The 57113-nt window shown below is 51.9% G+C and carries 56 protein-coding genes; 30 read left to right on the forward strand and 26 right to left on the reverse strand.

Annotation, left to right across the window (positions count from 1 at the left end; translation table 11 throughout):
- Window positions 1–167: 167 nt before the first annotated feature.
- The 5 genes from P2G88_RS17715 to P2G88_RS17735 all read right to left on the reverse strand — a co-directional run bounded on the left by P2G88_RS17715 (window position 168) and on the right by P2G88_RS17735 (window position 4897).
- Complete coding sequence (locus P2G88_RS17715; RefSeq protein WP_275798450.1) at window positions 168–1313, reverse strand: hypothetical protein; 1146 nt, start codon at window positions 1311–1313, stop codon at window positions 168–170.
- Window positions 1314–1323: 10 nt separating this feature from the next.
- On the reverse strand, window positions 1324–1764 hold the full coding sequence (locus tag P2G88_RS17720) for a phosphate ABC transporter substrate-binding protein (protein ID WP_275798452.1): 441 nt from the start codon (window positions 1762–1764) through the stop codon (window positions 1324–1326).
- A gap of 306 nt (window positions 1765–2070) precedes the next feature.
- Window positions 2071–3522, reverse strand: a complete 1452-nt coding sequence (locus P2G88_RS17725) for an NAD-dependent succinate-semialdehyde dehydrogenase (RefSeq protein ID WP_275798454.1) — start codon at window positions 3520–3522, stop codon at window positions 2071–2073.
- 116 nt (window positions 3523–3638) lie between these two features.
- Window positions 3639–4280, reverse strand: a complete 642-nt coding sequence (locus P2G88_RS17730; RefSeq protein ID WP_275798457.1) for a hypothetical protein — start codon at window positions 4278–4280, stop codon at window positions 3639–3641.
- Window positions 4281–4312: 32 nt separating this feature from the next.
- On the reverse strand, window positions 4313–4897 hold the full coding sequence (locus P2G88_RS17735) for a YiiX/YebB-like N1pC/P60 family cysteine hydrolase (protein ID WP_275798459.1): 585 nt from the start codon (window positions 4895–4897) through the stop codon (window positions 4313–4315).
- A 204-nt stretch (window positions 4898–5101) separates the two neighbouring features.
- Here P2G88_RS17735 and P2G88_RS17740 point away from each other — a divergent pair, with 204 nt between their 5' ends.
- Entirely contained in the window at window positions 5102–6004 is a 903-nt protein-coding gene (locus P2G88_RS17740; RefSeq protein WP_275798461.1) for a ribokinase, read from the forward strand.
- A complete protein-coding gene (locus P2G88_RS17745; protein ID WP_275798464.1) occupies window positions 6001–6954 on the forward strand; it encodes a nucleoside hydrolase in 954 nt (317 codons plus the stop codon). The genes P2G88_RS17740 and P2G88_RS17745 overlap by 4 nt, the downstream gene beginning before the upstream one ends.
- 26 nt (window positions 6955–6980) lie before the next feature.
- On the opposite strand, the gene P2G88_RS17750 is transcribed toward P2G88_RS17745, so the two are convergent.
- Window positions 6981–7868, reverse strand: coding sequence for a patatin family protein (locus P2G88_RS17750; protein ID WP_275798467.1), 888 nt, complete (start codon window positions 7866–7868; stop codon window positions 6981–6983).
- 173 nt (window positions 7869–8041) lie between these two features.
- Between P2G88_RS17750 and P2G88_RS17755 the strand changes: the two genes are divergently transcribed.
- On the forward strand, window positions 8042–9334 hold the full coding sequence (locus P2G88_RS17755) for an amidohydrolase (RefSeq protein ID WP_275798470.1): 1293 nt from the start codon (window positions 8042–8044) through the stop codon (window positions 9332–9334).
- A gap of 37 nt (window positions 9335–9371) precedes the next feature.
- Here the strand turns inward: P2G88_RS17755 and P2G88_RS19460 are convergent, their stop codons facing one another.
- The 3 genes from P2G88_RS19460 to P2G88_RS17765 all read right to left on the reverse strand — a co-directional run bounded on the left by P2G88_RS19460 (window position 9372) and on the right by P2G88_RS17765 (window position 11735).
- A complete protein-coding gene (locus P2G88_RS19460; protein ID WP_345798887.1) occupies window positions 9372–9728 on the reverse strand; it encodes a phosphoribosyltransferase family protein in 357 nt (118 codons plus the stop codon).
- A 3-nt stretch (window positions 9729–9731) separates the two neighbouring features.
- Window positions 9732–10013: a phosphoribosyltransferase family protein gene (locus tag P2G88_RS19465; protein WP_345798886.1), complete on the reverse strand. Its 282-nt coding sequence runs from the start codon at window positions 10011–10013 to the stop codon at window positions 9732–9734.
- A gap of 102 nt (window positions 10014–10115) precedes the next feature.
- Window positions 10116–11735 carry a cytochrome c peroxidase gene (locus tag P2G88_RS17765; RefSeq protein WP_275798473.1) on the reverse strand — a complete coding sequence of 540 codons (1620 nt, stop codon included), beginning with the start codon at window positions 11733–11735 and terminating at the stop codon, window positions 10116–10118.
- Between the two features lie 148 nt (window positions 11736–11883).
- Between P2G88_RS17765 and P2G88_RS17770 the strand changes: the two genes are divergently transcribed.
- Window positions 11884–13302: an ATP-binding protein gene (locus P2G88_RS17770; RefSeq protein ID WP_275798476.1), complete on the forward strand. Its 1419-nt coding sequence runs from the start codon at window positions 11884–11886 to the stop codon at window positions 13300–13302.
- An 11-nt stretch (window positions 13303–13313) separates the two neighbouring features.
- Complete coding sequence (locus P2G88_RS17775) at window positions 13314–13976, forward strand: response regulator (protein WP_275798478.1); 663 nt, start codon at window positions 13314–13316, stop codon at window positions 13974–13976.
- A 46-nt stretch (window positions 13977–14022) separates the two neighbouring features.
- On the opposite strand, the gene P2G88_RS17780 is transcribed toward P2G88_RS17775, so the two are convergent.
- The gene (locus P2G88_RS17780) at window positions 14023–15270 is read right to left on the reverse strand and encodes a malic enzyme-like NAD(P)-binding protein (RefSeq protein WP_275798481.1); all 1248 of its coding nucleotides are present in this window, start codon (window positions 15268–15270) and stop codon (window positions 14023–14025) included.
- Between the two features lie 618 nt (window positions 15271–15888).
- Between P2G88_RS17780 and P2G88_RS17785 the strand changes: the two genes are divergently transcribed.
- Complete coding sequence (locus P2G88_RS17785) at window positions 15889–16203, forward strand: DUF3718 domain-containing protein (protein WP_275798484.1); 315 nt, start codon at window positions 15889–15891, stop codon at window positions 16201–16203.
- 116 nt (window positions 16204–16319) lie between these two features.
- Here the strand turns inward: P2G88_RS17785 and rpmE are convergent, their stop codons facing one another.
- The gene (rpmE, locus tag P2G88_RS17790; RefSeq protein ID WP_275798486.1) at window positions 16320–16532 is read right to left on the reverse strand and encodes a 50S ribosomal protein L31; all 213 of its coding nucleotides are present in this window, start codon (window positions 16530–16532) and stop codon (window positions 16320–16322) included.
- Window positions 16533–16723: 191 nt separating this feature from the next.
- On the opposite strand from rpmE, the gene priA reads away from it, so the two are divergent.
- From priA to P2G88_RS17805, 3 genes are all read left to right on the forward strand, one after another.
- On the forward strand, window positions 16724–18913 hold the full coding sequence (gene priA, locus P2G88_RS17795) for a primosomal protein N' (RefSeq protein WP_275798489.1): 2190 nt from the start codon (window positions 16724–16726) through the stop codon (window positions 18911–18913).
- A gap of 167 nt (window positions 18914–19080) precedes the next feature.
- Complete coding sequence (locus P2G88_RS17800) at window positions 19081–19617, forward strand: SPOR domain-containing protein (protein ID WP_275798490.1); 537 nt, start codon at window positions 19081–19083, stop codon at window positions 19615–19617.
- Between the two features lie 63 nt (window positions 19618–19680).
- The gene (locus tag P2G88_RS17805; protein ID WP_275798492.1) at window positions 19681–21315 is read left to right on the forward strand and encodes an acyl-CoA dehydrogenase family protein; all 1635 of its coding nucleotides are present in this window, start codon (window positions 19681–19683) and stop codon (window positions 21313–21315) included.
- A 9-nt stretch (window positions 21316–21324) separates the two neighbouring features.
- On the opposite strand, the gene P2G88_RS17810 is transcribed toward P2G88_RS17805, so the two are convergent.
- From P2G88_RS17810 to P2G88_RS17820, 3 genes are all read right to left on the reverse strand, one after another.
- Window positions 21325–22053, reverse strand: a complete 729-nt coding sequence (locus P2G88_RS17810) for a sulfite exporter TauE/SafE family protein (RefSeq protein ID WP_275798494.1) — start codon at window positions 22051–22053, stop codon at window positions 21325–21327.
- 44 nt (window positions 22054–22097) lie between these two features.
- Window positions 22098–22796 carry a pirin family protein gene (locus P2G88_RS17815; RefSeq protein WP_275798496.1) on the reverse strand — a complete coding sequence of 233 codons (699 nt, stop codon included), beginning with the start codon at window positions 22794–22796 and terminating at the stop codon, window positions 22098–22100.
- A 145-nt stretch (window positions 22797–22941) separates the two neighbouring features.
- Entirely contained in the window at window positions 22942–23820 is an 879-nt protein-coding gene (locus P2G88_RS17820) for a hypothetical protein (RefSeq protein ID WP_275798499.1), read from the reverse strand.
- A 91-nt stretch (window positions 23821–23911) separates the two neighbouring features.
- On the opposite strand from P2G88_RS17820, the gene P2G88_RS17825 reads away from it, so the two are divergent.
- Window positions 23912–24487, forward strand: a complete 576-nt coding sequence (locus tag P2G88_RS17825; RefSeq protein WP_275798501.1) for a cytochrome b — start codon at window positions 23912–23914, stop codon at window positions 24485–24487.
- A gap of 35 nt (window positions 24488–24522) precedes the next feature.
- Here the strand turns inward: P2G88_RS17825 and P2G88_RS17830 are convergent, their stop codons facing one another.
- Window positions 24523–25257, reverse strand: coding sequence for a glycoside hydrolase family protein (locus P2G88_RS17830; RefSeq protein WP_275798504.1), 735 nt, complete (start codon window positions 25255–25257; stop codon window positions 24523–24525).
- A 223-nt stretch (window positions 25258–25480) separates the two neighbouring features.
- Between P2G88_RS17830 and P2G88_RS17835 the strand changes: the two genes are divergently transcribed.
- On the forward strand, window positions 25481–27592 hold the full coding sequence (locus P2G88_RS17835; protein ID WP_275798506.1) for a hypothetical protein: 2112 nt from the start codon (window positions 25481–25483) through the stop codon (window positions 27590–27592).
- An 80-nt stretch (window positions 27593–27672) separates the two neighbouring features.
- On the forward strand, window positions 27673–29901 hold the full coding sequence (locus P2G88_RS17840; protein WP_275798508.1) for a toll/interleukin-1 receptor domain-containing protein: 2229 nt from the start codon (window positions 27673–27675) through the stop codon (window positions 29899–29901).
- Here the strand turns inward: P2G88_RS17840 and P2G88_RS17845 are convergent.
- The gene (locus tag P2G88_RS17845; RefSeq protein ID WP_275798510.1) at window positions 29898–30824 is read right to left on the reverse strand and encodes an ion transporter; all 927 of its coding nucleotides are present in this window, start codon (window positions 30822–30824) and stop codon (window positions 29898–29900) included. The genes P2G88_RS17840 and P2G88_RS17845 overlap by 4 nt on opposite strands.
- 133 nt (window positions 30825–30957) lie before the next feature.
- On the opposite strand from P2G88_RS17845, the gene P2G88_RS17850 reads away from it, so the two are divergent.
- Entirely contained in the window at window positions 30958–32730 is a 1773-nt protein-coding gene (locus P2G88_RS17850) for a hypothetical protein (RefSeq protein ID WP_275798512.1), read from the forward strand.
- On the opposite strand, the gene P2G88_RS17855 is transcribed toward P2G88_RS17850, so the two are convergent.
- Window positions 32717–32971 (reverse strand): Rho-binding antiterminator, encoded by a 255-nt coding sequence (locus P2G88_RS17855; RefSeq protein WP_275798514.1) that lies wholly within the window; start codon window positions 32969–32971, stop codon window positions 32717–32719. The genes P2G88_RS17850 and P2G88_RS17855 overlap by 14 nt on opposite strands.
- Window positions 32972–33034: 63 nt before the next feature.
- Between P2G88_RS17855 and P2G88_RS17860 the strand changes: the two genes are divergently transcribed.
- Window positions 33035–34129 (forward strand): alkane 1-monooxygenase, encoded by a 1095-nt coding sequence (locus P2G88_RS17860; RefSeq protein WP_275798516.1) that lies wholly within the window; start codon window positions 33035–33037, stop codon window positions 34127–34129.
- A gap of 2 nt (window positions 34130–34131) precedes the next feature.
- On the opposite strand, the gene P2G88_RS17865 is transcribed toward P2G88_RS17860, so the two are convergent.
- Window positions 34132–34911 carry a LytTR family DNA-binding domain-containing protein gene (locus P2G88_RS17865; RefSeq protein WP_275798518.1) on the reverse strand — a complete coding sequence of 260 codons (780 nt, stop codon included), beginning with the start codon at window positions 34909–34911 and terminating at the stop codon, window positions 34132–34134.
- Window positions 34912–35016: 105 nt separating this feature from the next.
- On the opposite strand from P2G88_RS17865, the gene P2G88_RS17870 reads away from it, so the two are divergent.
- Both P2G88_RS17870 and P2G88_RS17875 read left to right on the forward strand, forming a co-directional pair.
- On the forward strand, window positions 35017–35658 hold the full coding sequence (locus P2G88_RS17870; protein ID WP_275798520.1) for an OmpW family outer membrane protein: 642 nt from the start codon (window positions 35017–35019) through the stop codon (window positions 35656–35658).
- Window positions 35659–35756: 98 nt separating this feature from the next.
- Window positions 35757–36533, forward strand: a complete 777-nt coding sequence (locus P2G88_RS17875; RefSeq protein ID WP_275798522.1) for a transporter substrate-binding domain-containing protein — start codon at window positions 35757–35759, stop codon at window positions 36531–36533.
- A gap of 26 nt (window positions 36534–36559) precedes the next feature.
- On the opposite strand, the gene P2G88_RS17880 is transcribed toward P2G88_RS17875, so the two are convergent.
- Window positions 36560–36988, reverse strand: a complete 429-nt coding sequence (locus P2G88_RS17880; protein ID WP_275798523.1) for a DUF3429 domain-containing protein — start codon at window positions 36986–36988, stop codon at window positions 36560–36562.
- Window positions 36989–37144: 156 nt separating this feature from the next.
- Here P2G88_RS17880 and P2G88_RS17885 point away from each other — a divergent pair, with 156 nt between their 5' ends.
- Window positions 37145–37903 (forward strand): HNH endonuclease family protein, encoded by a 759-nt coding sequence (locus P2G88_RS17885; protein ID WP_275798525.1) that lies wholly within the window; start codon window positions 37145–37147, stop codon window positions 37901–37903.
- A 3-nt stretch (window positions 37904–37906) separates the two neighbouring features.
- Here P2G88_RS17885 and P2G88_RS17890 read toward each other — a convergent pair whose 3' ends face one another.
- A complete protein-coding gene (locus P2G88_RS17890) occupies window positions 37907–38536 on the reverse strand; it encodes a glutathione S-transferase family protein (protein WP_275798527.1) in 630 nt (209 codons plus the stop codon).
- Window positions 38537–38693: 157 nt separating this feature from the next.
- Here P2G88_RS17890 and P2G88_RS17895 point away from each other — a divergent pair, with 157 nt between their 5' ends.
- Together P2G88_RS17895 and P2G88_RS17900 are read left to right on the forward strand one after the other, a co-directional pair.
- The gene (locus tag P2G88_RS17895) at window positions 38694–39644 is read left to right on the forward strand and encodes a YafY family protein (protein ID WP_275798529.1); all 951 of its coding nucleotides are present in this window, start codon (window positions 38694–38696) and stop codon (window positions 39642–39644) included.
- 259 nt (window positions 39645–39903) lie between these two features.
- Window positions 39904–41805 (forward strand): family 16 glycosylhydrolase, encoded by a 1902-nt coding sequence (locus P2G88_RS17900; RefSeq protein WP_275798531.1) that lies wholly within the window; start codon window positions 39904–39906, stop codon window positions 41803–41805.
- 217 nt (window positions 41806–42022) lie between these two features.
- Here P2G88_RS17900 and P2G88_RS17905 read toward each other — a convergent pair whose 3' ends face one another.
- Window positions 42023–42334: a hypothetical protein gene (locus tag P2G88_RS17905; RefSeq protein ID WP_275798533.1), complete on the reverse strand. Its 312-nt coding sequence runs from the start codon at window positions 42332–42334 to the stop codon at window positions 42023–42025.
- Window positions 42335–42433: 99 nt separating this feature from the next.
- Between P2G88_RS17905 and P2G88_RS17910 the strand changes: the two genes are divergently transcribed.
- The 3 genes from P2G88_RS17910 (at window position 42434) to P2G88_RS17920 (ending at window position 43755) form a co-directional block, all read left to right on the forward strand.
- Window positions 42434–42667 carry a type II toxin-antitoxin system ParD family antitoxin gene (locus P2G88_RS17910; RefSeq protein WP_275798535.1) on the forward strand — a complete coding sequence of 78 codons (234 nt, stop codon included), beginning with the start codon at window positions 42434–42436 and terminating at the stop codon, window positions 42665–42667.
- 131 nt (window positions 42668–42798) lie between these two features.
- Window positions 42799–43179, forward strand: coding sequence for a VOC family protein (locus P2G88_RS17915; protein WP_275798537.1), 381 nt, complete (start codon window positions 42799–42801; stop codon window positions 43177–43179).
- A 99-nt stretch (window positions 43180–43278) separates the two neighbouring features.
- A complete protein-coding gene (locus tag P2G88_RS17920) occupies window positions 43279–43755 on the forward strand; it encodes a DUF1456 family protein (RefSeq protein WP_275798539.1) in 477 nt (158 codons plus the stop codon).
- A 2-nt stretch (window positions 43756–43757) separates the two neighbouring features.
- On the opposite strand, the gene P2G88_RS17925 is transcribed toward P2G88_RS17920, so the two are convergent.
- Genes P2G88_RS17925 through P2G88_RS17935 form a run of 3 tightly spaced genes read right to left on the reverse strand, consistent with a single transcriptional unit; the run spans window position 43758 to window position 46255 of the window.
- Complete coding sequence (locus P2G88_RS17925; protein WP_275798541.1) at window positions 43758–44777, reverse strand: HNH endonuclease; 1020 nt, start codon at window positions 44775–44777, stop codon at window positions 43758–43760.
- 13 nt (window positions 44778–44790) lie between these two features.
- On the reverse strand, window positions 44791–45372 hold the full coding sequence (locus P2G88_RS17930) for a class I SAM-dependent methyltransferase (protein ID WP_275798544.1): 582 nt from the start codon (window positions 45370–45372) through the stop codon (window positions 44791–44793).
- A 25-nt stretch (window positions 45373–45397) separates the two neighbouring features.
- Entirely contained in the window at window positions 45398–46255 is an 858-nt protein-coding gene (locus tag P2G88_RS17935; protein WP_275798546.1) for a DUF3883 domain-containing protein, read from the reverse strand.
- A gap of 191 nt (window positions 46256–46446) precedes the next feature.
- Between P2G88_RS17935 and P2G88_RS17940 the strand changes: the two genes are divergently transcribed.
- Entirely contained in the window at window positions 46447–47349 is a 903-nt protein-coding gene (locus tag P2G88_RS17940; RefSeq protein ID WP_275798549.1) for a nuclease-related domain-containing protein, read from the forward strand.
- A 191-nt stretch (window positions 47350–47540) separates the two neighbouring features.
- Entirely contained in the window at window positions 47541–47930 is a 390-nt protein-coding gene (locus tag P2G88_RS17945) for a DUF393 domain-containing protein (RefSeq protein WP_275798551.1), read from the forward strand.
- A 48-nt stretch (window positions 47931–47978) separates the two neighbouring features.
- On the opposite strand, the gene P2G88_RS17950 is transcribed toward P2G88_RS17945, so the two are convergent.
- Window positions 47979–49046, reverse strand: a complete 1068-nt coding sequence (locus P2G88_RS17950; protein WP_275798553.1) for a putative zinc-binding peptidase — start codon at window positions 49044–49046, stop codon at window positions 47979–47981.
- 271 nt (window positions 49047–49317) lie between these two features.
- On the opposite strand from P2G88_RS17950, the gene P2G88_RS17955 reads away from it, so the two are divergent.
- Entirely contained in the window at window positions 49318–50055 is a 738-nt protein-coding gene (locus P2G88_RS17955; RefSeq protein WP_275798555.1) for a tellurite resistance TerB family protein, read from the forward strand.
- An 86-nt stretch (window positions 50056–50141) separates the two neighbouring features.
- On the opposite strand, the gene P2G88_RS17960 is transcribed toward P2G88_RS17955, so the two are convergent.
- The gene (locus P2G88_RS17960) at window positions 50142–52244 is read right to left on the reverse strand and encodes a TonB-dependent receptor (protein ID WP_275798557.1); all 2103 of its coding nucleotides are present in this window, start codon (window positions 52242–52244) and stop codon (window positions 50142–50144) included.
- 114 nt (window positions 52245–52358) lie between these two features.
- Between P2G88_RS17960 and P2G88_RS17965 the strand changes: the two genes are divergently transcribed.
- The 5 genes from P2G88_RS17965 (at window position 52359) to P2G88_RS17985 (ending at window position 57112) form a co-directional block, all read left to right on the forward strand.
- Window positions 52359–53264, forward strand: a complete 906-nt coding sequence (locus tag P2G88_RS17965; RefSeq protein WP_275798559.1) for an ABC transporter substrate-binding protein — start codon at window positions 52359–52361, stop codon at window positions 53262–53264.
- Window positions 53248–54279: an iron ABC transporter permease gene (locus P2G88_RS17970; protein WP_275798561.1), complete on the forward strand. Its 1032-nt coding sequence runs from the start codon at window positions 53248–53250 to the stop codon at window positions 54277–54279. Before P2G88_RS17965 ends, P2G88_RS17970 begins: the two co-directional genes overlap by 17 nt.
- Window positions 54272–55045, forward strand: coding sequence for a heme ABC transporter ATP-binding protein (locus tag P2G88_RS17975; protein ID WP_275798563.1), 774 nt, complete (start codon window positions 54272–54274; stop codon window positions 55043–55045). The genes P2G88_RS17970 and P2G88_RS17975 overlap by 8 nt, the downstream gene beginning before the upstream one ends.
- Before the next feature lie 36 nt (window positions 55046–55081).
- Entirely contained in the window at window positions 55082–55804 is a 723-nt protein-coding gene (locus P2G88_RS17980) for a DUF2470 domain-containing protein (RefSeq protein ID WP_275798566.1), read from the forward strand.
- An 84-nt stretch (window positions 55805–55888) separates the two neighbouring features.
- Window positions 55889–57112 carry a TIGR03862 family flavoprotein gene (locus tag P2G88_RS17985; RefSeq protein ID WP_275798568.1) on the forward strand — a complete coding sequence of 408 codons (1224 nt, stop codon included), beginning with the start codon at window positions 55889–55891 and terminating at the stop codon, window positions 57110–57112.
- Window position 57113: the final 1 nt, after the last annotated feature.

The raw sequence follows: 57113 nt of genomic DNA on the forward strand, positions 1-57113 counted from the left end.
AAGATAGCAATATCACGCATGGTGTTGATTTCTAGTTGGTTTTTGGCGAAATGAATTAGATCATTTAGCACCATGCGTGTCTATCTTATTGAATCTGCTTTGTTTTATGAGGGGATTCGCTAGATCTGGGCGTCCCTGCCCAACTAATCTTAAGTTGACGACTACCACTAGAAGATAAAGTCGACGCCAAATGTTAACGCCGTAGAGTCCCCGTGGTAATTCCATCCGGTAGGTGCATGACCTTGGTCGACAAATTTGTCTAACTGGATTTTAAAGGCCGCAGTTGGAATAAAGTCATATCTTAAACCTACGCTTAGCAAATAGTGCTCTTCTAGATCCTCGGTAGGTGGTGTTGCTTTAGTGCGCTCATGATCGGCCTTTGAGTAGCTTATATAAGGTTGGAATTCGTCAATGCTGTACGCCAAGGATATCAGATAAGTCGGGAATTCAGTTCCTCTGACATCGTCATAATCCACAAAATTATAGTCAAACAGAATGGTTAACGGATATAGGTTGATTGTCCCGCCAAATCCGATAAATGACTGTGAAAAATGTCGATTACTTGTCATCGAACCATCGGGAAAGAATATGTCTCTGTCCCTATCGTTGACAAAGTAAACAAATCGAACATCAAAATATTCGCCGGAGACGTTCCAGTTAAAGCCGGTAATGTCTGTCCAGAATTCATCTACGGATGAAGCTCCGGTTCCATATAGTCTCTCATAAAACAACATTTCCTTGTTGTCTTTGGAGTACTCATTGCCATAGAAGAAATTAACCGTGTGGTTGTACTCGCCCCACACAAAGGTATACAGGGCCTGCACTGCATTAAATTGGGTGACTTGCCACCAGTAAAGGTTTGCAGGTGGTCTGATCCAAGGATAAGCATAACCAACCTCAGAAAACTCCGAGAAGTAGTACATTGGAATATTCCGACGGCCAGCCATAAATGTCCAATCTTCATTGAGCTTATAGGTTAAGTAGAACCAGTCTAAATCCGGACTGAATTCGTCTACTGCCTTAGAAACGAGCTGTGCGGTAATAGATACATTATCTGAAAGCTTTGTTTTGGCCTGCAAGGCAAAAACGGTTTCAGGTTTAAAAGAAAAATCATTATTGTACTGACCAACGTCATAGAAGTCGGCAGTAAAAATTTCGTCTCTTCTTTCTCCAATATTTATTGGGTCATCAACGGTTCCAAAAGTCTTACCGGCAACAATTGAACCATAACCGCTAAATTCAACGTTTACACTGAAGACTTGTGTTGAAAACAGAGAGATAGCCAGGGCAATCAAGTAGATATGTTTTTTCATAGTCTTTTCCTCAATAAGTTGCCACAACTTTCACGGTTGAATTTACCGAAGAAGCATCGACATAACTTATTGCTCCTTCATTTTGTGCGACCGTAGAAATGATTTCTGCATCGTTAGCAAGCTCTTGAGGCATGGTTCCCTTACCCGTAAAAACCAGCTTTGCCCAATAGGCATTTACCTGGCTGCTATTGCGACCGATAACTTTTTCGTTAAAGCTGTCCCTGGTAGGGGACTCCTTTAATCCATTAATCGGAATGGCAACTTTTCCGTCGTCATATTTATTGCGTTTTCCCATAAAGATCCCTTCTATGGCTGCCTTGTCGATAGCATTTGCATTGGATGGATGGACAATAACCGCAATTTCCGCACTTGCCATAAAGGACACGAAAGCGGTTACTCCGATTAGAGCTTTTATTACAGGGCTTTTAAAGCCAAGGGGTACTTTCTTCATCTTGGACTCCTAGTTTCATATGTAAGTGTGCTCGTTCATTACTGCAAACTAAGAATAAGCAAAAAGTTCTTTTCGGGAATTATCACTACTACCGTATAGCTCTCCTCTTGGGGTTGGGTGGATGGTAAGTAACAACAAACATTTCAATTAAGGTAGTTGACGGTCGTCATCTACTCCTGACCGAAATATAGACACACATTATGAGAAATGTAGGAGAGAAAATTTGCTTTGTGAAAATATTGTCAAAAAATAAACAGGGCCCAGCAGGGTAGGCCAAAGCCCTGGTTTCAAGCGAAGGGACTTAAGTTAGATCCCCCCCATACACAAATACTTAATTTCCATATAATCATCCAGACCGTATTTGGAGCCTTCGCGGCCAAAGCCGGATTGTTTCATACCGCCAAAGGGCGCGGCCGGGTTGGAGATGGCGCCTTCGTTAATGCCCACCATGCCGTAGTCCAGGCCTTCGGCAACCCTCCATACCCGGCCGATATCACGTGCATAGAAATAGGCGGCCAGGCCAAATTCAGTGTCATTGGCAAGCTGGATGGCTTCTTTCTCGGTAACAAAAGGGATCATGGGCACCACAGGGCCAAAGATCTCTTCCTGGGCGATGGGCATATGGTTGCTGACCAATCCCAGAAGAGTTGGCTCGAAAAACAGTTTGCCCATATCTGTGGACTTGCCGCCAATTAATATTCTGGCTCCCTGGCTGACCGATTCATTGATCAGTTCCTGTACCTTATCCACTGCCGATTCGGAAATCAGCGGGCCAATGGTGACACCTTCATCCAGGCCATTACCTACTTTAAGTTCTTTAATGGCTGATGTGAGTTTTTCACTGAATTCGGGATACACCCCTTGCTGCACAAAAATACGGTTGGCACAGACGCAGGTTTGCCCGGCGTTACGGAATTTACTGGCAATCAGGCCTTTTACGGCCGCATCCAGGTCGGCATCGTCAAACACAATAAAGGGCGCATTACCGCCAAGCTCCATACTGACCTTCTTCACACCGCCGGCGCATTGGGCAATCAGTGCTTTGCCCACGCCGGTAGAGCCGGTGAAGGTAAATTTGCGCACCAAGGGATGCTCGGTCAGCACCTTGCCTATGGCTTTGGCATCTTTGCCGGTAACCACGTTAAACACCCCGGGTGGAATACCTGCTCGACGGGCCAGCTCAGCCATGGCCAGCGCCGAAAGTGGGGTCTCGGAAGCGGGTTTAACCACGAAAGTGCAGCCCGCGGCCAGAGCGGCTGCCGCTTTACGGGCAATCATGGCATTGGGAAAATTCCAGGGCGTAATGGCGGTGACTACGCCGACTGGCTGTTTGATCACTACCAAACGTTTGTCGTTACTTGGGCCTGGGATGGTATCCCCGTATATGCGCTTGGCTTCTTCGGCAAACCATTGCACAAAGCCTGCTCCATAGGCCACTTCGCCTTTAGCTTCGGCCAATGGCTTGCCCTGCTCCTGAGTGAGGATGAGCCCTAAGTCCTCTTGATGATTCATCATCAGCTTGTACCAAGCATACAAGAGATTGGCACGTTCGGCGGCGGGTTTGGCAGCCCATTCAGGAAAGGCACGGTGGGCAGCATCAACAGCCATTTTTACTTCTTCAGCAGAGCACTCGCTGACATCGGCCAGCACCTTACCATTGGCAGGATTACGCACCGAAAAGCGCTTGTCTCGATTAAGCCATTGCCCATCGACAAAGGCATCAACCTTGGCCAGGGTAGGATCCATTAATCCCAACATCTTGTCCCCCTCTACCAGCTGTTTGGCTGGCCGTTAAAAAAGGCCCTGATGGATTTTGTGATTGTCACCAGGTGCAATATTGCTCTTTTCGACACCCCAACTAAGGATAGTGTCCACTACCTGTCAACACTGTCAGCTGCGGCGACCACCTTAGCCAGGGATTTCTCCAAATCCGGTAGCAAGGCCATATGTTTGACATGTAGATAATGATAGACGACTTGTGTTTCTAACGGAGGCTGGGCGATTTGAATACTGCCCAACTGGGGATCATGTCTGTCTGCGATAACGAATAATCCATAGCTCAGCCGACCATTGGCAAGCATGGCCATTATTTGCTGTAGGTCCTTCATGTCTAAGGTTTTGGCCCGATGTTCTTTCATGATCACATCGGCATGGTTATTACCTGAAGGCACGGCCACCGTGGTAGCGGGATCCTCAAGTACCTGATTATCACAAGCGGCCTGCGGCGAACAAATAAGGTGGATGGAGATCTTCAGCAACGGCACCTTTACCTTAATCATATTGGGCAAGTCGGCTGCAATGGGACCCACCCGCGCGGCTAATCCATCTACCTCTCCACGGATGGCCATTAGCCGTCCACGTTCAAATGGCATAGGTTCGAATTGCAGCTGCAAGCCCAATTCTGCGTATGCGTCCTTTAATAACTGATTCAGGAATGACGCAGTGGGATGCTCAATGTAGCTGATAAGCAAGGGAGACGGTTGTTTGGCGATGACACAAGACGTAAAGCCAGCCATCAGCAACAGCCTCAAGTATGGTGTATGTATCACTATCTCAGCCTACCCACCCGCTCAAGCAAGGGAGATTTGGCGATACTGCCTGGCGACGTAAAGTGATGGGGCTGCAGAATATCCAAATCCAGGTCACCGGCATTATAAATGGCCGATACGTATTCTGAGCAAAAGTAGCTGGAGGCAATATCATGGGGTTGCCAGCCGCGCCTTTTTTTCAAGGTACCGGTGACCAACTTGAAGAAGAAGGGGAAGAGGCGCCAGGTAGCGTACTTCTTACCTAGTTGTTTTAAGGCAAAGTACAGCATCTCTTGTCGCTTTTCGGCGCTTAACTCGGTGCTTTCTTGCAAACGAAAGTAGTCGATACCGCCCGGATAATGCTCCAGGTTTTTGGAGATGGGGCTGACAACGACGCCTGGGGCCGTGGCTTCCAATACCATTAATCTGTCTCCCCACCAGGCAACGATACCGGCATGGGAGTAGTCGGTTTTACAGGCCCAACGGATTAAGCGCGAAAACGCACTGGCCCCTTTGAACAACAATATATCGCCATTTTTCATCTGCCCACGGAGCTGTTGGTAGTCCAATAAACTGTCGGACTCTGAGGCGGTTTCTGCGTTCATTTTGTGTGCTGTTCCTATCCCTTTGCTGTGCTGCTAATTATTTAAGCAGTATTTCAAAAATAACGAAAAGACAATTGCTTAGGACACCAATGCAATAAACCTCAAGCCTGGTATTTCAACAAGCCTTGGCAAAATCCCGGCTTTCTTGCTATGTTCCGGGCAAAAACGAGCAAGGAGCAGGGCCAAGGCCCGCGAAAATCATCTATGGCCATTTATAATCTCGGTTCCATTAACTGGGACCATTGCTATTCCGTCCCTCATTTCGTGCGCCCTGGTGAAACGCTGTCGTCCAGGGATTATCAACGCTTTCTGGGTGGTAAAGGCGCCAATCAATCAGTTGCAGCTGTGCGCGCAGGTGCCTGGGTGCACCATATCGGCGCAGTTGCCGAAGACGATGTGCAGGTCAGGAGTTTGATTGCCGAATATCAGGTTGCGCCTGACGGTTTGATGTTGATACCCGGGCAGGCCACTGGCCATGCTATTATCCAAATCAATGCCGAGGGCGAGAACGCCATTATTCTGTTCCCGGGCTGTAACCGTTTGCTGACCATGGAATGGATCGAACAGCAGTTTGGCGAGGCCAACTCCCATGATTGGCTGCTGCTGCAAAATGAGACTAATCTGGTGCAAGAGTCCGCCACAGTGGCCAAAGCCAGAGGCATGCAGGTGGCCTTTAATCCAGCCCCGATGGACAAAGATCTGACCCTGGACATGCTCGATTACCTGGATTTGCTGATCGTTAATGAGGTGGAGTTAAGCGATCTTGCCGGTGTAGATGATCCCGAACGAGCCCTTGCCATGCTTAAACAAAAGGCGCCTAATCTGTCGCTTTTGATCACTCTGGGCGCCAAAGGGGCGCGCTATGAAGATCAAAAAACCTCGGCTCGCGTGGACGCCTTTAAGGTAGACGCGGTCGATACCACAGCTGCTGGCGATACTTTTATCGGTTACTTTTTGGCATCGCGCGCCGCCGCGCTGTCGGTTGAAGAATCTATGACCCGCGCCGCCGCTGCGTCCGCCATTTGCGTGACCCGGCAGGGCGCTATTCCCTCCATTCCGACCCTGTTGGAAGTAGAGGCTTTTATCAAGAACAGGAAGAATGCATGAAAACCAAGATCATTATCGATACGGATCCCGGTGTTGATGACGCCCTGGCCATCGTGATGGCCTTTAACAGTCCGGAGCTGGAAGTGCTGGGACTGACCACCGTATTTGGCAACGTGTCGGTAGAGCAAGCCGCCACCAATGCTTTAAGCCTGGTGGAATTATCCGGTGTTGATGTGCCAGTGTATAAAGGCGAAGCAGTGCCAGTTTCCCGCACCCCTGCGCCTTATGCTGATTTTGTGCATGGCGATGATGGTTTTGGCAATATCAATTGGCCGGCGCCTAAAGGTAAATTACAGGATCAGGATGCGGTCAGTTTTATTATTGAACAGGTACGCAAGTACCCCGGCGAAGTCACACTGATCCCCTTGGGGCCCTTGACCAACATTGCCAGAGCATTGGAGCAGGCACCGGACATTGCCGAGAAAGTCAAAGAGGTGGTGCTGATGGGTGGCGCTACCTATGTACCGGGCAATGTGACCCCGGTTGCCGAAGCCAATATCATCGGTGACCCCCATGCCGCTGACAAAGTGATGACTGCCAAGTGGCCTCTGGTGATGATTGGACTGGATGTGACCAGCAAAGTGCTGCTGACCCATGAGGCCATGGATCGCATCGCCGGCAGTAATACCGAGCAGTGCAAGTTCCTTAAGAAGGCCTCGGATTTCTATATCGAATTTTACCGTCAGACAGTGGGGATCTCCGGCTGTATGGTGCATGATCCCTCTTGTATCGCTTATGTGCTGGATCCTAGTCTGTTTAAAACCCAATCCGGCCGGTTGCGCGTAGTGACCGAAGGCATCACCATGGGTCAAACCACCTTTGCGCCCGGCACCCGCAAGTATGCCTACCCGGGTTGGGAGGATCTGCCCATGCAGAAAGTCTGTTTAGAGGTAGACGGTGACAGGTTGTTAGCCATGCTCGAGAAGCGGCTGACCACGCCATTGCACTAAGAGATTAAAAAAGGGCGGCTAAGGCTTTATGCCTGCTTGCGCTGCTCACGGCGCCATTGTCGTAAGAACCTGGCGCCCTCCCTTTTGCCCATCAGGTAGTCGTGACTGAGCATCTGACTGGTGGAACCCAACACCATGCTTTTTAAATCTTCTGTGGGCGCGATTTCCCATACCCGAACCCCTTCAGGTGGGTGGCGGATAAACTCCAGCGCCTGAGCATAACGCTCCTGATAAAGCAGATACATTTCCAGCATGCGCTGGGATTGTTTGACCCGTCTGAGGATGGGTTTAAGTCTGTCCAACATCGGTGATTGGCCATCAAAATCAGGGGGAACAGTGCGGATCACTACAATATCCCTGGCACCCTGTTCGTAAGCCCAGCGCACCGGAATAGGATCGGCTACACCGCCGTCAATCAATCTGTGTCCATCCAAGACCACGCCAGGCTTATATAAAAACGGAATGGCACTGGAGGCTTTTAAATGAGGGAACAAGTTGCTGCCATAAGTATGCAGATAATGTGCTTTCAGGCTTTCGGCATCGGTTGCAACTGAATAAAAGTTAGACTCGGGGGTCAGATCTGCCGGGTCCGTAGGAAACTTAAAGTCATCATCATGTTCAACCTGGTGAAAGTACCAGTCCAGGTCGATCAAATTGCCACCCATAAAAAACTTTGCCGGTTGGAAAAATTGTTGGGTGGTGGTGAGTTCGGCAATAGCAGAATGGGCGTAGCGGCTGGCCCGGGCGCAATAGGCAGCCAGATTTTGTGCGCCTGCCGACACGCCGACCTTGAGACCAAAGGGCCAAAACTGGTGTTTCAGGAAAATATCCAATACACCTGCAGTAAAAATCCCTTTCTGACCGCCGCCTTCTGCCACCAGAGCAAAACCATTGTGCTGATGAACTACTGACATGAGGCCCCCGATGTTTGTGCCACTGACTCTCCACTCATCTAATGGGATGGTTATGTTAAGTTTTAGGGCGTCTCAGATCAGATTCAAGGGCTGATACAAAAGAAATGCGACTTTGGTTGCGCTTGACTCTGACAGGTTAATCCCTAAAGTGAAATTTTACCCCGGAGAATCAAATGCATAAACACAGCCTCTGTTTGGCGCTGTTAGGATTCAGCGCCTTAGCCACCGCACAGGATGTAGAACAAAGAGCCACCCAAATCGAGCCAAAGGTGATTGAATGGCGTCGTCATTTTCACCAACATCCCGAACTCTCAAATCGTGAATTTGAAACTGCCAAATATATTGAAAAATACCTGCGCGGCTTGGGTTTAGAGGTACAAACGGGTGTCGCGAAAACCGGGGTCGTGGCCATTCTGGATTCGGGCAAGCCTGGCCCGGTAGTGGCTTTGCGTGCGGATATGGATGGTCTGCCGGTATTGGAACAAAACGATCTGCCGTTTCGCTCAAAGGTTACCGGAGAGCACAATGGCAATAAGGTCCCGGTGATGCATGCCTGTGGCCATGACACCCATATGGCCATGCTGATGGGCGCCGCCAAGATCCTGACCGATATGAAGTCTGAACTGAAAGGTAAAGTGAAGTTTATTTTCCAACCCGCTGAAGAGGGGGCGCCTCGCGGTGAAGTGGGTGGTGCCGAGATCATGGTCAAAGAAGGGGTTCTGAAAAAGCCTGATGTGGATGTGGTATTTGGCCTGCATATTAGTGCTGACACCGACGTGGGCACGGTAGAATATCGTCATGGCGGCATTATGGCTGCTGTAGACCCTTTCCGAATTGTGATTAAGGGCAAACAAGCTCACGGCGCCTATCCCTGGTTGAGCGTGGATCCGGTGACCACTGCCGCCCAGGTTATTATGGGCCTGCAAACTATTGTGAGTCGTGAGCTGGCGCTTACCGAAGATGCGGCCGTTATCACTATTGGCTCCATCCATGGTGGCAATCGTTCCAATATTATTCCTTCCGAAGTGGAGTTGGTCGGCACTATCCGAACTCTGAATGATCCTATGCGCAAGCATATTTACGAGGCCCTGCCACGCAAAGCAAAGGCCATCGCCGAGAGCATGCGAGCCGAAGTGGAAATCGATCTGCCGCTGGATTACAGCTATCCGGTGACCTTTAATGACCCCGCACTGATGGATAAGATGTTGCCGACATTGCAACGCACAGCGGGCCCCGATAAAGCCAAGGAGGTGAAAGCGGTAACTGGTGCGGAAGATTTCTCTTTCTTCCAGAAGGAAGTGCCTGGACTTTATCTGTTTGTTGGTGGCAAGCCCCTCGATTTACCCAAGGAGCAAGCGCCAGCCCACCACACCCCAGAGTTTAAGATTGATGAATCGGGGATGAAGCTTGGTGTTAAGCTGCTCACTAATCTGACGTTGGATTATATGGCATCGTCCGCAAAATAATGTGGTCTGTGGGGTAGAAACCGGTGTGGTTCTACCCCTAATTCGCTTCGCACAACAGCGTCAGCACCTTTTCGTCAGATACCGCATCAAATTCCTGATACCACCGCCCCACGGCATAGAAAGGATGCGGGGTATGCAGGCAAATCGCTTTATCAACCGATGGAATGAGCCTTTCCAGACTCTCCTTTGCTGCAACCGGCACAGCCAATATTAGTTCTTTTGGGTGCTGGCTTTTTAGCGCCTTGATTGCCGCGAGCATGGTTGCACCGGTGGCAATGCCATCATCCACCAGTATCACCACCTTCTCACTGATATCAGGCCAGGGCTTATTGTTGCAATAACGTTGTTGCCGCCTTGCGAGTTCGGCTTGCTCCTTTTGGGCAACCTCTTCGATTTCCTAGTCTGTGATGTTATTGCTATGGATTAGTGCCTTGTCCAGCACTCTTACATTGCCCGCGGCGATGGCACCCATGGCACACTCCGGTTGAAAAGGCAGGCCGAGCTTACGCACCAACATGACATCCAGCGGTGCACAGAGCGACCTGGCAATTTCAACACCCACAGGTACGCCGCCCCTGGGTAATGCCAGGATCAAGACATCATTTCTGTTGGCATAGTCTTGCAACTGCTGCGCTAAGGCCTTACCGGCACTGCGCCTGTCCTGAATCAGTGGATACATAAGACCCGCCTTACTCTTTAATGGCGTAAGAAATTATAGAAAGGCTTTTCAGATCTTGGCGTTGAGTGGGTGATCAATAAGGAGAGCCGAAGCTCCCCTTTTCTATAAAGCCCTACCGCGCCGGTCATGACCAATTAACGGGTTATCGTCGGGGAAGGCGACTCTGTCTTTTGGCTCCACAATCCAGGGTGTCAGACAGCGACGGTCCTTCACGCAGGGATCGGTTTGGGCCCTTAAGAAGGCCGCCAAATCTTTAATCTGCTGATCATCCAGGCTGGTATCGAACAACAGGAACGAACTGGATTGAGCATCACCTGTACGGGCCTTCTCCAGACGCTCCGCCGCGGCCACCGAGCTGGCATAGGCATCCGGATAGAGGGCGTCGCAGCTTTGTCCGGTTTTTTGCAGGATGTCCTGAATTTGCGGCAGCTTACAAAAGGGCACTTGCTCCCCATTTTCGGGCATAAAGGGCTGTCCCTCCTTGGCGGCAAAGAGTTTATCGATAGCCGCACCAGGCCCGGTGTAGTGACGAACTACATCTTCCAGCCTTCGATACGCACCGGCATGGCCATAAGGACCGGTTTCAGAGACATTCAGCAGGCTTGGTGTGCGGAACAGGTACTGATCTGCTTCATTGCCCGTGATCGCCTCCCGCCCGTTATCGGCGGCCAAGCCATCAATCTCTACTTTTCCGTTGCCAATCTGGGGGAAGGCAACCAGATGGAAGCGTCCATCGGAAAGGGTATCGCCGTTATGGCAGGCCAGACAGCTGGCGCCCCCCTGACTGCCGAACCGGAAGAACAACAACGCGCCACGTTTTTGCGAGTCGCTGATGGCTTTGTTATCACCGCGCAGATAGGCCTGCCAGGGATTGTTCACAAACAGCATAGAGCGCTGGTATTCACCCAGGGCATGGCTGATGCGATCAACACTCACCTCTTGATCGCCATAAGCCCGCTCAAAGGCCAACGGCCATTGGCTAAAAAAGTCGGGCAAGCTGTTATCAAAGCGTTCAGACAATGCCTCGCGCAGAGTTTGATTATCGATACCAGGCAGAAATTCACCACGCATCTCCTCTACTGATGTCACCGGAAATCTCGCCTGGGCTGATGCCAAGGTGGCGTCCTGAGCCAGGTTGGTATCCGGTTGACCTGCCCCTGAATCTGGCGTGCTGATAGTGCCATCAGGCAGGCGTTCGATGCGTCCATCCCAAAACATATTGCGCTCCTGAAGTCCCAGGTTAAATACCGTGGGGGCATTGCGTGGCACCAGTGGCAAATTATGCTCTTGCTCACCTTGGAAGCGTCCCTGACCGAGCAGGTCAGAACTGCTATGGTCAAACATATCAACCGCATCCACGCCCACCGAAAGACTAAGGCCATCGCCACCGCCCAATGCAGGATGATGGCAGCTGACACAGGCCACTGACCCCTCGCCGCCCAGATTTTTGGCGAAGAACAGTCTTTTACCCAGCTGTGCCACCGGATCGTTGATATTGGGTAGTGCCAATGACGCGGGATCAATGGGCTCAAGACTTAAGTTGCTGATCAGCTCGCGCAACTCTTCATCCAAAGCGCTGACAGGTGGAGCCGGATCTGCCGGGCGCGGCTGACCCGGTGGCGGAGCAGGCCGCTGCTGGGCAAGAGTTGAAGGGATAGTCAGCAGGCACAACAGCCAGCTAGCCAGAGTGGTTTTTGTGAAGCCTGTTGTCGCGAAGGCCATAGGGTTTCCTCACTGATGTGCCATTAGTGGACTTACACATCAAGCTAGAGCGCAAAAGTGCAGGAATTGCGCAAGCATTGTGCAAATATTGTGAAAGCGGCAGGCTGCCTTTGCGAAGCAGGCATGCAAAGAGGTATGTTGTTGCGCTATGGGTATACAAAATAAAGTTTTTGGCGTGTTTCTGCTGGCCAGCGCCTTCTTGGCGCTGGGCCTGGTGCTGCTTGTTCAATGGAGCCTGGATCGTGGCATGTTGGCCTATGTGAATAAGCAGGAAGTGGAGCGCATGACACCGCTGGTAACGGCCTTGGCTGATTTTCACCAGCGCCAGGGTAATTGGCGTCGTCTGGAAGATAACAACAGAGCGTTCCGCCGTCTGGTGGAACAAAGCATTGAAGGGCCTATGCAACCCCCGCCTCCCAGAGCGGCGGAAAGAGAGCCACAAAGGCGCCCTCCCCCCAACCAGCGTCCTGTGGCCGAGAACAACCCGCCGCCGCCACATCCCCTGGCCTTGCTTGATGCTGCCGGTGAACACCTGGTAGGACATTATCCACCGGACAGGCAATACCACCTGCTACCCATTGAGCAAGAGGGAGAGTTGGTGGGTTATCTGGCCGTGGCAAAACGTGATCGGCTGGCCGATGGCTATGAGCTTAACTTTGTGACTGAGCAACAAACCAATTTGTTGTGGCTGGCATTGTTGCTTTTGGTCTTTGTATGGCTTATCAGCTTGCCTCTGGCAAGGCATTTGGTTGGGCCCATAAGGCGCATCACCGCCGCCATGAGCCAACTGACAAAAGGCCAGTATCAGTTGCGTTTGCGTACCGATCGCAAGGATGAAATCGGCATACTGACCGCCGACTTTAATCAGTTGGCAGAAACGCTGGAAAGTAACGAAGCGTCAAGACGCCGCTGGCTTGCCGATATCTCCCATGAGCTGCGCACCCCGGTGGCGGTATTGAAAGGTGAACTGGAGGCTATTCAAGACGGTATTCGACCTCTGAATCAGGAACAAATCGCCTCCTTACAGGAAGAAGTAATTCAACTACAGCAATTGATTGAAGATTTGCACCAACTGAACACCCTGGGGCTGGGCGACAGGCAGTTCCAGATGGGCTCAATAGATATCACGGCCTTTGTGCAAAGTTATGGCGCCAAACAGGCTGAACTCCTTAAAGAGCAGGGTATTGAGCTATCGCTGCAGTTACCCGGCCAGAGCATCAAGGTCAAGGGCGATACAGCCAGATTGCGGCAGGTATTGGACAATCTGTTTGCCAATCTGCGTCGCTATGCCGACGGGGCTAATCAGGCTAGATTATGCTTAACCTCGGAAGGCGAACAGGCCAAGCTGGTGGTGGAAGACAATGGCATCGGCGTTCCTTCTCAGCATCTGAACCATCTGTTTGATCCCCTTTACCGGGTGGACAGTGCCCGCAATCGCCAACAAGGCGGCAGTGGTCTGGGATTGGCGATTTGCAGGCAAATTATCGAAGCCCATGGTGGTCAGATTGATGCGTCAGCATCGACCCTGGGCGGACTTGCCATTACACTGTGGTTACCCCTGGACTAAATCACAGATGCATGCCCAAGTTATTGATTGTAGAGGACGAGCAAAAGCTGGCTGGACTCCTTGCCGACTACTTCGGCAAAGACGGATTTGAGGTGACTCAACGGCATGAAGGCAGCGGCGTGGTGGCATGGTGTCGCCAGCATGAGGTAGACGCCATTTTGCTGGATCTGATGTTGCCGGGCATGGATGGCTTGGAGATCTGCCGCCAGTTACGCCAATTCAGCGCTGTGCCCATTCTGATGTTGACCGCCAGGGTAGAAGAAATCGACCGTTTGCTCGGACTGGAGCTGGGCGCCGATGACTATATCTGCAAGCCATTCAGCCCGCGAGAGGTGGTGGCCAGGGTGAAAGCGGTGCTCAGACGTACTCAGGGCAATATACTTCAGCAGCGTCCCTGGCAGTTAGACGCCGACAGATTGGAAGTGCGTGCAGGCGAGCATTGCATTCAGCTGACGGCCATCGAGTTTCATATCCTGTCCCTGTTGGCGGCCCAGCCAGGGCGTATCTATTCACGTAGCCAGCTGATGGATGCCATGTATCAGGATCATCGCGTGGTCAGTGAGCGCACTATCGACAGTCATATCAAAAAGCTGCGTAAGAAGCTGGAAGAGTGCCAGCAGCAACTGGCAATTCAATCGGTCTACGGCGTGGGTTACCGTCTGGAAGTGCAATAACAGCCCAACGCCTATTGGTTGGGCTGTTGTTTCATGTCGCTCTTTCCTAGTCTTCCATATAGCCTTTGGGCAGGGCTTCAAAAGCGGATGCGCCGGAGCTGATAGCTGCTTCGGCCACGGCTTTTGCAACACGTTTGCACAGGCGCGGATCCATCGGCTTGGGGATAATGTACTGGCGTCCAAACTCCAACTTATCCACGTTTGCTGCCTTGAGTACGGATGCCGGCACGGATTCCTTGGCGATACTGCGAATGGCTTCTACAGCCGCTACTTTCATCTCATCGTTGATGTTTTTGGCCCGCACATCCAACGCCCCACGGAAGATAAAGGGGAAGCACAGTACGTTGTTTACCTGGTTAGGATAATCCGAACGACCGGTCGCCATTATCAGGTCATCGCGCTGGGCGTGCGCTAACTCCGGCTTGATTTCCGGATCCGGGTTGGAGCAGGCGAATACGATAGGGTTGGGCGCCATCAGTTTTAATGCTTCTGGCGGCAATACATCGGGTCCGGATACCCCCACAAACACATCGGCGCCTTCCAGGACGTCTTCCAGGGTGCGCTTGTCGGTATTGTTGGCGAACATATGCTTGTGCGGCGTCAAATCATCACGACGGGTATGGATGACCCCTTTGCGGTCCAGCATGTAGATGCGTTCACGCTGAGCACCACATTTGATCAACAGCTCCATACAGGCCACGGCAGCAGCACCGGCACCCATACAAATAATGGTCACGTCGTGGATATGCTTGCCCTGAATTTCCAAGGCATTGAGCATGCCGGCGGCGGTCACGATGGCAGTACCGTGCTGATCGTCATGGAATACCGGCACATTGCAGCGCTTGATCAACTCTTGCTCTATCTCGAAGCACTCCGGGGCTTTGATATCTTCGAGGTTAATACCGCCGAAGGTATCGGCGATATTGGCCACCGTATTGATAAATTCTTCGGTAGTGCGGTGTTTTACTTCGATATCGATGGCATCGAGACCGGCGAAGCGTTTAAACAGTAGCGCCTTACCTTCCATCACGGGTTTAGACGCCAGTGGTCCCAGGTTGCCCAGACCCAGAATAGCGGTGCCGTTAGAAATTACCGCCACCATATTGCCTTTGCCGGTGTACTTGTAGGCGGCATCGGGATCGGCCGCGATTTCCTTCACGGGCTCGGCGACACCGGGGCTGTAGGCCAGAGCCAGGTCGCCGACACTCTCGGCTGGTTTAGTCAGCTCAACGCTGATTTTCCCGGGGCGGGGAAGCGCATGGTAATCCAGTGCTTTTTGACGAAAATCGGACATTGTTGCCTCTGATTATGCTGTAGGGAACGTGTAAGAGCGGTTTCTGCTTCTTCTTCGGTGCGCGACATTAGCATAGCACCTGCTGACAACATATCAGATCAGGTCAGCGCTGCCGACTGCAAAAAGCCTATAAATAGAAGGCGTTAGGAATATACCACTGGATAGATGCATACTTATGTCAGGGCCCTTATCGCGGGTCTGAGCCGTTCAGCCTAATCCCCGTAAGTTTAAGTAGCCAGAGACGTAACGATTAAAAATGTTGTTCTGCTGCATAAGCGTTTTGCTGCTACGAATATAAAAATCTACTGAGATTTTGGCGTTTTTTGGCTGGCGCAGTGTTGGAATTTTGTTAAATGCGCTATCCGGGCTCAAAATTACTGTGTTAAAAAACGGATTTTTAATAATGGTTTTATCTAAGGAGCATTTTTATGTGTATAAAAATGCCAAAATTCATCTAAAAAAGTAAATAAAAACAGATAGATAAATTGCTTTCTATTTTTTAACCCGCCAGTTTTCAGGTTGTTAACGCAATTGCCAAAATCTGCTAACAGAAACTCTTTGAATTTTGCCCCATAAGTTAGGTGACGCAATATCGCGTTGCTACGAAAGGGGATTACGATGAAATTCCTGAAATTAACTGTTCTGTGTGCGGCAATATCAACAATGACCTTTGCCAGCGAAGAGAAGCCGATCCAGTACATCGGCGATCTTTCTTTTGCTGACTTTTGTCAGGCGGTAGTTGAAGACGACGTGCTTCTGCTTAGGCGGGCATTGAGCCGCATGGTTGGGAATATCGGTTTGACCGAGTCTCATGTATTGAAACGCATCGTTGCTGAACCGAGTGTTGAATGCAATGGACTCAATCTAATCGAATTTTCTAAAAAAAGAGGGGCAACAGACGTGTATGCTTTTATTCAGCAGCGACAGTCTTAATACAAACTCAACAAGCGGAAAGGGCAGCTGTGCTGCCCTTTTTTATGGCGTCGGGACATTTTCTCCCGGCCAAAAGAAAAGGCGCCAATTGGCGCCTTTCCCAGTATTCTGCAAGCTTACTTCTTGCCCAGCATACCGAAACGCTTGTTGAAGCGATCTACGCGGCCGCCGGTGTCAACGTTACGCTGCTTGCCGGTGTAGAAAGGGTGGCACTCTGAACATACGTCCAAGAAGATGTCTTTCTTCAGGGTAGAACGGATGGCCAGCTTGTTACCACAAGAGCAAGTAGCTGTAATAGCTTGATATTCTGGGTGGATACCTTCTTTCATGGATTACCTCGTATTCAGGCCGTATCGCTATCCGGCCCGCAGCCGAACACCATACGCTGTTTAAAAATAGCGGCTTGCCGCCAGGAGGCGCGCATATTAATGTATCCCCCCCTGGGGTTCAAGCACTATTTGCTGGAATAATCACCAGTATAGCCTTCAACTGGAGTCCAAATTTCGGCAGCGAAATACCTATGACATTCCCCATCGCCGAAGTGGCGTTACCCATTCCCAAACGCGCCCTGTTTGACTACAGCCTGGCGGGTTTTGAGCATGCCCGCATCGGCGCCAGGGTAATGGTGTCTTTTGGCCGTCGGCAGTTGATAGGGGTCATTGCTGGCATAAAAGCACAGTCTGGTCTCGCCCCTGAAAAACTCAAAGCCATCAGCGCATTATTGGATCAGGAATCAGTATTCTCAGAAGCTCACCTGACTTGGTTGCAATGGGCTAGTCAATACTATCAGCACGCTTTTGGTGAGGTGTTGGCCAACGCCCTGCCAGTTAATCTGCGCAAAGGCGCGCAAGCTGGTGTACAAGAAGAAGTATTCTATAAAGCCACTTCGCAAGGTCAGTCGCTGGACGATGCCGAGTTGAAGCGAGCGCCGCGTCAGTTGGCCGCACTGCAGGTGCTGCGTCAATCACAACGTAGTGCCAAACAGCTAAAGGACGAATTTGGCAGTGCTGTGGTCAATGCACTCTTGGAAAAAGGCCTGATCGAAAGTCAGTGCCGGACCCCAGAGCCGGATCTGACTTGGCCGAAACGTATTAAGCTGGCCGATAAGCCTCGCCCAAATCTGGAACAATCTCTCTGTATAACAGCAATTTATAACAGCGGTGCGGACTATCAATGCCATCTGCTAGAAGGGGTTACTGGCTCAGGCAAAACAGAAGTCTATCTGCAGGCCATTGAACCTCTGCTGTTGCAAGGTAAACAAATTCTGGTGCTGGTCCCTGAAATTGGCCTGACGCCACAAACCGTCAAGCGCTTTGAGGATCGTTTTGGCCTGAAAGCCGGCCTATTGCACTCAGGCTTGGCCGATGGCGAGCGTCTGCGGGTCTGGCAACAGGCCAGAAGCGGTGAATTGGGCTTGATCATCGGCACCCGCTCGGCAGTATTCACACCGATGAAAAGCCCGGGAATGATTATTGTCGATGAAGAGCATGATGCGTCTTACAAGCAACAAGATGGCTGGCGATATCATGCCCGCGATCTGGCTGTGGTCAGGGCGCGTCTGGAAAAAATCCCATTGCTGCTGGGTAGTGCTACTCCGTCATTGGAAAGCCTGAACAACGCTTTGACGGGTAAGTACCGTCATCACTTATTGCGCCAGCGTGCCGGAATAGCGAAACCGGTACATCACAGCATATTGGACATGAAAGGGCAGGCATTGGATTTCGGCCTGGCCAGAGGGCTGCAGGGCCGTATTCGTCAACATCTCAGCAATGGTCATCAGGTCATGTTGTTTATCAACCGACGTGGTTATGCCCCTGCGCTGATCTGCCACCAATGTGGTCATGTGGAAAGTTGTCTGCGCTGTGACCGCAGCTATACCCTGCACCGCGGCATGAATAAGTTGCAATGTCACCATTGTGGGGATGCCAAGTCCATCCCTCAGCGATGTCCGGCTTGCAGTTCAGACAAGTTGCAGCCTGTGGGCTTAGGCACAGAGCAGTTGGAAGACGGCCTTAAGACGCTTTTCCCGGGAGTCAGTGCGGTGCGTATCGACAGCGATTCGGCGCGTGGCAAAGATAAGCTCGACAAGCTGTTGCAAGCCATCGACAAAGGTGAGCATCAACTGCTGATTGGTACCCAAATTCTGGCCAAAGGGCATCATTTTCCAAATGTCTCAATGGTCGTGGTGTTAGATGTGGATAGCGCCCTGTTCAGTGCCGATTTCAGAGCGGCGGAGAAACTGGCGCAGCTCATTACTCAGGTGGCCGGTCGTGCCGGCCGGGCGCATATTCAGGGCGAACTTTGGTTACAAACGCATCATCCCGGTCATCCCTTACTGCAAGATCTGCTGCATAATGGTTATCAGCACTTTGCACGGTTGGCCCTGCAAGAGCGTCGATTTATCCATCTTCCGCCCTTCAGCTATCAGGGCTTGTTCCGGGTGGAAGCCAACGATGCCAGGCAGGCTTTTGACTTTCTATGCCAGGTAAGAGAACAGATCCCACAATATCCGGATTTACACCTGATTGGCCCGTTACCGGCATTAATGGAAAAACGTCAGGGGCGATTTCGGATGCAGTTATTGCTGCAGTCTGGCCAACGGACGGGAATACAGCAGGCTCTGGCCGCATGTCTCGAGGCCATTGAAGGTCTACCTTTGGCAAATCGTGTGCGCTGGTCTGTGGATCTGGATCCGCAGGATTTCACCTGATGTCAGGCCTGCCACTTACATATCAGTGCCGGGTAATTGATTGGTCAGCGTGGTATAAACAGATTGAGCTTGAGCAGACAAAAGGTAAAATCGACCCTCTGTAGCCAATGGGCAAGTCCCAGGGCAGTGGCCCCGGCAATAACAAGAATAAAGGCTGAAGTAGACCTATGGCACAACGAGATTATGTGGCCCGCGGACGGGCGAAGCAGACGCCACCGCCCAAGCCCCCCCTGCCCTGGATCCGCATTATTATCACGCTGGGTCTGATTCTGGGCTTCGCATATTTTCTATGGCATATCAAAGACAGTGCCGACACAACCCCTGCTGCGAATAGCAAACAGCCTGTCCAGCAACAAGAACAGGTAGATGTGCTCCCTAAACCGCCCAAGGAAAAGTGGGAGTTTATCGAAGAACTACCTAACAGAACGGTGGAAGTGGAAGTCCCCGAAGATACCGGCCCTACTCGCCGTTATTTATTGCAGTGTGGTTCGTTCAGAGAAGCCAATCAGGCTGAGACGATGCGTGCCCGCCTGGCATTTCAGGGAATTGAATCTCAGGTGCGTCCCAGTGAAGGTAAAAACGGCCGTTGGCACCGCGTGGTCCTGGGGCCTTACGAAAACAAAAGGGCGGCCGAGAAAGATCGCCACGCCATCCAGCGATTGGGTATCACCACCTGTCAATTGTGGAACTGGAACCTCGACTAATTCCGGCTCTTGCAATTTAGTGGCGGCCTTGATTCACTGGCTACTCCTTTTGAGGAGCCATGTATGAGTCATATTGCCCACAGCCACGACGTTACTAACCAACCCCAGGCGTTGGAAGGCTTCAATGCCTTTGACAGCGACAAGGTGTTGCAATACTGGTTACAGCGTTTCGGTGGGGAATGGGCGGTTCCAGCGCTCTCTGCTTATGGCCATCAGGTCGGTCATGCCCTTCAGCAAGCGGGGTTTCAGGCCAATCGTCAGGAACCGGAGTTCCACAGCCATAATCGTTTCGGTCAGCGTGTGGATATGGTGGAGTACCACCCCGCTTACCATCAGTTAATGCAAGCCGCTATTGAAGCCGGGCATCATTCCCTGCCCTGGGCAACCTCTGAATCAGGCGCCCATGTGGCCAGAGCGGCCCTTGCCTATTTGCATACCCAGGCCGACCCCGGCACCGGCTGCCCGCTGACCATGACGTTTGCGGCAGTGCCTGCTATTCGTCACCAAAGTGATATCGCTGACATCTGGTTGCCGCGCATTCTGGCCAATCAGTATGACTCACGTAATGTGCCTTTTTTTGAAAAGCAGGGTGTCACCATCGGCATGGCCATGACAGAGAAGCAGGGCGGCTCTGATGTGCGTGCCAATACCACTAAGGCCATTCCGATTGGCTCTGGTGGAGCGGGACAGCTATATGAAATTACCGGCCATAAATGGTTTTGCTCGGCGCCCATGTGCGATGCCTTCCTGGTGCTGGCCCAAGCGCCGGGTGGACTGTCCTGTTTCCTGCTGCCCCGTTGGCGCGCCGATGGCCAGAAAAATGCCATGCATATCCAGCGCCTGAAGAAAAAAGTCGGTAACCGTTCAAATGCCTCATCCGAGGTAGAGTTCTTCGGTGCGCAGGCTTGGCTGATTGGTGAAGAAGGACGTGGTGTACGCACTATTATCGATATGGTGGCCATGACCCGCTTTGATTGCATGACAGGTTCAGCTGCTTTAATGGGACAGGCAGCCAGGGAAGCCATTTTTCATAGCAGTGGCCGGGCTGCCTTCGGTAAACCCTTGCACGCCCATCCACTGATGCAAAATGTACTCGCTGATCTGGCACTCGAAGCGGAAGCTGCTCTGGCCCTTGCCATGCTTACCGCTCATGCGCTGGACAAGATTAATGACCCGCTGCAGGCTGGACTGGTAAGAGCCGGCACCGCCATCGGTAAATACTGGATCTGTAAGCGCGCGGTTTTGCAGACCTTTGAAGCCATGGAGTGCGTCGGTGGTGTGGGTTATGTAGAAGACAGCGTGCTGGCCAGACTGTATAAAGAGGCGCCGGTGAATTCCATTTGGGAGGGCTCCGGAAATATACAGTGCCTGGATTTGCTGCGGGCGATGCAAAAGGAACCACAAACCTTGCAGGCATTGATGTTGGAGTTGGAAAAGGCTGGTGGACGCTTTGCCGCCTTCGACGATTTGTTGCAGCAAACTCAGCAACAACTTACTAACACAGACGAATATCAGGCCAGACGGACAATGGAGAGCCTGGCGAGGCTGTGGCAGGCTGCCACGCTGATCCAATATGGTGAACCAATGGTCGCCGACGCCTTTGTTAAAGCCAGAATTGAGCAGCCGGGTGTTCAGTTTGGGACACTGCCAGTGGGTATTGATTGTCAGGCAATTATTGCCCGCCATCTGCCAGCTTAAGTGTCTGCGTCAGCTAATCATTAGTTTAAGTCCCAGCACCAGCAATAGGCTGTGCATGATGAGCAAAAAGGTTTTCACCGGTAAACGCTCCCGCAGGTAGATGCCCCAACGATTGCCCAACCATGCAACTGGGCTAAGAGCGGCTGCCCACAACAGCAAATTGCTGTCCAGCAAACCCAGACCTACAAAGGGCACCAGCTTTGCCAGGTTCAAACTGGCAAAAAATACTGTGCTGGTGGCGACCATTAATGCTGGTGCCAGTTGTCTCGCGATCAATAGCATCATCAGCGGTGGACCACCGGCATGGATTAGGGTACTGGACAACCCAGACATGGCCGACATGCCCCATGCAGCCGCTTTGGTAGACAGCCAGGCCCCGTCGGCGCTTCGCCAGAGTAAATAACGCAAGGCAAAAAGTAATGCCAGCAAACCTACGGCTTTACTCAGTATTTCGGTCGGCAGCAACCCCAGCAGTAAACTGCCCAAACTCACCCCAAGTAAGGCGCCAGGTAACAGGGTTTTCAGAAGGCCCCAATCCCACTGTCGCCAATGACTTTTTACGGCAAAAAAGTCAGCCAACAGTAGCAAAGGCAACATAAAGCCAATGGCCTGCTTCGGCGGTAATGCCAACATCAACAAGGGTACCGAGAACACGCCCAAGGCCCCGGCGAAGCCAGACTTGGAAATACCTGTGAGTAGCACCACCAAAACCACCACGGGAAGAGACGATAGATCCATGTTGTTCCTTGTATAAAAAGCCCGACCTGAGTCGGGCTTTGCCGTTAGCTGACGGTGGGCAGGTCAAACCAAAGGGCGTGCAATCCATCGGTACCGGCTTGCAAGCTTATTTGTCTGGATTTGGTGATACCGATACCATCCCCGGCAGCAAAGGTCTGCGCCTGCACCTTTGCCTGACCCGAAATGATATGCAAATAACCACTGCGCTCGCCCACTTCCAAGGTGAGCTGCTCATTGGCCTCCAGAATCAACCTCGAAAGGCTGGCATCCTGATGCATGGACAAAGTGCCGTCCCGACCGTCAGGAGTGACCAATGGCGTTAGCGGGCCTTTTTGTTCAATACGCGCCTGCTGGTAGCCAGGCTCAGTACCCCGGACATTTGGCTGGATCCAAATCTGCAGAAAGTGCACAGGATCGGTTTTCGAGGCATTAAACTCCGAATGCATAATACCTGAGCCTGCGCTCATCAGTTGCACATCGCCAGCCGGGATAGTGAACTGATTACCGGTACTGTCTTTGTGTTCCAGTGCACCTTCAAGCACATAGGAAATGATTTCCATATCACGGTGACCATGGGTATCAAAGCCGGCACCACCGCGCACCTGATCGTCATTAATCACGCGTAGGGCAGACAGTCCCATATGCTTTGGGTCATAGTAATGGCCGAATGAAAAGGTATGACGGCTGTCCAACCAACCGAAATTGGCGCGGCCGCGGTTAACTGCTGGTCTGATGTAATCCATGTTAGGCACCTCACTTTGTATAAAGGCAGCCAGTTTATGTCTCGGTTATGCGAATGAAAATCACATAAAAACTCGTATAACTTTCTAAAAAATAGATTATTCAACCTTCTGATATCAGGAAGACGCTCCGCGATGGTCTGCTAATTTAGCCACGCCCGAACTTCGCCACAAACGCATCGACAAATCGCTGTGGGGAATCGGCATCCATATTGAAATAGAGTGAAGGCTCAATCAGCTCCAACTCCATTAGTGCAAATCCGCTGGCGCTCTCTTGTATTCGCACGTAATCGAGCCGCGCATACAGCGTAGTATCAGGCATGGCGGCCAGCGTCTTTTCGGCAATTGCCAGTAATGCGGGCTCAGGGTGAATAGCCTGTAATTGACCTCCATGTTCTTCCTGCACGCGGAAGTCTTCCGCTTTAGGACGCTTTAGAATGGCATGACTGAAATTGCCGCCAAAGTAGAAAAGTGAGTATTCACCCTCAGCGATAACAGCCTCAACAAAAGGCTGGATCATATGCTCTCGCTGTTCGAAGAGTTCAGAGAGGGTCTCTAAATCATAACGGAAGCCCGCTTTGGTTAAACGGAACGTGTCGTCGGCATTGGCACTCAGTAGTGGCTTGACCACCAGTTCTTCGCAACCAAATTCATCGAACGCATCTTGTAAAACATCGGCTTCAAATTGGCGCTGCCATAAGGTCGGAACGATAGGTATGCCGGCCTTTTGCATTTCCTTCAGATAGCTTTTATCCAGATTCCAGCGCACCAATGGCAGCGGGTTTTCCAGCACAGTACCGCTTGCTACGATCCGTTCAAGACAGGCCATAAAGGCTTTGGGATCTTTTTGGTAGTCCCAGGGACTGCGAATAACGACAACATCGTATGTTGACCAATCCACTGTTTTGTCCCGCCAGGAGACCGCCTCAGTATGCCACCCTGCCTCAGCCATGGGTTGATAGCAAAGTTCGTCATAGACAAAGTAGCCTTCAAGGTTGTCCATTGACAAAAAAGCACAGCGTTTCATCGGTATCCTTTACGGTTGGAGGGCGGGAAGGCATGATAATCCCCAAAAAAAGTGGCCCTGCCAAGGGCGGTACAAAAATAAGGAAATCGCGATGCCGATTAAAAATACTGAAAAAGACTATGGCAGCATTGCCAAATGGTTGCATTGGGGAACGGCACTGCTGTTTTTGGCAGCCTATTGTGCGGTTTACTATCGGCAATGGTTTACCGAGCGCCAAACTGACGAGAATTGGACCGCCTTGCAACTGCACTTGTCCTTTGGTGTGAGCATCGGCGTGTTGGTGGTGCTGCGCATCATCTGGCGCTTTATGAATCAGCAGCCTCGCATTTGTCCGGGGCCTGCCTGGCAGGTTAAGGGCGCACACCTGGGGCATTTTCTGCTTTACGTGATGATGGTGGGTATGGTGTTCACTGGCTATACCGGCACCGGCGCCCCCACTGAGTTTTTCTTCCTGTTTGATATTCCTAAGTTTGAGGATACCGCCATGTTAGCGCCGTTGATGGATTTGCTTGGGGTTACCTATGAACAATACGAGGAAACGGCTGATTTTCTGCATAAGGAACTGGGCGGTGAGTGGCTGGTCTGGCTGTTGATTCTTGGTCATGCCGCGGCTGCCTTGTATCACCATTTTGTGGTCAAAGACCGCACCTTGAAGAAGATGCTTTAAATGACAATGCCGGCTACTTGCCGGCATTATTGTTGTCAGGCCTGCGCCTGCTGGCCCGGGCTTTGCGGCACCACTCGCAGGTAGTCGCTATGTACCCAGCCATCATTATGGCCGTCGCCTTCGATATCTACTTCCAACCAATCTCCGATGCGATTGTTGCCAAACACCAACTGGCCATCGTTGAGGCGATTTCTGACTTCATACTCTGTACCTGGACCCGAGCGAACCCGCAGGCCACCGGAGGCCGACACTTTAAACTTTTCCCCCTCCGGAACCGCACTGACTTGGTGTGCCATGCCCTGTTCCACTTTGCCTGACAGGGGCTTCAGCCATAGTTGCGCCTCTGAGGCCCGGCGCTTAACCAAGCCCGGCAAGGTGCGCTTCTTTCCCGTAGCCGGGTCTGTTGCTTTAACCCAACGGGCCAACTCGGTGGGTACGGCGTCATAGTCGCCAGCGTTGAGCTTACTGCAGAGGGTGCTAGCGGCCAGGTTGCCGGAGCCCACGTTAAAGGTAAAGCTGACCAGCGCCGCAAATTGATTATCGTTCAGGGGCACTTTGATGATTCGCTCTACGGCTGCAGCACTGCCGCGTAAGTCCTCTCGCAGCAAATCCTCGGCTTTGGCAATGTCGATATGTTGATCCGCTTCTACATCGTCGGTATGGCCATAGCCGATGGTCAATACTCCGGCAGGGCAAACATAAGCATCGGGATAAAAGCCTTCACATGTTTTTACGAGGTCAATACAGCCTTGGTTGGGTTGTCTGCTCATCCTGTTTCTCCATTTGCGGCAAGCAAAGCACATCCAATTAATAAAAGTAGTTGATGCCAGGGTGCTTGAGTAACATTTTGCAATTTTTGGAGGGTTGACAAAAAAATTATACAAAGGTGTAAAAAGGGAGTGATGAGATGTCTAAAAATTGAACAAATCAGGGGCCTAAACTAGACTTTGCAGGTTCTCATCTACGCTACTTATAGCTTCAAGGATGGTCAAAATGCTTACTAAAGCTCCTTTTGCTGCGGTAATTCCACTACTCGCTTCATCTTTTTTTCTTTCGTTTCAAACTTTGGCAGACAGCTATGTTGCCGGGGTCAATTATTCCAACGGGCAACTCTATGCCCTTTGTTTTGATGACGATACCGGCACTGCTGCTCGCTCGGCGACGCTGGGAGATGGAGGGAAACGACCGGTTTCCATGGTGTTTTTCACCGGCAAAACGGATGAATTAGGCAAAGACTCGCTGCAATTACTGGTGGCAGACGAGGCGGGGCAGATAAATCGCTTTGTATGGGGTGAGCAGTTGACGGTGGGTGTAGAGCCACAAAAGCGCTGCGAAGTCATTGAGATCTCCGCTAGTCAAAACTTTTACAGCAAAAGAGGCGGGAATGGCCCTTCTGCGCCCAATGGTTTATCGGTTGCGCCGGGTGACAAACTGCTGGCATTAAGTCCGGGCAAGGGAAAAGGTGGCGGAGAGCTTTGGAGCTTTGATTTATTAGATCCTGCGCAGCCACCGGTGCGCTTACTTAATAACTTGGCTTATAGCAGTTTGCAAGAGACCCTGGTATTGCCATCAAATATGGCGAGCACCACATTACAAGAAGATGTTCTGATCGTTGCCAACGGGCCGGACGCCATCTTGAAGCTTGACCGCAGCTGTTATGCCAATGGTCAATGCGCTAACCAGTGGGTGGAATTTATAGGCGGTAGCAGCGGTATTGCTCTGCCAGCTTCACCATCAGGAATTGCTTTATTGCCATCACCAAATCAGGACAAGTTATTGGTGATGACGGAGGCAGGGCAGGTTGCACTATACAGTCTGCAAACTGGCACGCCTGTGCTGGAGAACCCAGCCCTACTCAGTGGATTGGGCAATGGTAAGTTCAAAATTAAAACCCTGCGGGATATCGACGTCAACCAGCCTCAGGGAGCCAATCAAATCGACTTTAAGGCCCATCTTTATGTGGCTGGGCGAAACAATGGCAGCGTGTTGCAGATTACGCTGGTGGACAATAACGGCGTTATTTCAGTGGAGTCTCCTGACTTTTTAGAGGTCAATCAGGGTATACAACATCCCAGGGCACTGGCAGTCACTGCGGAAGATTTTATTCGTATCCCGCCTTGTACTGAAAATTGCCCGGATGAGATTGTGGTTAATATTTCCACCGTCATACAGCATAGTTTTGATGTATCACAGCAAACCGGAGAGCCGATTTCCGGTTATATCGGTGAAACCTTTCAGGTGCTTGCTGATCCCAGACCGGGCTGTCACCGTGACTCTGCAAACCAGGTCCCCGGGCCTCTCTATATCTGGCAAGACAATCTTTACCTACAGGATCCTGACCCTGTTACACCGGCCAATCCGGTTTCCACCAGTGTCATGATCCCATCCTATCTGTGTGGTTCACCGGATAATGATCCCCATATTATGCTGGTGCGCACGGTTTCCAATATTGAAGTCACCCGTATTGAAGTTGACCATCTTATCTTCGATACCGACCTTGATAACAATGGTTTGCCAGATCTCAATTGCTATACAAGCGACAAATTGCGTCAACCTGCTGCTGGTTGGGCGCCTATCCCCGAATTGGCCGAAGACGGTATCGTCGAGGGACGCCAGGTCATTGATTTAGTGACAGGTTGCGGCAGTGTGAGGATGAAGACCAGGGAGCTTTCTTATTTCGTTCTGGGGCTCCGAAACAAAATCCAGCCCGACATTCCTGCGCTTAACCAATACGCACAGATCGTACTCAATGAGTTTCAGGGATTACGCCAAACGCTGGTAGAAGCCCAGTATGCACCTGCTTGTGTTGGTGACTTACAGGCCGCCACGCAGATGGAAGCCGATATACTGGCCATTGAAAATAACCTCAATAATTTGTCTTTGAGTACGCTTCAAAGTGACATGCTCAGTTTGTTACAACGACTCAGAGACAACCAGGCGAACCTGAATGTTGCCGCTAAAGGACAAGGGTGCCTGCAAAATACGCAGGGAGATCTTTTGTCCCGAATGACCCATATTTACTTCAATGGTGCTACGAAATTGTTAGATCAGGTCTGGGCATCCGACTGTCCTGCAGGCATCAATTTGGAGCAATGTTTGTATTGATTGGGGAAACAACGACACCGTTTTAGCAGCAGGAAATCACTACCCTGCTGCTTGTTTGCGAGCGCAGGGTTTGGGTCATAATGAGTAGTTATCGCTACAAAGCTTTTATCAGTTACAGCCATAAAGACAGTAAATGGGCCCATTGGCTGCATAAGGAGTTGGAGCGGTTTCATGTCCATAAACATCTGATTGGGCAGGAAACGCCAGCCGGGAAAGTGCCTGATAAACTACTCCCTGTTTTTCTGGACCGTGAAGAATTGGCCAGTGCCACCGATTTAGGTACTTTGCTGACAGAATGTCTGGAAAATTCCTGGTGCCAAATCGTTATCTGTTCACCTACTGCTGCTAAATCCCGCTGGGTGAATGAGGAAATTCTTACTTTCAAGCGCTTGGGTAAGGCCCATCGTATATTCAGTCTGATAGTGGATGGCGAGCCCTATGCCAGCGACAGCAATCAGCCCGATCAGGAATGCTTTCCACCGGCCTTGCGCTTTCATTTAGACGAACACGGCCAGCTTTCTGATCGGCCAGCAGAGCCTATCGCTGCCGATGCCCGGCCAGGCAAGGACGGCAAGCGCAATGCCTTATACAAAATCGTCGCCGGCATGCTCGGCGTCGGTTTCGACACCCTGAAACAGCGGGAGCTGCAACGTCGTCAGAAACGAATGGCGCTGATCACGGCCGGCACAACCCTGGGAATGGTGCTTGCCATTGGTTTGGCCGTTGATGCAATGATTGCCCGTAATGAGGCCCAGCAACAGCGTAATCGGGCCGAAATAGAGGCGCAGACAGCCAATCGCACCGCCAATTTTATGGTCAGCCTGTTTTCCGTCTCAGATCCCAGTGAGGCGCGCGGCAATACTATTACTGCCCGAGAAATTCTCGATAATGGTGCCCATCGGATAGAAGATGAACTCAGTGATGAGCCGCAGATCCAGGCCACTTTGATGAATACCATCGGCCAGGTTTACACCGCTTTAGGCTTATACCAGCGCGCCGCCGATTTGTTGGAGTCAGCCCTGAAAGTACGACAAGCATTACGTGCAGAGGACAAAATATCGGCGGCGGAGCTGTCCGATAGCATGGATGCCCTGGCGCGCATCTATACCGAGTTGGCCAGTTATGAGGAAGCAGAAGCTCTGTTCAAAAGAGCCATGATGCTTCTGGAATTACAAGGTAAGCCAACCAGCAAGTTGGCGGCAGACATTAAAGCCGGGTTGGCTGAATTGTATTTCAGAATGGGTCGCTACACAGACGCCGAACCACTGTTACAGCAAGTTCTGACGTTGAGACGTTTAAATCATGGTGAACAGTCTCTGGAAGCCGCACAAGCCACACAGCAATTGGGGCTGAACTTACTGGACCAGGGCGAATTGGAGAAAGCGGAAAGCTATCTGCGTGACGCTATGGCGCAGATGCAAACCGTGCTGGGTAACGAGCCTCATCCGGCGCTGGCAGAAAATTATAATAATTTGGCCTATGTGCTGCACAGTATGGGCAGATTTGAGGAAGCCCGGACCCAATATGAAAGGGCCCTGGAAATGCACCGTGTATTGTTGGGCGAAGACCATCCCGATGTGGCCACGGCACATATAAATCTGGCCATGTTATACCAGGACTCTGGCCGTTATGACCAAGCCAAGGAGATGTTTGAGGCATCTATCAAGATCCTGCACCGCGTATATGGTGAAGCGCATCCGAAAATTGCCAAAGCTATGAATAACCTTGCCTACTTGCTCTATGACCAAAATGACGCAGAGGGGGCACTGAGGATTATGGAAAAGGTTGTGGAGATGGCGCGCGCTACCTTGGGTGATCAACATGCGGACCTGGCCCGCTATCTGTCTACCGAAGGGCGTTGGCTGGCTGAATCCGGACGTCACGAGGAAGCGGTGGCGATTCACCGGCGTGCGTTAGCGATGAAGATACATATGCTTGGCGAAGATCATCCGAATGTGGCTATCAGTGAATTTGATTTAGCCGAATCTTTGCTGGGGATTGGCCAGAATCAGGAGGCCTTATCCCTGGCCCAGCACGCGGTAAAGGCATTAATTGAAGCACATGGGGAGGAGCACTGGTATGTGGCCATTGCTAAATTGACTTTGGCGCGCGCTTTAATGGCACAAAATGCCTTACAAGAGGCGGAGCCGATGTTACTGAAAAGCTATGCTCAGCTTGAGGCAGATGAGTATATTCCGCCGGCCTATTTGCGCCGTGCTTTGCAGCGTCTGGTTGAACTTTATACTTTGAAAAACGCCTCTGCCGAGCGCGATAAGTTCAAGTTACTGTTGGCCAATATGGGTGCTTAACGCCCACATAAGGGACACCGTCCGACGAGCTTTTCCTTCTTGAGCAAGGAGATATTTTTTTCCAAATCTTCCGTAGACAGGTCCAGTTTATCGGCTAACTCCTGTAAGGTTTTGTATTCGGATGGGTCGATTTGGCCATCGGCCAATGCCTGTTCGATGTGCACTTCAAGATCGAGTTTTCGTTCGCGTAACTCTTCACCAAAACGTCCAGCCAGCATACCCGCAGGAAGCGCCACAAAGCCTACGCCAATAATCATAATAAAGGTGGCAACGATACGCCCTCCGGTAGTTAGCGGCGTGACATCGCCATATCCCACCGTGGTCATAGTCACCACCGCCCACCACAGGGAATGCAGGATACTGCCGAACTGTTCCGGTTGGGTTTTGCTTTCCAATGCGTACATCACGCTGGCGGCGATAACAATCAGGAACATCATCATCATCATGGCAGCCGCTATGCTCTTTGCTTCCTTTTGCAGCACGGTCATAAAGATATTGAAGCCTTTGAAATAGTGAGTGAGCTTCATCAGACGTAGCACCCGGAACAGGCGCAGATAACGCAAGTCCACGGTAAAAAACAGTGAAATCAAAAACGGTAGGATGGCCATCAAATCGATAATAGCGATGGGTTTGATTACGTAACGCAGGCGGGCGCGCCATGTTGCATGCTCTTTGAGTTCCGGTCTTTCCACGCAACACCATACCCGGGCCAGATACTCCACCAGAAAGATGCTTACCGAGACCAACTCGAACATAAAAAAGAAACGACCATAGGCCGCACGAATTGAGGCCTCAGACTCGAAAATGACTGCGGTTACATTGCTGATAATCAGCACAATCAGAAACAGATTCAGGTAGCGGGAGGCGTTAGAGCGAGACTGCTCATTTTCTATCAGGTGGTAAACCTTCAGGCGTAACGACATTGGACTGTCCAGTATTAAAAAAGATTCTTCGCCTTCGCGGCTGTATCCCATTGAAATTTATCGGGGTATGCCAGCAAAAGGCTCTATGCTCATTACAGGGTAGACAAAAAATGTACTGGAAAGAAGGGAGCACATGAGCCGGACACCTTATGTTATCGGGATCACCGGGCACCGTGATTTAGACGAGGCTGCCACTCAATATGCGACACAACAAATCACATCACTGTTAGCCAGCTTAAAATCGAGGTTAGCGCTAACCCCTATCGTGGTGGTCACCGGCATGGCTGATGGTGCCGATCGGGTGTTGGCAAAGGTGGCGCTCAAGTTGGGGTATCCGGTGACGGCGTTGCTGCCATTGCCAAAGGAAGAGTATCGCAAGGACTTTTCTGAGGCGTCCTGGCAGGAATTTAATCAGATTATTGCCAATCCGTTGGTGGAATGCTCGGTGGTGGAGCAGCTGCATGAATGTGCACCGGGAGAATCGATGTCCGATCAGGAACGCGATACCCAATACTGGGTATTGGGACAGCATCTGATTTGCCAATCCAACCTGATGATTGCCATTTGGGATGGCGAGAATACCGGTCTGACCGGCGGTACGTCCGATGTGTTGCTGGATTATCTGGATGCTCAGCCGCGTCGGCGTAATGATCGGATTAGTGGCTCTGCCGCTACCATCACGTATCTGCACCGGGAAGACAGTCAACAGCAGTTGATGGGGCGCCAGGCTTACTGGGTGCCGGTAGACAAAACGGAACACGGCCATTCCCGTTCTGAACAGACCCCGCAGGTGTGTTTTTTATCCGGGGAAATCGGCACCTATGAGTTGGAATGTTTTCCCAGTATTCCCAAGAGCCTGTTGGATGATATGGCCCAACTTGAGGAGTACAACGAGCAGATCCAGGTATTGGAGGAAGAGGGCGCCATCAATAGAAATTACAGTTTGCTTAACGACTACGATCTGACACGCGCGCCCATCCCTACTGACTTACTGAAGGACCTAGACACAGAATTTCTTAAGGCGGATGCGGTAGCCATCGACAATCAAAAGCATTCAGACAGTCAGTTTACGTTGTTCAGTCTTATCGCCGCTGCCATGGGCTTTCTGTTTCTTGTATACGCCAAAATCGTAGCCAGCAACTACTTGTTAATCGGCTATCTGGTGCTCTTTCTGATTGGTTGGCGTTACTACCGCCGGATTCAAAAGCGCCACAGTTTCACCAATCATTTAACCGCAAGGGCCTTAGCAGAAACCTTACGTACTCAGTTTTATCTGTTGCTTATCGGGCGCAATAACCACAAACGCCCGACCCATTTGATGAACACATGCGGAGTCAGCCAATTTGAAGGCTTCAATTGGATAAAACACATTATCTTGTCCAAGGTGCCCATGCATCTCGACCACAAAACCCATCAAAAACATCTGCACTACAACGTAGAGTTTGTCTGCGAGCACTGGTTGATGGATCAAACCAGTTATTTTGAACGTAAGACCCGCATCTTGTCGCAGCATCATCACAAGCTGGAACACATAAAATCGTTTCTGTTTATCAGTTCCGCCTTGATGGCGGTCATGCTGATCCTGTTTAAATATGCGATGACGGATTTGGTCTTTTATGCCGATATTAACGCCAAAAGCGTAACAGTGCTGCTAATGGGCTTATTACCGTTTTTATTGGGTGTTTGGGAGATTTATCAGAACAAGATGGCGGTGAAGGAATTGCTTTGGCAATACCGCACTCAATCCGTGCTATTTAACGAAGCCAAACAGCATATCGAGAAGGCCGACACCCTGGATCAGAAATGTGCGGTGTTAAGTGAACTGGCTGAGCGAGCCTTACTGGAAAACTTTATCTGGATCATTCATCGATTTCATCGAGAGCATGAGCCCCCTACTGCGGGTTGATATCCAGCTGTGAAAAGTAGGGGTTTGTGGTGATGGCCCGGATAATGCGGATTTCGGTCATGGCAATGACCAGATGCTGCCCCTTTACGTTCAGGACCAAAACCTCCATAGGGCCTGGCCGGGTTTCGGTGGTTACCGCCCGACCGCAAAACAGTGCACCATTGGTCATTTCCACTTCCAATTCGTATCCATAAAGGCAGGCGACTTCCAGATTGTCGTGCATATTACAGTTCAGTGGCATGTGCTCATCCAATTTTCAAAGGCTGTGCTAATTTTAATCCAGAACATTCAACTGGTTTGAACGATGAAAAGCGCTTCACCGTTTCCTTTTGCCCTGGCATTTCTGGTGGCCTATCTACCGGCTGTGGTATTTGCGTTGTGTTTGTGGATGGCCGGCAATGTTGGCAACAGCTTATGGCTGGCTTTACTGCCAGCCCTGTTCTTATATTTCGTCATGCCACCCCTCGATTATTTGTTGGGGCGTGACACCCTTAACCCTTCTTCAGCATCTCAGGCGGCACTCAAAAACAGCAAATTACTAAAGGCACTGCCAGTGATGACGTTACCGCTACAGGCGACATTACTGTTTGGAAGCGCCGCCTGGCTGAGTTCTTTGCCTGACATCAGCTGGGTTCATTGGGTCGTTTGGGCCATTTCCCTAGGGGTGGTTGGCGGTGTAACCGCCATTAATCCGGCCCATGAACTGATCCATCGCAATAGCCGATTGGAGCGCGGGGCGGGCGGGGCACTGTTGTCGCTGGTGGCTTATCCCAGCTTTAAAATCGAACATATTCGCGGTCATCATGTAAACGTGGCGACACCATTGGACAACTCTACCGCCAAGCGGGGACAAAGTGTTTATGCCTTCGTACCTGTTGCCATTTTTAAGAACCTGCGCAGCGCCTGGCAGTTTGAGCGCAAACGCCTGGCCCATCAACGCCTGCCGGTATGGCATTGGCGTAACGAATTGTTGGGTTGGTGGCTACTGACAGCCGCCATTGCGCTGTTGATGTTGGTCTGTTTTGGTGTGTATGGGCTGGCGTTCTTCTTGCTGCAAAGCCTGGTGGCCATCGTGGAACTGGAAGCCATTAATTATATCGAACACTACGGCTTGCTGCGCAAGCAACTGGCTAATGGGCGTTATGAGCCACCCAATGAAAATCACTCCTGGGACAGCAGCTTTCTGCTCAGTAACCTGATGCTGTTTCAGCTGCAACGCCATGCCGATCACCATGCGCATCCCGGTCGGCCTTATCCGCTTTTGCGACACTGTCCGGGCAGTCCGCAATTACCCGGTGGTTATGCCAGCATGTTGTTGCTGGCGTTGTTTCCGCCGCTGTGGCGAAGGGTGATCCATCCCCGGCTGCAGCGTTATTGTGCAAAAACACTAACAACCTGAGGTTACTGAGACAAAAATGCCTTCACCGCACTTAGTCTGGACTTAGCGACAGGAACTTGTTGGTCGTTAATCAGCAACAAGGTTCCTGTTCTGCCCTGTTGAGATAATCGTCTTACTGCCCATTTGGCGACAAAGAAGGAGCGATGGCATTGAATACCTTCTTCGTCACATTCTGAAATTGCATCTTTGAGGTTATATAAGATCAATCCCTGTCCTTTATCGGTGGTTACCGACAAGTAATGTAGCTCTGCTTTGAGCACCATAATCCTGCCGCGCACAGCCAAGGGTAACTGGCGGATAAAGCCAGATTCGGTGGCCGTCTGTGGTGTTGACTCTGGCAGCTCGGCTTCAGTGACTTTTATTAGTTTGAACCCCATTAACCAGGGAGCATTTAGCGCCAGCCAGGCCAAGGTGATGGGCGGTGTCACTGCCATCCATTCACCTATCCACTCCCAAGCCCAGTTGTCAGGTTGGCCTTCCATTGCTACATCAATTCCCAATGCCAGCGGGCTGAAAAGGCTGGCTCCAATTACGCCTGAAAAGACCAGCTGCCACCAAGGGTTGAGTCTGCGAAAGGCTGACCAACGTTCCAGCAGTTGTTGCGTGCCAATCAGCAAAAGAATGGGGAGCAAGGTCTGTAACCACCACTGCACCAGTAAGCTCAACCACATACGGTTGTCGTTACCACTGTCTACCAGGCTGAACAGCAGGCCAAGCATCAAGGCTGAGGTAATGAAGTAGTGGCCGGGTCTGATATCCCCAATATCCCATGTCCCGTTCATACAAAATATGTCCCGTTGGTACAACAGCAGGCCAATACGCGGATCTGCCAGCCTACTTTGGCACTATTACAGCAGGCATCCCAATTAACTGCCAAAGGAAAAAAGATGAAAGCATTAACACTTATAACCCTCGCTGCCGGTCTGGTATCGACTCAGGCATTAGCTCAGAGTTGGATGATTAAGCCGTATTTTGGTCTTAGCCAGTTATCCGACACTCAGGGACAATCTCAATCTCTAGGGACGCAGGATGGGCAAACCAAGGTCGATCTCGACAGTGGCTTTGTTGCAGGTCTGGGACTGGGTTATCAGCTTGATGCCCAGTGGCGGGCAGAGCTAGCCTGGGAATACCGCAGTAATGACAGCGTCACTACGCTGGCGGACGGCCAACGCTTTACAGAAGGGAACTATGCATCGAACACCTTCGCCCTAAACGGTTACTACTTGTTTGCCGACGTGGCCGGCTTTCAGCCCTATAGCGGTGCTGGCCTGGTATGGATTCAGGAAATCGATTTGGACCTGGAGCGCAATGGCGAAGAGCAGTCTCTGTCGGGTTCCTCAGACACAGGTTTTCAGCTGATGTTGGGGATTGAGTATCAATTTAACGCCAGCTGGCAAGCGCAAGCAGAGTTGCGTTACACCAGCTTGACCGGTATCGGGTTGCAAGATGAGGGTGCAGGTAATGCCATCTTGCGTGACCTCGACTACCAGCCCCTGACCTTTGCTATTAATCTGCTCTACCGTTTTTAGCTGAGCTATCAGTACTTTGGGCAGGCTTTGCCCAAAGTACTGGAAAACCATGTAGTCTATGTTAATCTGCTGTTGCATTTTTCATCAGGAGTGCGGATTTGAGTGGTAAAGGCTGGTGGCTTTTTCTCTCTGTTTTTCTGAGCTTTACGAGCATAGCTAAGCCTGTGCTCAAGGCCTGTATTGATGAATACCCCCCTTACCAGATACTCGGCAACCCCCCTGCCGGTGAGTATGTGTCAGCCCTCGAAGTGTTAGCCATGAAACTGGATATGGCGCTGGTTTTTGAGACGGAGCCCGACTTCAGCCACTGCATGGATAGTTTGAAAACGGGCCAGGTCGACATTCTGGCGGGCTTGGTTCAGTCACCACAGCGGCAAAAAGATATGTATTTCCTGCCGATGCACCAAGACACACATTATGTTTTTGTAACCCGGAATTCAGCTAAACCAATTGAAAAATATGAAGATTTGCAGGGGCGATTAATTGCAACGGCGCAAGACTACATCTATTTCCCGCGATTCAATCAAGACCAGAGTTTACATAAGATCCCGGTCAAAGATGTGCATATGGCGTATAAGCTCCTATTGGCTGGACGAGTTGATGTTGCGATCAGTTCCGAGCAGAACCTCAGCGCTATTTTGGGAGGCAACCCGAATCTCAAGGAGCATATCCGGGTGCACCCTTACCATGAATTGGCGGACAGAGTGGTGTATTTTGGGTTGTCGAAAAAATCTCCCCACACAGCCAATCTTGAAAAATTGCTTGAGAAAGTGCAGCTAGCCTTCGAAGAGGGCGCTTTTCAGCAGGCAATGGAAGATTTCAGTAACAAAAATCCCGAGTATTATCGGGTAAAGCCGCCCCGCATCGCTAACTAATCATGCTTAATTATCTGGGTTGACGGTCAGGCAAGGCCCATCAACACAATACTCAAGACTAAATGGGCCAACAGCACTATGCCTGTGAGCATGGTGCGTAGTTTCAGATAGGCGCTCTGACCCCGGTACAGACGATAGTCCTGCACCAGGCAAGCAATAAATCCCAACACCAGTAAAAGCAGCGCCCAGCGGCTGGGAAGTGCCGATAGATCCATCGCGACAAGTACAAACCAGCCCACCAGCGACAGCACAATGGAGATGGTCAACGTCTCTTTGGGTACAGAGCCTCGCAAGGCGTATCCCCACTGACTACCGGCCAGGAAGGTGAGGATGATGGCGCTATACAACAAAAAAATAGATTGGCTCTGTGCACTGGGTAACCAGCCCATCAATATTGCCATTGGTGGGAAAATAAATGGAATCAGGCCGAGAAGTCCAAAAAGAATTCGTTGCATAGCTGCTTGCTGTTGGTTTACGTGCTGTTAATACCTACCGGGGAGGCGAACCGGATCATTAGTTATCAATTCGACTACCTGTGGTTTAGTCAGCACACTTGTCTGGAACAGATTGCCCGATAAAATGTGAAGCGTTGTTGATGTAGGGTAGCTGTCTTGTTTCAGTCTGGTCGTTTGTTTGTAGGACTCTGGTTTTTCTTAGCTTTTGCGGTTATTGCGCAGGAGCCGGTCAAGCTTTCCAGAAGTGGTATCTGCCATACCCCGCAAAGCCATTCCTATGAGCGCACCAAGCATTTTACACCTCATGCCAGCCTGGAAGCCTGCATCGAGGCCGGTGGCCGGCTGCCCAAAGGGGCTGGTCACAGCCAAGCCCCTCAACCAAACGCCCATAAGGGGTATGATCGTGACGAGTGGCCCCATTGGGATGACAGCGACGGCGATTGCCAGAATACCCGGGCCGAAGCGCTGATCCTGGCGTCCATGCTGGCAGTAGCCTTTGAGGATAAACCCGGTGATCGGGCCGACACCTGCCGCGTGATTGCGGGTACCTGGCTGGATCCATTCTCCGGCAAATCCATCAGCAAGGCAGAAGATCTGGATGTGGATCATATTGTGCCGCTCAAGTGGGCCAATGACCGTGGTGGTGCCGTTTGGCCGAAGGCACGCAAACGCGACTTCGCCAATGACTATGACAACCTGCTGGTGGTAGACAACAGCCTCAACCGGGCCAAAGGCCATAAAGCGCCTAATGAGTGGTTGCCACCCAATCAGGCCTTCCACTGCGAGTATATCCAGCGCTTTGACGCTATTGTGCAGAAGTATCAGCTGGCCTATCAGGCCCATGAACAGCACTTTGTGCAGGACAAGCTAACCGCTTGCGCAGCTGGCCTGTCCAATGTTGGGGTATCGCCTTAAGCGTTAAGCCATTGCCTGCTGTTTTTGCAGCTCATCATCCAGTTGGTTGGCACGAATGGCTGCTTCGCGGCTATACAGCCGCTGGACATAATCCTTAAACACCGGCCGTTCTTCGATAGATTTAAACATCATGCCCCAGCCCAGATGGCTGCCAACATAGAGATCGGCGGCGGTAAATTGCTCGCCGCAAAGATAGGGGCTTTGCTGTATGGCCTGCTCCAGCGTATTGAGTACATCGTCTAAATAACCGCAACCTATGCTTTGCACATTGTCGTCATCGATGCGCCAGCCGCAAGATTTGGCCGACATAGCCATCTCCAACGGCCCGGCGGCAAAGAACAGCCAACGGTAATAGGCACCGCGCGCCGCACCGCCCGGCGCCGGTGCCAGGCCCTTGTCGCTGAATTGATCGGCCAGATAGGCGCAGATGGCAGCACACTCGGTGACTACCATCTCACCGTGTTTGATGGCCGGTACCTTGCCCATGGGGTTTATCTGCAAATAGTCGGGGGATTTAATGCTGCTGCCATATTCCATTACCTGGACGTCGTAAGGCACGCCCAACTCTTCCAGCATCCAGCGAACGATACGACCACGGGAATTGGGATTGGTATAGAGAATCAGGGGCTTCATAGTTCTTTCCTTGGCTAAAAAATGTAAGAGATTCGCCCGCCTGCAATAAGGCCTGGCGGATTGTTTGCCGTTGCCAGGCCAATATAGAATCCATATAGGACAGAATGCGTCCTAATTATCCGGTATATTTCCCCTGATACTTTTTTTGGGAAAAACCATGAGCGCACCCACGGTCCGGGTCCTGACCTTACTTGAATTGTTGCAATCCCACGGCCGCATGAGCGGCACCGAACTGGCCAGGCGGCTGGAAGTGGATAAGCGCACCGTACGCCGCTATATCCGTACCCTGGAAGATCTCGGTATTCCGGTGACCACCACGGCGGGGCGGGACGGTGGATACAGCCTGATGGCCGGCTTTAAGCTGCCGCCGATGATGTTCAATAACGACGAAACCCTGGCCTTGTCCTTGGGGATACTGGCGGCAAAAGCCCTGCACCTTGGCGACAATCAGCCGGCCATTGACAGCGTGCAGGCTAAACTGGAACGGGTGATGCCGCAAAAACTGCAGTCCCGGGCCAGGGCCGTTGCCGACACCATTCGCCTGATGCTGCCGACGTCGCTCATGCCGCAGTCCAACCTGTATCTGGAACCCTTGCTAAATGCTATCCAACATCAGCAGGCAATAAGGCTGCGTTACGTTTCGCCAGAGCGTGACATTACCGAGCGACGGGTAGAGCCCTATGGCTTGCTGTTTCGCCAGGGGCACTGGTATATGAGCGGTTACTGTTGTCTGCGTAAAGATCTCAGAATCTTCCGCCTGGACAGGATTGAAGCAGTGCAGCCTTTGGCCCTGACCTTTGAGCGGCCGGCCGACTTCGACGCCGCCCGTTTTTTTCGCGAGAGCCTGAACAATATGCCGGGCAATTTGCGTATCCGCATATTGCTGCATACCGATAAACTACAGGCGGCGGAGGTGATAGGCACCATGGTCAACCTGTTGCAGGAACAGCAAGACGGCCTTCTGCTGGATGTGCAGGCTGACAGCCCGGATTGGTTCGCCCACTGGCTTTGTCAGATGCCCTTCGATTTCACTATTATTGAGCCCGACACCTTAAAACAGGCCGTCAGGGCGCAGGCAAAACGACTGCTGTCGTTGGTTTCCATTTAGCCCGCCAGAGGAATTTCCTCCCTCAGCCAAGCGACTTAACAATTTTATAACACCCTTATTGAAAGCGCTTACATTTATGTTGGCATCTTGTTGCATTTTACCTTCGGCTAGCAGGAAGGCGCGGCCCGAAGCAACGTAACGACAGTAGCTTCCAACCTTGCATTATTTAACGGGCCGCCTTTACCAACCTCAGTTGCGGCAAAAATGTAAGCGCTTATGGACTGGTGATGGGGGCCGCACAAACCATGAGTAATACAACATGTCGATCAAGAGTTGGAGCGCGCTTAGCCAAGGCATAATCGCCTCAGGCCTGTTGGGAATGTCCCTGCCAGCCAGTGCACAGCAATGCCAGAACCCCGTACCCGTTTGGGCCGATGAATTCAACGGCAACAGCGTGGATACCAGTAAATGGGAAATCATGACCGGTGATGGTTGCAGTTACGGTATCTGTGGCTGGGGCAATAGTGAGCTGCAGTCTTACCAGGCCGCTAACCTGACGGTGGCCAATGGTCTACTGACCATTACCGCCAAAAAACAGCGGGTGCAGTCCAAGCAATATACCTCCGGCCGTATTCGTACTGCCAATATGCCCAACGGCGGACAATGGACCAATGGCCGTTTCGAAGCCCGTATTAAAATTCCTAAAGGTGCGGGCTTGTGGCCGGCCTTTTGGATGTTGCCCACCAACCCCGATCAGGGCTGGCCCATGAGTGGCGAAATCGACATTATGGAAGCCACCGGCCAGGCCGATATGTTTGCCTTCGGTACCCTGCATTACGGTCAGCCATGGCCCAATAACCAGTGGACCAGCGGCCGCATTCTGAAGCAGCCCGATGCGTGGTCAGACGATTTCCACGAATATGCGGTGGAGTGGGAGCCCAACGAAATGCGTTGGTATGTGGATGATGTGCTGTATTCGGTAAAAACCCCGCAGGATCTTGGCAACCCGGCCTACTGGACCTTCGAAAACTACCAATACCATTTCCTGCTTAACCTGGCGGTGGGCGGTAACCTGGGCGGTGAAGTAGACAGCAGCATGCTGCCGCAAACCATGCAGGTGGATTATGTGCGCGTGTATGACCATGGTCAGCCTTCATTAACCGGCGCCCATATTGTTGAACCAAACAGCAGCCACACCTACCAGGTGATTGACGAAGCCGGCACCAACAGCAGCTACACCTGGCAATCGCCTACCGGCGAGACCTCTACCGGCAACAGCCTGAATGTAAATTGGGGCACGACTGGCGGAGCAGTGACCGTGACCGTAGAAAACAGCTGTGGCAGCTATCAGTTGTCGATGGATGTTTATGTGTCACCAGAGCAAAGCCAGGAAACCACGCTGGATAACTACGAGGGCACCAAGAATCTCAGCTATCAAACATGGACGGGTACCTTCACCCAGGGCCTGGCCAATCCAGCGCCCAATGCCACTAACGACTCCCCACTGGTGGCCGAGTACATTCGTAACGGTGCCGAACAGTGGGACGTGTTAAGTGCATCCACCACTGCCATACCCGATGCCGCGCCTTTTATCAGTGGTGAAAAGAGCTTTTATCTGGACGTTTACACCGGCGCTCCCGTGGGCACCGAGATCCTGATCCAGCTGGAAAACAGCAGTGTGGCCACTACCACCAACTACCCAAAGGGGCGTCACTCCAAGTACGTGGCCCATACCACGGTCCGAAACGCCTGGCAGCGCCTGAAGTTTGATTTGGAAGATCGCATCGACGGGGCCACCACTAACGCCCAGGTGAATTCGCTGGTGCTGCTAATTGCGCCTGATTCCTTCACCGTCGACACCTATTACCTGGACAACCTGGATATCTACGCCCCAGGCAGCAGCAACCCGGGTACGGCTACCAGCATGTGGGTACAGAATGTGGTAACCGGCACCCAAGGCGCAGGCAAAGGCAAAAAAGTCGGTACCGCCACGGTCACCGTCACCAATAACTTAGGTAATCCGGTCAGCGGCGCCACGGTTAGCGGCAACTTCACCGGCAGCTGGAATCAATCGGTTTCAGGGGTGACGGGTGCCGACGGCCAGGTTAGCTTTGTTACCAGCACCGCCTTAAGCGGCGGGGTGACGGTTAATTTCTGTGTCAGTAGCCTAAGCGGCACCCTGAGCCACGACAGCAATAACAGCAGCGGTCTGTGCCAGTAAAAGGACAGTAGACTCCCAGGATTGCTTTGGGTTGGCAGGCTCTTCCAACCCAAAGCTTTTTTCAGGCGGGACAAGCCCTCTGCTAAGCGCATCCTCTTGCTTTTGATGCGCCTTTCTCTGCACTATGTTTACCCTGGATGATGGAACCACAAGGAAAAACATGGATAAGCAGTAATTCCTCGAAGAATGCCAACAACGAATCACCCAGCTCTACGAGTTAATCAAAATCGGTAAGCCGGACGATGTACTTAAGCATCGTACCGAGGGCTTTCTTAACGCCGGTGAATTTATCGGGCTGATTAGCCGCGAAGAAGCCAGGCAGTTGATTGAGTCGCTGCATCTGGAAATATTGGGCGAAAGTATCGAGACCCGCCGCGCCAGAAAGGCCAAGCTGAACCAACTCAAAGAAAAATCCCTGGACGCTTTTTATGACGAACCGGCGATAAACCGGCGGCCTTAGGGGCTGCGCAAGAATACTGCTCAAACCAGGCCATGAGCCGATTAACTTGGCCCTGTACTGCTGTTGCATCCCTGTTGAATTGCCGCAGGAGTTAAAGACGCTCGGCCATTGGCCAACTTAGCTTGATCTGTAAGAAGTTATAGTCTGAGTGCAAGGTTAAGAAACAGTATGGCTACCCTGAAAATCGCCATCCCCGATGAACTTCAAAACTGGATTGACCATCAGGTCGAAAGTGCTCTTTTTGCCAATGCCAGCGATTACATTGGCGAGCTTATTCGTTCGCACAAAGCCGAAGTCGAAGCCATTCGCCTGGCTTTAGTTGAAGGGGAAATCAGCGGGGAAAGCGAATTGTCCGTCAGCGACATTATCAAACAGCAAAAGAAACCTACGGGCAATAATTAGCTACCGCCTTTTCAATAATGCGGTACAAAATTATTTTGCTATTCGTTCTTAATACCGCTTTACCTCAACTTTACTTGAGGTTTTATCCTGCCCCACATCTTCCAACCAAAGAATATGAGACAGGAGACACAATGAACCTAAACCAAATCACCTTGCCGGTAAACGATATGCAGGCCGCAGTGGATTTTTACCTCAAACTGGGCATGACCCAGATAGTGGATACCCCGCACTACGCCAGGTTCAGCTGCCCAGAGGGCGACAGCACCTTTTCCCTGAGCCTGCAGGCCGAGCCCGTGCAAAGCTCGGCGGTGATCTACTTTGAAAGTGAGCAGCTCGATCAGCAGGTGAGCGAGCTGACAAAACGCGGCATCGCTTTTGACCAGATACCGCAAGATATGCCTTATCTTTGGCGCGAGGCCGTTCTGCATGACCCCAGCGGCAATAAGATAAAGCTGTTTTACGCCGGTGAAAATCGCCATAACCCACCCTGGCGGGTGACCAACCGCCGCTAGTCAGTTGAAGAATCGAATGGCCCGGGTTTGCAGAGAATTTCCGCAAAAAATGTCAGCCCTGTATACTTGGCCCATTCTTGTTTCGATTTTGAACTTTCCATGCTTTTAAACGACGTATTCCGCCGCCTGCGCTTTGCGCTGAGTCTCGACAACAGCGCCACCATCGCCATTCTCAAACTGGTGGATTATGACCTCGAAGAAGCCTATCTGATGGATATGATGAAAAAAGAAGACGAGCCGGGTTTTTTGCCCTGTCGAGACAAGGTCCTTGGCCTGTTTTTGGATGGGCTGATTATCAAAAAGCGTGGTAAGCAGGAAGGGGCAGAGCCCCAGCCGCTTAAGGCGGGCGAGCGCCTCAGCAATAACGACATTCTGCGCAAAATCAAAATCGCCATGAGCTACCAGCAAGAGGATATGCTCAATATCCTGCGCGCCGCCGGCTTCCCCATGGGCAAAAGCGAGCTTTCGGCCCTGTTCAGAAAATCCGATCACCGCAGCTACCGCCCCTGCGGCGATCAGCTGTTGCGTAATTTCCTCAACGGCATGGTCAAGGTACATCGCCCCGATGTGAAGTAGGGCTATTGCCCTGCTGTCATAAACTCGTTCTTCGCGACCCAGAGTTTGGCGCCAGTGCTACTGGCAACACTGTAGGCCCAATTAGAAACAGCCAGGGATTTTTGTTCATCACAGTAGAAGTAGCCGCCAAGCTCCGCAGAGAGTGTTTTCGCATGGACAATCAGATTCTGCTCATGCCATTTTTCCCTGTGCTTTAACGCTGCCAGGTGGTCTCGCTTACTGTTGTTACAAGTTCCGTGGGCAGCCACAAAGTTGTGGCCGAGGTCTGTTGAGTAGCGGGAAAAAGGAATAAAGTGGTCAATAGCCACTTTTTCCTCTTTCATCGGCTTTTGACAATAGATGCAGATGTTGTTCTGGATATCCACAAGGATGGGCTTGGCCCGGTTTAGTGCATTGCGATCCACACCAAACAGGAAATCCTGCAACTGACTCTGCTGGCCAATCAGATCCTGATTAAATTTGATGCTTTGGATTTTCTGCAGCCAGGCATTTCTGGCCAGATACACCACAAGGTCATAGAAACGCCTGAAGCAATGGGCAATACCCGCACTAAGCTTAATATGATTTTTCCCTTTGATATGGGGGTACAGAAAGCATTCCTCCTGCTTTGACAGGATCTGTAACCGCCATAAGGGGCCTTCTTTCAATGTACTCAAAGTAGCCCGGTAAATCTGCGGCCAGGACGGGCTTTCTTTGAGTTGGCGAATATTCCTGATGCCTGCCAGCTGGCACTGGTAGAGCATACTGATCACCTTGGACTGCTTACCGGCGTTTTGCAGTAATAAGGCTTCCTCACCAACGCCAACTGCAGAAAAGGGCATGGCATGTTGCCAGTAAAGCAGGATAAATTTATCAACGAGCGTATCGAGTTCGACTGTCAGCTCAGCACTCTCATCTTCCATCGGTTGTTCGATACAAACATCGGCCAGTGCATGCAACAGCGCATACTTGTACGTGGCGCTAAAATCTCCCTCGACCAGCAGGCGCTGAATATAGGCAATAAAGGCGATTTGCTGCTGCATTAATTTCACTTTCCTATGCCCTTTTTCTGAGAATGGCATTGAGCCATGGTTCCTGTTCCCTGCCCTGCCGTAAGTCGGCCGTTTTCCAACGGTCGCATATTTCCAACGGTGTTGATGCTAATACCTGGGCCAATCCGTGCTCGGTTAGGTCGGTAAAAAGACGATTTCCTCTCTGCACTTCGCCTTCACCATATTTAAAAGAGCAGTAGAAAAGGCCATTTTGGGATAGCTGAGATGCTAAATGGTTAAAGGTTTGCGCAAGCTTGGCGACTGGAACATGGAGTAAGGACGCACAGGCCCAGATGGCATCCAAAGGCTGCTTAGCCTGATAGGCGTCGAAAGTACTGAGCTCTATATCCAGTCCGGTAAACTCCCTGGCCATCCCGACTAAAGCAGGACTGGCATCAAAGGCACTGACCACAAAACCCTGCTCAGAAAAATACTTGGCATCCCGCCCAGACCCGCAACCCGCATCAAGAATATGGGCACCAGGGGCAAGCAAGGGCAAAAAGCGCTGATACAGCGGCTGCATGTCCACCGACTGGGTGTCTTGGAAGAACTGCGTGGCGTGTATTTGGTAAAAGCTATCTTTCATGCTCAAGTCTCTGGGCAAAATCTGCTTATCGGAAGCTGCAAACGAAGCTAACTGGGTCCAATGTGCAGTGCTTTTTCAGATCGCCTTGTAAAGAGAACATTTTGGGCAACTTTTTAAACTCGAATAACCGGTAGAGGTAGAACTGCTCTGGTTTAGCTTCGGCAAATCTAACTTCGTTTCGGGACGCGAAAAACGGTGTTTCCTTGGCAAAAGCGGTTGTCTTAACTTCAATAAAACGTTCTTTGCCGTTTTCTTCAAAAGAAAGAATGTCATAACCCAGACCATCCCCTTGAGTTTGGGACACATGTTCAATCTTATTTGCCAGGTTTTTCTTACCCGCCATTGTTAGCCGATATTCTTCAAATTCCAGAACAAGTTGCTCACCGGCCAAACCTAATAAAGCATTGCAGGCTTCTCTTGCAACATAGTCACGCTTAACTGCTGTGTTAGTGACAGCACTGTAAGTTCTTGGATTCTCACTGACCCTATTCTTCGGTGACTTTGGTGGCTCAACCAGCAAACGTGAGAAATCTCTCACCTCAGGTAACACGGCGGGTTGGGTAACTGCAGCCATACTGAACTGATCAAACTCGGGATGTTGACTAATCCAGTTTTCAACAAAGTCAGCTAAAGCCTGCTGATAATTATTGCGTGGTTTGTAGCCAGGTATCCAGAAACAGCCCAACTTCTGTAGCACCGCGCTAATATTCTGATGCTTCAATTCTACAGCCGCATCACTGCGATTATTCAGCTTTGCTAGCAGGCCTTTGCGATGCTCTGTTTTACTGTATTTCTGACCCGCCAGTTCAAGCATCAGCATGCGCATGTAATCAGCTACTGTCGCAGCGATCTCTTCCGCACTCCAGCTCTCAGGTCTTGCCATATGACTTCCTTGCCTGTTGATGTTTAAGACTTGGTATGAGCTGAAGCATACGACAACTGTAAAGTCTTTAAAATACAAAGAGGTGGGCTAGAAATTAAAGCTAGCGCCTCCATGTGAAGTCCAAAAATTGTTATTCCCAGCGGCGACCACCCTGAGTAAACTTGCCGTTTTAAGTTTCAGGGACGAGTAGTATGTTTGAGCTAGGATCTTCGGTGATCGCGCTGGCAATATTGCTTTCAGGCATGGGCGCCACATTAGTGCCTATGTTTTTCTTGCTCAAGCGACGTGAACAGACGGTAAAACTACCTATTGATAGGGAACAATTGCTGCGTCTGCCAGGCTATGGGCTTCAAAAGGAAATTATCGACAAACAGTTTGAATTGCTAGGCAGTATGCTAATTGGCATGTGCTTAGTTATTTCTCCCTTTGCCTATTACTCTATCCATGCCTTTGTTTCCCTCGGTAGTATCCCGTATCTACCTGTATTTCTTGTCGTTGTCGGAATAGTCTATGGCATTTGGAAAACTATAAAAAACTTCAATCATCTCACCAGATTGCGGCTTGGTCACACAGCGGAGTTGGCAACGGCTGGGGAACTGATCCAACTGCAGGCTTTTGGCTATCAGGTATTCCACGATATCCAGGCAGAAAAATTCAATATTGATCATTTGGCGATAGGACCTAATGGTGTGTTCGCCATTGAGACGAAGGGTAGGCATAAGCGCCATGCTGACTCTTCCAATGGTAAAGATCGTGCTAATGGTATTAAGAGCCACGAACTGATCTTTAAAGACGGCAAATTACATTTTCCATCCTGGCAAGAAATTGAACCCATCCAACAGGCAGAGCGACAAGCAAAGTGGGTAACTCAATGGTTGACGAAAGCATGCGGATTTGAAATTAGTGCAGTTCCAGTGCTGGTCTTCCCTGGTTGGTTTGTGAAACTGCAATCCCGCGTGCCCTTCCCGATCCTAAACCACAAGATGATAGTTAGCACTTTGCCTAAAAATGGTAATTCCCAGTTTACTCAAGAACAAATCAACGTCATTAGTTGGCAAGTGGCTCAAAGGTCAATTCAGGGCAAAAGAGACTAGCAATACTTCTTGTACATGGTGACTGACAATCTAACCGCAGATTCTGCATTTCCCCAGCCCCCCGACTATCCTCCCAAGCAGCAAAAGGCTGGATATAGATAAGCCTATTGGGCCTCGTTCCTGACAAAAGTCAGGCGGTGGATGCCGATTGAGGAGGCATAAAAGCGTGGGTTATCAGCTAAGCTCACAGCATGAACAGTTCATCACAACGCCCTTTCTTACGTGTTTTTTATGATGCGGCTTGCCCGCGCTGCAGGAGGGATAGGGCCTGGTATGAACAGCGGGTGGATGAGGGTGAAAACATCCTGTGGGTGGATATCAATGGCCGTGAGCAGGAGCTAAAGGCACTGGGTATCGATCCAAAGCGGGCATTGCTGGAACTGCATGTTGAGGAGCAGCAGGGGCAGGTCCGCCATGGGATTAGCGCCTATCAACTGCTGTTCAGCCGCTTACCGCGCTATCGGTGGCTGGCCTGGGTTATCGGCTTGCCGCTGATTAAACCGCTACTGTCTTATCTGTATCGTTGGTGGGTGCGAAGGCGGCTTCAGCGGCAGGGGCGCTTACCCACTGATCCCCTCTAAGCATTAGCCACTTTTTTGGAGCTTATGGCGTTGTCGCCTGGCCCCAGCTTATGCATGCCCCTTAATCACTCGGTGCACAAAAGCCAGCTTTTCAATGATGGTGGGGGACAGCACAAAGGGGTAAATATGGCTGTGGCCCATACTGCGGTTCAAACTGTTTAAGGCATAGGTCAGGGGCAGCCAATGGTCGATAATGGCCTGGAAATTGGCCTGGGTGTAAGGGTTAGCATCCACATCCATTTTATAGCACTGGTCGTTGGCGGCGCGGGGGCGGGTGTGCAGGTTAAACTGGTAGGCCGTTTCAAGGGTGTCCACTATATGCAGATAATGGGCCCAGCTTTCGGCCCAATCCTCCCAGGGGTGGCTGCTGGCATAACTGCTGACGTAATTGTCGGGCCAGTTTGCCGGTGGTCCTTGCTGGTAATGTTGATTAAGCGCATCCGTATAGTTTGCAGACTCATCGCCAAACAGCGCCCGGTATTGCTGCAGGAGAGGGCCGTTGGCAATCAGGCGGTCCCAGTAATAGTGGCCGGACTCATGGCGAAAATGGCCCAAAATGGTGCGATAGGGCTCTGCCATCTGGCTACGCATGCGCTCTCGCTGAACAGGATCGGCTTCGGCCAGGTTTATGGTGATATGCCCCTGGTCATGACCTGTTTTCACCCGGTTACGCTCGGAAAATTCACAGGGGGCGTCGCTCAGGAAGGAAAATGACAACCCTTTTTCCTTGTCCTGCTCTTTGGATACCAGCGGCAACTGCAATTGCATCAGGCTATAGACCAAGCGCCGTTTTTCTTTCTCCATGATCTGCCACAGCGCCTGGTTGCCCTCGACGCTGAGGTTGGGAATAGTGTGGTTTAAACGACAGGCCCGGCAATAGTTCTGCTGGTCGGTTTCGGCCACCAGCCAGTTGCACACCTGATATTGCTGGTAGTTTGCACATTTCTTAAAGCGGGTCTGGGTACCCGGAACGGCAAAGTATGCGTTTGCATCGGCGTTGATGGCGATCAGCGACATCTGCCCGGGAACAAAGCCCAACGCATGGCCACACTGGGTGCAGCTGACATTCTCAAAATACAACAGATTACCGCACACCGAGCAATTAAACAGACGCATGAAGGCTGGCACAAAAATAAAGGGTTAGGCCATTATGGGTAGTGAAGCCGCCCGGTGCAATCTGACTCAAGTACTCATATCCGAATCGTTGCCCACGGCTGTGTCGATTCTGATTATTCCCGGCGGTTACTTGCGCTGAGCCATAGCCTGGTATGGCGGCAGCGCACGCCATTTGACGTATCCCCTAACAATTTCCAAGCAAACCAATTTGGACTTGGCGTCGTATTTGATTAGGCTAAATCCAGACATTTCAAAATCTTAGGAGTGCTCTATGAGCTTTAAGCTGATTGATCAGTTACTGAAATCAGGGGCTGTGGATAGCTTTACCGGTCAGGGACGCGCCGCTGGCGGTACATCTCAGCCGACAACTTCTTCAGCTGATTCGCTGGTTTCCAGCCTGTCGGGTATGCTTTCCGGGCGCGGCGGCGCAGCGCTTGCCGGTGGCGCGCTGGGATTGCTGCTCGGTAGCAAAAAGGGCCGCAAGCTCGGCGGTAAGGTGTTGACCTATGGCGGGCTGGCCGCTTTGGGCGTGGTGGCATACAAAGCCTATGGCAACTGGCAGCAGAGACAGGCTGATGGCCGCCTGCATCCAGGCGCGGTGCAGGCCGAGCCACAAACCATCGATCGCCTGCCACCGCCTCAAGCCGAAGAGCATGGCCGGGCCATTCTGTCGGCGGTGATTGCGGCGGCCAAGGCCGACGGCCATATTGATGCGCGGGAAACCGCCTTGATCGACCAGGAAGTCGCCAAATTCACCCGCGACCAGGCCTTTTTGCAATGGGTAGACAATGAGCTGAAATCACCGCTGGAGCCGGCCCGAATTGCCGCCCAGGCAAGCACGCCTGAACTGGCTGCTGAAATCTATCTGGCCAGTTTGCTGGTGGTCGATGAAGAAAGCTTTATGGAGCGCAGCTATCTGGAAGAGCTTGCCCGTCAACTGGGTCTGGCCCCGGATTTGGTGCAGGAACTTAAGGCCCAGGCCCTTCAGGCGGAACAGCTTTGTCAGTAGTGCCAGGCCCCGGGATTTTACTTGCGAATAGCTGATAAACGCTATTTTGGGTGCCGCCTGTGCCAACAGGCGGCACCTTCCTTCACTTAAAAGCGGTAGACAGCCTGCGCTGACAGGCTGCGTCCCGGTTGGGTATACTGGCCTAGGTCAGTGTCAGCGGATTGCCCGGCAATACGTTGGTAAGGCACGTACGCTTTATCCAGCACATTTTGCAGCGCCAGGTTCAGTCGCCAGTTGCCCAACTCAATGCCGCCAAGCAGATCCAGCGTGGCCCAGCCTGCGCTTTGTGCATCGTCCGCCTCTGGTGTCTTGCTCATGCTAGCGGCGGCGCTGACAAGGGCGCTGAGGTAGAAGGTATCGCCGTTGTAACGCAGCATCAGGGTCGAACTCAAGGGCGAGATGGAGCTTAAGTACTGATCGGTGCTTTGGTCCTTGCCCCGGCTGTAGGCGATGGCGGTATTGATTTCCCACTGGTCATTCAGCCACAGATTTATTCCGGCCTCGGCACCATAAATCTGCGCTTTGTCCTTATTCTGGTACTGATATTCGGTGCGCTGCACGCCGGGGATAAAGGTAGGCGCAGTGCTGATCACCACCGTGTCGATAAAGTCATCAAAATCGGCGTTGAAGGCGGCCAGGTTGATGCTCATATCGCCTTGCTGGTATTTCAGTCCCAGTTCAGTGGCGTAGCTGGTTTCCGGCTGCAGGTCAGGATTGGGCACGATGGCATAAAACGGCTCAACGCCATGGTTCTGATACGCCTGATCATGGGGTGGGATCTTAAATCCCTGGGCATATTGAGCGTACAGGTTTAACTGTGCGTTGTGGCGGTAGATAAGCCCTAATTTGGGTGACAGCGCCGTTTCCGTAATATCGGCCAGCAAGGCTTCATCGTACAAAGGGTTGGATTTGGCCTGCATCTGGTAGTGATCTAACCTGAGTCCGGCTATCAGGCTAAAGGGCAACTGTTTAAGGGTGATATTGTCCTGCACAAACACGCCGCCAAGCAGGGTGTCGGCGCCGGGGAAGGCTTTTTGTGGGGCGTTGTCGAGGCTCAGGCTGCCATCCATTTCAATGCGGGTCTTAAAACGCGGGCGTTCTGTCTCCAGGTAATCTATGTCGGCGCCAAATACCCAGTGGTGGGTAGCATTTTCCTGTTGCATGGCTTTGTCGGCCTGCCAGCGAAAACCGATGATCTGCTGCTCAAAGCGATAATCGTTATAGTCGGTGTAGGGACCTGTACGACCGGCTCCCGGCAGGATTTGGTCACTTTGCTGCTGATAGTCAGAGAGGTAAAACTGCGTTTGCATGGCGTCGTAAAGATCGCTGCCAAGCTCACTTGCATAATCCAGTGAAAGGGCCCATTGTCTGTCGGTATCTTCGGTTTGCTGGCTGCCGGCGCTGAGTATTTGCTGGTTTTGCTGACGATAACCGTCGACAGTCAGTTTCAGGTGCTGTTGTTCACTGAGATCCCAGTTCAACTTGCCGAGCAAGCTGATACTGTCGTAGTCATAGCCGGGCAGGGTTTCGGCAAAGTTCTGGGTTTCCTTGCCATCACGGTAGCTTAAGCTAAACATGCCCTGGGTATCGCCCCAACCGCTGGCGTGCATGATGTGGCTGTGATAGCTGTTACTTTGCCCCTGAAATCCACCGCTGAGCTGGGTAAAGTGTTCTTGCTTGCCCAGCAAATCTTTGGGATCAGGGGTGGTGATCACCACAATGCCACCCAGGCCATCGGAGCCATACAGGGAAGAGGCGGCTGATTTTGCCACCTCTACCCGCGCTATTTGCGCCACATCCAGATAGCCCCGGCCCACCAGCAGGCCGCCACCGCCGGCATAGCCGTCATTCAGACGGCGACCGTCCTTGATATAAATCAGCCGGTTGCCGCCAATGCCACGGATGCTGAGCTCCTGTGCCTGCCCGGCATTACCGGTACCGGAGATGGCAGGATCATAGCGAAATACGTCAGCCAGGCTTTGGCTTAACTGCCGCTCGATATCGGTACTGTCCATTACGGCCACTGAGCCTGCCACATCTTGCAGCTTTTGCTCGATACGGGAGCCTGTTACCACAATAACATCCGGTTTGGGTACCAGGCCGGGCGCCTGATCAGCCAGCACGGCACTGTTGCATAAGGTGGCCGCCGCGAGGGTGAGGGTTGAGGTGCCTGTAAAACGAAAATTCACACTGTACTCCTGTGATAGGTGAGATTGCCTTTTAGATCTAAACGAGAATGGTTTGCATTTGCAATAAAAAGTGATTAATTTATTTTTCGTTTCGAATCACAAAGGAATCCGTTTATGGACCGCATATACCCGTCAATCTGGCCATTGGCCCTATTGTTCGGCTTGCTGATGGCGTTACCGGCCAGGGCCGACTTGCCGAAATTGATCACCGCCGGTGGCACCCTTACCGACATCGTATTTGCCCTGGACGCAGACCAGGCCCTGGTGGCTACCGACAGCTCCAGCACCTCGCCTGCACAGGCGACGGCTTTGCCCCAGGTCGGTTATTACCGCGATCTTTCCGCTGAGGGAGTCTTGTCCTTTGCGCCACAGTGGCTGTGGGTGCTCGAAGGTGGCGGCAGCGAAAACGTGCTGCAACAGATTGAACGGGCGGGTGTTGAAGTGACTCAGTTTGCAAAGCCCCGTGATGTGGCGGCGCTGTATGCTCTGATCCGTGATATTGGCGAGCGTCTGCAGCGGGCCGAACAGGCAGAGGATGTGGTGGCTTCCCTGCAAAGCCGCCTTCAGCCGCTTAAGCCCGGCCAGGCACAAAAGGCTTTGTTTGTGTTGCAGGCCTCGGCACGTGGCGTGGTGGCTGCTGGTACAGAGACGGTACCGCAACTGTTGCTCGAGCATGCCGGTTTGCAAAACATTATCAGCCACCTTGGCTTTAAGACCATCTCTGTGGAGTACCTGGCGCTGCAGCAGCCAGCGCTGTTAATTGCCCCGTCCCACACGGTGGCAGCCGCGGGTGGCAAACAGGCATTTTGTGCACAACCGGCCCTGAGGTTGCTGGAGGCGGCCAGGCACTGCCGCTTACTGGTGATGGATTCTCTGTTGGCCCTTGGCATGACCACCCGTTTGCCCGACGCCATTGTGCAACTGTCAGATTTTGCTGATAAGCATGGTCTGCCATCTGCAGCCCAAGCCCACCAAGCCCAGCCAGAGGACGCTGAGGAAGCCTATGCTGGCCAAGGTTAATCAGCGTCAGCAGATGCTATTTTTGGCGGTGGCTTTGTCGGCGCTGATTTGTGCGGTGCTGGCGCTATCGTCCGGGCCGGTCATCAGCGACTGGCGTCTGGCGCTGGCCTGGTGGTGGCCCGCCGATTTTAGCGGTATCAAAGCGCTGCATATCGATGTGGTCACGCAAATTCGCCTGCCGCGCCTGGTGCTGGCATTGATGGTGGGCTGTGTGCTGGCGCAAAGTGGCTGTGCTACCCAAACCCTGTGCCGAAACCCGCTGGCCGATCCGGGGCTTATCGGGATTTCGGCAGGGGCGGCAGTGGCGGCGCTGATGGTGATTTCGCTGGGCGGGAAATGGGGCTTGCAAGGCGAGTTTTGGGTCAGCGGCGGCGCCTTTTTGGGGGCGTTGGCCGCCACCTTGCTGGTATACAAACTGGCTGGACAAAGCGGACATACGCCGGTGGCTACCCTGATCCTCGCCGGTGTGGCCATCAACGCCTTTGCCGGCGCCATTATCGGCCTGCTCAGCTACCACGCCGACGATGACTCCCTGCGCCTGATGAGCTTTTGGCAAATGGGCTCGCTGGCCGGGATCAGCTGGCAGCAGTTGCCCTTTGGCCTGGTGTTTATGGGCCTGAGCAGTCTGATGCTGATATTGCGTCGACGGGCCATTAATGCCCTGCTGCTGGGGGAGCGACAAGCAGGCTATCTGGGCGTTAACGTGCAGCGCCTGAAGCGGGAGATCATCCTTTGGGTGGCGCTGGGTGTGGGCGGGGCCGTAGCCCTGACCGGCATGATAGGTTTTATCGGCCTGGTGATCCCTCATATCAGCCGCCTGCTGGTAGGCGCCGATATCAAGCGGTTGATGCCCATGTCCATGCTATTGGGGGCGGCGGTGCTGGCCTTTGCTGACTGGTTGGCGCGCATGCTGGTCGCCCCGGCCGAGTTGCCCATCGGCATCATCACCGCCTTGGTGGGGGCGCCTTTTTTCCTTTACTTGTTGTTACGTCAGAAGCGACATCATTATGCTTGAACTTTCCCATGTCAGTGTCCGTCGCGGCCAGCGTAAGGTGGTCGACGGACTTAGCCTGTGCTTGAGCGGGCCGCAATTTGTTGCCGTACTGGGTGAAAACGGCGCCGGTAAATCCACCTTGCTAAGGGCGATTGCCGGTGATCTGCCCTTTAGCGGCGACATCAGCCTGCAGGGTTGCAGTTTACGTCATTGGTCGGCGGCGCGGCTGGCCAGGATGCGGGCGGTGATGGAACAGCAATTCTCACCGCCTGCACAGATGTCGGTGCTGGAGATGGTAACACTTGGGCGCTATGGCCATGACGAGTGCGACAAAGAGGCCAGGTTGCACGCACAAAAATGGCTGGGATATACGCACCTGTCAGAATACGCCCATCGCGAGGTAGCCAGTTTGTCCGGTGGCGAGCAGCAGCGTGTGCAACTGGCCCGCTGCCTGGCGCAACTGGACGGCGACAGTGGTGGGCAGAAGCTGCTGTTGCTGGATGAACCCACGTCGGCACTGGATCTTTACCATCAGCATGCTTGCTTGCAGCTGGTCAGGGCCTTTACCGAAGCCGGCCACCTGGTTATTGCTGTTATGCATGATGTAAACCTGGCGTCCCTGTATGCCGATCAGATCCTGCTGCTAAAAAACGGCAAGCGAATTATTCAAGGGCCGCCGCAACAGGTGCTGCAGCCCGATACACTTAAATCTGCTTATCAGATCAACAGCCACATCACCCCCCATCCTATCCTCACCGTGCCCATGGTGTTTTCCATGCCCGGCTGAGGGTCGACTACAGATATTTTATTAAGGAGTAAGACAATGCAAGAGCGTTTAGAGGCGGCTAATCAGGCCAGATTATTGGTACAACAATGCCACACGGCGGTGTTTTCCACCCTATCGGTGAAGCTGCAGGGACATCCTTTTGGTTCGGTGTCGCCGGCCATGCTGACAGATAGCGGCAATATGGTGTTTTATGTGTCCGATATCGCCCAGCATGCCAGAAACCTGCAACAGGATCCGCGCCTGAGCCTGACCTTGTTCCAGCAGGCCGAACAGGGCGATCAGAATGAGCAGGGGCGCGTGACCCTGTCCGGCAAAGCATCCCCATTAAGTGATGAGCAAAGTGCCGGGTATGCAGAACGTTATTTCCGTTTGTTTCCCGATGCCCTGCGCTACCGCCAGGCCCATGATTTCCGCTTCTGGCAATTAGAGGTGACCGATGTGCGTTATATCGGCGGTTTTGGCAAAATATTCTGGTTAACCCAAGAGGAATGGCAGCGCCCGCTGCCGCAGTGGTCTGTCGCCCAGGAAAGCAGCATGGTGGAGCATATGAACGCCGATCATGCCGATGCCTGTCAGTTGATTGTGGCAGACCATTTGGGACTGCACGGGCAACCTGTGATGGCCAGTGTTTACCCCGATGGCTGTCACTACCGCCTGAACCAGAAGAGTGTTTTTGTACCTTGGAATCAGCCCTGTTACAGCGCGCAGGAAGTGCGTCAGGCGCTGGTGGCCATGACCAATAAGGCCCGCGCCGCCTGACTGTAGTGAACTGGCACAGTGACAGCAAAGGCTGCCAGTGCGACAATTCAGCGATCTGATTCCTTGACTGCCTTGAGGCCATCCTTGCCTGCTGAAAAATCTGTCGCCATTGTGGGAGCCGGTCCAGCCGGACTGATGGCCGCCGAAGTGATTCGTGCGGCCGGTTTTGCTGTCACTGTCTATGACGCCAAGCCCAGCGCCTGTCGCAAGTTGCTGTTAGCCGGCACCAGCGGCCTTAATATTACCCATTCTGAGTCTTTTGATACCTTTGTTCAGCGCTACTACGAGAAATCACTCTGGTTACAGGGTGCGCTTACTGCTTTTGACGCCGATGCGTTACGTAATTGGTGCCTGGGGTTGGGTATCAGCACTTTTGTCGGTAGTTCCGGGCGGGTATTTACCGAAGAAATGAAAGCCGCGCCGTTGGCGCGCAACTGGCTGAAACGACTTAAGGCCTCTGGCGTGGTGTTTCAGATGCGTCATCGTCTGGTCGGCATGCAAGCAAACAGGCTGCAATTTGAATCTCCCGACGGACCCATTGAGGTAGCCGCCGATGGGGTGCTCTTAGCCTTAGGTGGTGCAAGTTGGCCAAAACTGGGCTCGGATGGTGCCTGGCAGGGCTGGCTGTCACAACAAGGTGTTGAGGTGTCGCCACTGATGAGTGCCAATTGTGGCTTTGGCTGTTACTGGAGTGAGCACTTACTGCGTCATGCCGGCGAGCCGCTGAAAAATGTGGTGTTCAAAGTGATGGGTGCTGATGGCCAAGTGCAGGAAAAGCGTGGTGAGTGCGTAATTACTCAAAATGGCTTGGAAGGCAGCCTGGTCTATGCCCATTCAAAGGCATTGCGGGAGCAGTTGCTGCAAAAGGGGGCGGCAACACTTGCCGTTGATCTGTTACCGGATTTGAATCTGGAACAGCTTTCTCACAAGCTGGCAAACCGTAAAGCCAAAGAATCATTCAGTAAATACCTAAAACGCACCCTGGGATTGGATGCCCTGAAGCTTGCCCTGGTATATGAGTGCAGTGCGCACCCTCAATCCCTGAGTGCAGATTTATTAGCGCAGGCCCTAAAAGCCCTGCCAATGCGCTTTGACCGCATCAATCCCATCGACGAAGCCATCTCCAGTGCCGGTGGCGTCTGTGAACAAAGCCTGGATAAGCAGCTGATGCTAAAAGTCTTGCCGGGGGTATTTTGTGCCGGTGAGATGCTGGATTGGGAAGCGCCCACCGGCGGTTATCTGCTGACGGCTTGTTTTGCTACCGGGCGAATTGCGGGGCAGGGTGTGTGCCGGTATTTAGGCAGCTGAT

The organism is Aliiglaciecola sp. CAU 1673, assembly GCF_029223185.1.
Classification (GTDB): Bacteria; Pseudomonadota; Gammaproteobacteria; order Enterobacterales; family Alteromonadaceae; genus Bowmanella.

Coding starts and splice junctions, on each gene's coding strand:
- P2G88_RS17715 (WP_275798450.1), bottom strand. CDS start 1,313: ATGAAAAAACATATCTACTTGATTGCCCTGGCTATCTCTCTGTTTTCA.
- P2G88_RS17720 (WP_275798452.1), bottom strand. CDS start 1,764: ATGAAGAAAGTACCCCTTGGCTTTAAAAGCCCTGTAATAAAAGCTCTA.
- P2G88_RS17725 (WP_275798454.1), bottom strand. CDS start 3,522: ATGTTGGGATTAATGGATCCTACCCTGGCCAAGGTTGATGCCTTTGTC.
- P2G88_RS17730 (WP_275798457.1), bottom strand. CDS start 4,280: ATGGCTGGCTTTACGTCTTGTGTCATCGCCAAACAACCGTCTCCCTTG.
- P2G88_RS17735 (WP_275798459.1), bottom strand. CDS start 4,897: ATGAACGCAGAAACCGCCTCAGAGTCCGACAGTTTATTGGACTACCAA.
- P2G88_RS17740 (WP_275798461.1), top strand. CDS start 5,102: ATGGCCATTTATAATCTCGGTTCCATTAACTGGGACCATTGCTATTCC.
- P2G88_RS17745 (WP_275798464.1), top strand. CDS start 6,001: ATGAAAACCAAGATCATTATCGATACGGATCCCGGTGTTGATGACGCC.
- P2G88_RS17750 (WP_275798467.1), bottom strand. CDS start 7,868: ATGTCAGTAGTTCATCAGCACAATGGTTTTGCTCTGGTGGCAGAAGGC.
- P2G88_RS17755 (WP_275798470.1), top strand. CDS start 8,042: ATGCATAAACACAGCCTCTGTTTGGCGCTGTTAGGATTCAGCGCCTTA.
- P2G88_RS19465 (WP_345798886.1), bottom strand. CDS start 10,013: ATGTATCCACTGATTCAGGACAGGCGCAGTGCCGGTAAGGCCTTAGCG.
- P2G88_RS17765 (WP_275798473.1), bottom strand. CDS start 11,735: ATGGCCTTCGCGACAACAGGCTTCACAAAAACCACTCTGGCTAGCTGG.
- P2G88_RS17770 (WP_275798476.1), top strand. CDS start 11,884: ATGGGTATACAAAATAAAGTTTTTGGCGTGTTTCTGCTGGCCAGCGCC.
- P2G88_RS17775 (WP_275798478.1), top strand. CDS start 13,314: ATGCCCAAGTTATTGATTGTAGAGGACGAGCAAAAGCTGGCTGGACTC.
- P2G88_RS17780 (WP_275798481.1), bottom strand. CDS start 15,270: ATGTCCGATTTTCGTCAAAAAGCACTGGATTACCATGCGCTTCCCCGC.
- P2G88_RS17785 (WP_275798484.1), top strand. CDS start 15,889: ATGAAATTCCTGAAATTAACTGTTCTGTGTGCGGCAATATCAACAATG.
- rpmE (WP_275798486.1), bottom strand. CDS start 16,532: ATGAAAGAAGGTATCCACCCAGAATATCAAGCTATTACAGCTACTTGC.
- priA (WP_275798489.1), top strand. CDS start 16,724: ATGACATTCCCCATCGCCGAAGTGGCGTTACCCATTCCCAAACGCGCC.
- P2G88_RS17800 (WP_275798490.1), top strand. CDS start 19,081: ATGGCACAACGAGATTATGTGGCCCGCGGACGGGCGAAGCAGACGCCA.
- P2G88_RS17805 (WP_275798492.1), top strand. CDS start 19,681: ATGAGTCATATTGCCCACAGCCACGACGTTACTAACCAACCCCAGGCG.
- P2G88_RS17810 (WP_275798494.1), bottom strand. CDS start 22,053: ATGGATCTATCGTCTCTTCCCGTGGTGGTTTTGGTGGTGCTACTCACA.
- P2G88_RS17815 (WP_275798496.1), bottom strand. CDS start 22,796: ATGGATTACATCAGACCAGCAGTTAACCGCGGCCGCGCCAATTTCGGT.
- P2G88_RS17820 (WP_275798499.1), bottom strand. CDS start 23,820: ATGAAACGCTGTGCTTTTTTGTCAATGGACAACCTTGAAGGCTACTTT.
- P2G88_RS17825 (WP_275798501.1), top strand. CDS start 23,912: ATGCCGATTAAAAATACTGAAAAAGACTATGGCAGCATTGCCAAATGG.
- P2G88_RS17830 (WP_275798504.1), bottom strand. CDS start 25,257: ATGAGCAGACAACCCAACCAAGGCTGTATTGACCTCGTAAAAACATGT.
- P2G88_RS17835 (WP_275798506.1), top strand. CDS start 25,481: ATGCTTACTAAAGCTCCTTTTGCTGCGGTAATTCCACTACTCGCTTCA.
- P2G88_RS17840 (WP_275798508.1), top strand. CDS start 27,673: ATGAGTAGTTATCGCTACAAAGCTTTTATCAGTTACAGCCATAAAGAC.
- P2G88_RS17845 (WP_275798510.1), bottom strand. CDS start 30,824: ATGTCGTTACGCCTGAAGGTTTACCACCTGATAGAAAATGAGCAGTCT.
- P2G88_RS17850 (WP_275798512.1), top strand. CDS start 30,958: ATGAGCCGGACACCTTATGTTATCGGGATCACCGGGCACCGTGATTTA.
- P2G88_RS17855 (WP_275798514.1), bottom strand. CDS start 32,971: ATGCCACTGAACTGTAATATGCACGACAATCTGGAAGTCGCCTGCCTT.
- P2G88_RS17860 (WP_275798516.1), top strand. CDS start 33,035: ATGAAAAGCGCTTCACCGTTTCCTTTTGCCCTGGCATTTCTGGTGGCC.
- P2G88_RS17865 (WP_275798518.1), bottom strand. CDS start 34,911: ATGAACGGGACATGGGATATTGGGGATATCAGACCCGGCCACTACTTC.
- P2G88_RS17870 (WP_275798520.1), top strand. CDS start 35,017: ATGAAAGCATTAACACTTATAACCCTCGCTGCCGGTCTGGTATCGACT.
- P2G88_RS17880 (WP_275798523.1), bottom strand. CDS start 36,988: ATGCAACGAATTCTTTTTGGACTTCTCGGCCTGATTCCATTTATTTTC.
- P2G88_RS17890 (WP_275798527.1), bottom strand. CDS start 38,536: ATGAAGCCCCTGATTCTCTATACCAATCCCAATTCCCGTGGTCGTATC.
- P2G88_RS17895 (WP_275798529.1), top strand. CDS start 38,694: ATGAGCGCACCCACGGTCCGGGTCCTGACCTTACTTGAATTGTTGCAA.
- P2G88_RS17900 (WP_275798531.1), top strand. CDS start 39,904: ATGTCGATCAAGAGTTGGAGCGCGCTTAGCCAAGGCATAATCGCCTCA.
- P2G88_RS17905 (WP_275798533.1), bottom strand. CDS start 42,334: ATGCAACAGCAGTACAGGGCCAAGTTAATCGGCTCATGGCCTGGTTTG.
- P2G88_RS17910 (WP_275798535.1), top strand. CDS start 42,434: ATGGCTACCCTGAAAATCGCCATCCCCGATGAACTTCAAAACTGGATT.
- P2G88_RS17915 (WP_275798537.1), top strand. CDS start 42,799: ATGAACCTAAACCAAATCACCTTGCCGGTAAACGATATGCAGGCCGCA.
- P2G88_RS17920 (WP_275798539.1), top strand. CDS start 43,279: ATGCTTTTAAACGACGTATTCCGCCGCCTGCGCTTTGCGCTGAGTCTC.
- P2G88_RS17925 (WP_275798541.1), bottom strand. CDS start 44,777: ATGCAGCAGCAAATCGCCTTTATTGCCTATATTCAGCGCCTGCTGGTC.
- P2G88_RS17930 (WP_275798544.1), bottom strand. CDS start 45,372: ATGAAAGATAGCTTTTACCAAATACACGCCACGCAGTTCTTCCAAGAC.
- P2G88_RS17935 (WP_275798546.1), bottom strand. CDS start 46,255: ATGGCAAGACCTGAGAGCTGGAGTGCGGAAGAGATCGCTGCGACAGTA.
- P2G88_RS17940 (WP_275798549.1), top strand. CDS start 46,447: ATGTTTGAGCTAGGATCTTCGGTGATCGCGCTGGCAATATTGCTTTCA.
- P2G88_RS17945 (WP_275798551.1), top strand. CDS start 47,541: ATGAACAGTTCATCACAACGCCCTTTCTTACGTGTTTTTTATGATGCG.
- P2G88_RS17950 (WP_275798553.1), bottom strand. CDS start 49,046: ATGCGTCTGTTTAATTGCTCGGTGTGCGGTAATCTGTTGTATTTTGAG.
- P2G88_RS17955 (WP_275798555.1), top strand. CDS start 49,318: ATGAGCTTTAAGCTGATTGATCAGTTACTGAAATCAGGGGCTGTGGAT.
- P2G88_RS17965 (WP_275798559.1), top strand. CDS start 52,359: ATGGACCGCATATACCCGTCAATCTGGCCATTGGCCCTATTGTTCGGC.
- P2G88_RS17970 (WP_275798561.1), top strand. CDS start 53,248: ATGCTGGCCAAGGTTAATCAGCGTCAGCAGATGCTATTTTTGGCGGTG.
- P2G88_RS17975 (WP_275798563.1), top strand. CDS start 54,272: ATGCTTGAACTTTCCCATGTCAGTGTCCGTCGCGGCCAGCGTAAGGTG.
- P2G88_RS17980 (WP_275798566.1), top strand. CDS start 55,082: ATGCAAGAGCGTTTAGAGGCGGCTAATCAGGCCAGATTATTGGTACAA.